The organism is Chryseobacterium sp. HNCC26DJ238 (assembly GCF_057180465.1).
The window spans coordinates 57,672-115,342 of the sequence record NZ_JBXUGI010000001.1; the positions used below are offsets into that span (position 1 = coordinate 57,672).

Genomic DNA, 57,671 nt, shown 5'->3' on the forward strand with positions numbered 1-57,671 from the left:
GGTGCTTACCAGTCAGGATGTCACACGGCTTCAGTATGGGATAAAAAAGCGCAGGCAAACATTCCGAGACTAATGAAATTCATGAATGATTTCGGTTTGATTACCGCACGTGATCCAAAAGGTGAATACCATGCCATGACTGATGTTATCCACAAAGTACTCAATGACATTACCATTGACGAGTGGGCAATCATTATCGGTGGTGACTCCCATACCAGAATGTCTAAAGGTGTTGCATTCGGAGCTGATTCAGGAACAGTTGCTCTTGCTCTTGCAACAGGGGAAGCATCAATGCCTATCCCTGAATCTGTAAAGGTAACTTTCAAAGGAGATATGAAACGTCATATGGATTTCCGTGATGTCGTACATGCTACCCAATTACAGATGCTGCAGCAGTTTGGAGGAGAAAACGTATTCCAGGGGAGAATTATCGAGGTTCACATCGGTACACTTCCTGCAGATCAGGCATTTACTTTTACAGACTGGACTGCAGAGATGAAAGCTAAAGCGTCTATCTGTATTTCTGAAGATGATACTTTAATCGAATCTTTAGAAATTGCAAAAGGAAGAATTCAGATTATGATTCACAAAGGAATGGACAATCACAATCAGGTTCTTCAGGGACTGATCAATAAAGCCAATAAAAGAATCACAGAAATCAAATCCGGTGAAAAACCTGCTTTAACTCCTGATTCGAATGCCAACTATTATGCAGAAGTAGTTGTTGACCTGGACATCATTGTTGAACCGATGATTGCCGATCCGGATGTAAACAACGAAGATGTTTCCAAAAGATACACCCATGATACCATCAGAGATCTTTCTTTCTACGGAGGAGATAAGAAAGTTGACCTTGGATTCGTAGGATCCTGTATGGTGCACAAAGGTGACTTGAAAATTGTTTCCCAAATGCTTAGAAACATTGAAAGACAGCAGGGCAAAGTTGAATTTAATGCTCCTTTGGTCGTAGCTGCTCCAACGTATAATATTATTGATGAATTAAAAGCTGAGGGCGACTGGGAATTACTTGAAAAATACTCTGGTTTTGAATTTGATGATAACGCTCCTAAAGGTGCAGCAAGGGTAGAATATCAGAATATGATGTATCTGGAACGTCCAGGCTGTAATCTGTGCATGGGTAATCAGGAAAAAGCGGAAAAAGGCGATACCGTTTTGGCAACCTCAACCCGTCTTTTCCAGGGAAGGGTCGTTGAGGATTCTGAACGTAAAAAAGGAGAGTCCCTGCTTGCATCTACTCCGGTTGTTGTACTTTCAGCAATTTTCGGAAGAATTCCTAATATAGAAGAATACAAAGCAGCAGTGGAAGGTATTGACCTTACTAAATTTGCCCCTCCGATCAAGGAATTGGTGGCAGTTGGTCATTAATACATTGCCTCCATAACAGTCAGATAACTGTTTTTAAATAATTTAAAATTGGAAGATTTTGATCCTTCGGGACTTAAAATCTTCCAATTTTTTGTTTAGAATATTTCTATTTAAGACCCACATCCATTATTTTAAAATTAATTAGCAAAAATAAATTCTATTTTTTCTTAACTTGATAGAAATAAAATATCCTCATCATTCAACAGAATTATCTTTTTGACAGATTGTAGGAACAAAATTTGATTCATCAAACAGGATCCGTTTTAAATATTGATTTAATTCAGAGCCATTATTGGAAAAGAAAAAATAGATTAAGATATGACTTTCGACATTGACATGATTAAAAAAGTGTACGAACGTTATCCTGAACGTATTGCAGCCGCAAGACAGATCACAGGAAAACCTTTGACACTATCAGAAAAGATCCTTTACACCCACTTGTGGGAAGGAAATTCAACACAGGAATATGAGAGAGGAAATTCATACGTGGATTTTGCTCCGGACAGAGTAGCCATGCAGGATGCAACTGCACAGATGGCACTTTTACAATTTATGCAGGCAGGAAAAGCTAAAGTAGCGGTTCCATCGACTGCACATGCTGATCACTTAATTCAGGCAAGAGTAGGTGCAGAATCAGATTTGCAGGAGGGTATCAACAAAAACTCTGAGGTTTTCAACTTTCTGGGTTCTGTATGTGAAAAATACGGGATTGGTTTCTGGAAACCGGGAGCAGGTATTATTCACCAGGTTGTACTCGAAAACTACGCTTTCCCGGGTGGAATGATTATCGGTACTGATTCGCATACCGTAAATGCAGGAGGATTGGGGATGGTTGCCATCGGAGTCGGTGGTGCAGATGCAGTAGACGTGATGGCAGGAATGCCCTGGGAACTTAAAATGCCTAAATTAATCGGTGTAAAACTGACAGGAAAAATGTCAGGCTGGACTTCTGCCAAGGATGTTATTCTTAAAGTGGCAGGAATTCTTACGGTAAAAGGAGGAACAGGATGTATTGTAGAATATTTCGGTGACGGTGCGATTTCTTTATCTGCAACCGGTAAAGGAACAATCTGTAATATGGGTGCTGAAATCGGTGCTACAACTTCTACTTTCGGATATGACGACTCAATGAGAAGATATCTTGCATCCACGGGCAGACAGGATGTAGTAGATGCCGCAGATCAGATTGCTGAACATTTAACAGGTGATGCTGAAGTATACACAAACCCTGAACAATATTTTGATCAGGTGATAGAAATTGATCTTTCCGAGCTGGCACCTCATCTTAACGGACCTTTTACTCCGGATTTAGCAACACCTGTTTCTGAATTTAAAGAAAAAGCAGAAGCAAACGGATGGCCTATTGAAGTAGAATGGGCACTAATTGGATCGTGTACGAATTCTTCTTACGAAGACTTGTCAAGAGCCGCTTCTATTGTTGAAGATGCAGTAGCAAAAGGGGTAAAACCTAAAGCTATTTTAGGAATCAATCCAGGCTCTGAACAAGTAAAATTTACAGCAGAAAGAGACGGTTTCTTAGATTCTTTCAGAAAGTTTGAAAATGCAAGAATCTTTACCAATGCCTGCGGGCCATGTATCGGACAGTGGGACAGAGAGGGATCTGAAAAAGGGGAGAAAAACTCAATCATTCACTCTTTCAACAGAAATTTTGCAAAGAGAGCAGACGGAAATCCAAACACCCATGCTTTTGTTGCTTCACCGGAAATGGTAGCAGCTATTGCCATATCAGGAAGATTAGACTTTAACCCGATTACAGATACTCTGACTGCCGAAAATGGTGAGCAGATCAAATTAAATGAGCCAAGCGGTCACGAATTGCCCTCTAAAGGATTTGCCGTCGATGACAATGGTTATCAGGCACCTTCAGCAGATGGTTCAGCTGTAGAAGTAAAGGTAAGCCCGACTTCTGACAGGCTGCAGTTACTGGAAGAATTTCCTGCGTGGGACGGTAACAATATTACTGGAGCAAGAGTTTTGATTAAAGCTTTCGGAAAGTGTACGACTGATCATATATCGATGGCAGGTCCGTGGCTGAAGTACAGAGGCCATCTTGATAATATTTCCAACAATATGCTGATAGGCGCAGTTAATGCTTACAATATGGAAACCAACAACGTTAAGAACCAGCTCGATGGCACTTACGGTGAAGTTCCTGCTGTTCAGAGAGCATACAAGGCTGCGGGAATTCCTTCGATTGTTGTCGGAGACCAAAACTATGGTGAAGGTTCCTCAAGGGAACACGCAGCGATGGAACCGAGACATCTTGGTGTTAAAGCAGTATTGGTAAAATCATTTGCGAGAATTCATGAAACAAACCTTAAAAAACAAGGGATGTTGGGATTGACTTTTGCTGATGAATCTGACTATGATAAGATTCAGGAAGATGATGTTGTCAATTTCACTGATCTGGATCAGTTTGCACCGGGAAAACAATTGACTTTAGAATTCATCCATACTGACGGAACAAAGGACACTGTCATAGCAAACCATACGTATAATGCCCAACAAATAGACTGGTTTAAAGCAGGTTCTGCCCTTAATCTTATCAAGAGACAGGAAAATTAATCAGTAATTAATCAATTATAAAAATAAGCAGCTCTTTTATTGGAACTGCTTATTTTATTTTACTCATAAGGCTGCTTCTATAGCTTTCCCCTATCGGGATCTCATGATCTGAAATAAGATTTATCTTTTTCAGACCCATGCTTTTTACTTTAGTGATATTCAGAATAAAGGATTTGTGGACTCTAATGAAATGTTCTGGAAGTTGAATTTCAAGAGACTTCAGCGTTTCCAATACAATGTATTCCTGCATATAGGTTTTAATGTTAACATAATCTCTAATGCTTTCAATGTAAAGAATATCATCAAACTGAATGCGATGCTGCTGACCTGAAGATTTCACAAAAAAATAACCTGTCTCTTTAGTTTCATCTAAAGGGAAACGTTCTCTGGCTTTAATAATGCTTTTATTAAACCTATCAAACGAAACGGGTTTTAAAAGATAATCAACTACATTATGTTCATATCCTTCCAGAGCATATTCCGAATAAGCGGTTGTGAGAATATATTTCATTTTGTCACCGACAATTTTCATGAAATTGATTCCTGTGAGTTCCGGCATCTGAATATCTAAAAATATAAGATCAGCATCGTTCTTCTGAATATATTCCAAAGCTTCGATAGGATTTTCTGACGAAAAAACAAGTTCAAGAAACGGAATTTTCTCAACATAGCTCCCAATCAGCGATATAGCAAGCGGTTCGTCATCAACGACAATACATTTAATTTTATTCATCTCTTAAATCTATTTTTAAATCTACTGTAAAATCAGTTTCAGTTTCCGTAATGTGAAGTTCATGTTTTTTTGGATACAAAATTCCAAGCCTTTTCCTGACATTCTCAAGCCCTATGCCCCGTACCGCATCTTTAGACCTTTGCTTTTTAAAATTACAGAGATAAAAGTGAAGTTTTTGGTTCTCATCAGAAATCTTCAAAATAAAACCTTTTCCGCTGAAATTCCCATGTTTGAAAGCATTTTCTGCAAACGGAATCAAAAGCATCGGTGAGATCACCAGATTTGGATGATTTAAGTTTTTCTCAACAGTCAATAAATCAGGGTTTTTCAGTCTGAGCTTTTCCAGTTCTATCAGGCTTTCGAGATATCCTATTTCTTTTTCCAGAGAAATGAAATCTTTCTCCAGGTCTTTTGTTGTATATCTTAATAACTGACCAAGCTCTTCAATGGCCGGCAAGGCTTTTTCGGATTTCTGATAAACCAGAGAATAAATATTGTTCAGGGTATTGAAAATAAAATGAGGATTGATCTGGGTTTTCAAAGCCTGAATTTTCGCTTCATTTCTTTCCTGTTCAAGCTGTTTTTTTTCCAGTTCTACCACACCAAACTTTTTAAGGATCCAAAAAATCCCGGCAATAAAGATAGTCAGACTTCCAGTGTAGATATTATCAAAAAAATAATAAGTCAACCCTGTGCCTTCACCATAATTTCTAAATCCATACGTTATCGGCAACAGCAATTCTTCAAGTAAATACCGTAATACGGCGAAAAAAAAGATAGATATGAAAAATACTAAAACTGTGGTGTAAAGCTTTTCAAGTTTAAAAATTTTAGGAATAACAAAAAGATACGCTATATAGAAAGTACAAAATCCTACAATAAAAAAGGTGATTCTTAAGACTGTACTTTGCAGACTATTCTGTTCATTAAAGAAAAAAACGGGTGTAATTACAGTTCCGGTAAAATTAAAACTCCAGTAAATGATTTGGAGCCAGATGATCTGTTCTTTTTTCATGCCCAAATGTAAGCTTCTAAGTTTTGTAACGCCAAATGTTTTCCGATAAACGCCTGTATTTTACCGATGAATTTTTTTTGACCGGATTAAAACCTCCTGAAATCTAAATGCTGTTTCAGAAGATCAACCGTCCCTATACATTTGCATCAACAAATAAATAGAACTGCCACTCAGTCTTTTTTATCCGGAGACAAAATCATGATTCCATATAACAACTTAAAAATTTACCTATGAAACTTAAATATCTATTGATCACCGCATTATTTTCCTCAGTAACCTTTGCACAGACTCAGAAAGACAGCATTAAACAAATTGAACAGGTTGATATTCTTATTAAGAAAAAATTGCTTGAGAGAAAAGCAGACCGGCTGATTTTCAATGTCGATGCATCCATTGCTTCTCAAGGTATGGATGCAGGTGAAACGCTTGCAAATGTACCCATGCTTAAAGTGGATGAGAATCTCGGCACAATTGCTATTACAGGAAAAAGCACCGTGAACGTGATGATCAACGGAAGAATGCTCAATCTGTCAGGAACTGCACTTCTCAACTATCTTAAATCGATCCGCTCAGAAAATATTTCTAAAATTGAAGTGATTACCACTCCACCTGCAAAATACGAAGCGCAGGGAAACAGTGGACTGATCAACATCATTCTGAAAAAAAATCCAAACCTTGGTTTCAGCGGAAACATTAATACCGGATTATCACAAAGAACCTACCTCAACGGAAGTACAAACGGAACATTAAATTATCAAACCGAAAGATTAAGCCTGAGCCTGAAGACAAGCTATATAGAAGGCGCAAAGCAAGCCGATGAAAGATATACGATTTTAGGGGTGTCTCAAAATTACAGCAGGTCTATCCGAAAAGATATGTGGCAGGACTTCACTCCTAATCTGAGTGCCTCCTATAAAATCAGTAAAAATTCGGAAATCGGGATGGACTATATTTTCGGCAGTCAACATTCAGGGATGGATATTGTCAATATAACAAAAAACATCAATTCTGAACTTGAAGAAAAAAACCTGATCACCAACACGTTCCACAGAGAGAAATCACCGACCCATACATTCAGTACTTATTATGATCTGAAATTGGATTCTCTCGGGAAAAAACTGAGTATCGCAGGGAATTTTTATCAGAATAATAATACCACCGAAGTTAATTTTAATACATTGACGCTTCCTGATAATTCTGTTCAGAATGTAAAGACCTTTTCAAAAATCAAACCTCAGATTTTTTCTGTGCAGGCTGATCTGGAACTTCCTCTTTCATTCGGAACGATTGATACCGGCATGAAGTTTAATCAATTCAGAAATTCTGCTGATCTGAAATATCTGAATCTTGAAAACAGTCAGTACATCATTGATGAGGAAAAAGGCAGTGTATTCAATTATAAAGAGAATAATTTTGCCGCTTATGCAAGTTTTTCCAAAAGCTTTGGAGAGCATTGGGATGCCAAGGCCGGACTGCGTTACGAGAATACGTTTGTCAACAGCTCGGTGAATGATCTCCGTTACGGACAGTGGTTTCCGTCAGCGTATATTGCCTATAAAGAAGACAAAAATGTGTTTAATCTATCCTATTCCAGAAGAATTAACCGTCCAAGCATGAGCAATCTTAATCCATTCAGATGGTATGAGAACCCTTATTCTTATTCAACCGGAAATCCGCTGCTGACTCCGTCATACATGAATAATTATGAGCTGGGATACACTTACAACAATAAATTTTCGGCAAGTGCGTATTATCTAAGACTCACAAATGCTTTCGGACAGGTTGCTTCATTAGACGGACTTTCTCAAAACAGCGATTATAAAAATTATTATAACAATGATTCTTACGGAATGAATGCTTCCTACACCAATACCTTCTTCAAATTCTGGGAAGCCAATATAACAGCCAATGCATCTTATCAGACTTCGGAAGTATTTGACATCAATGCAGAAACTTCAAAAGGATATTCATTCAGCTACTCTGTCAACAATACTTTTACCCTGAACAAAAACAAAACACTTGTCTTTTTTCTGAACTACAGCCACAGTCTGCCGTACAGAAATGTTAATACTTATTTTTATGCTTACCCCGAACTTACTTCAGGGCTAAAAGTCTCCCTGATGGAAAAACAACTGCAGATCAATGCAACGGTAACCAACATTTTTGCCCAGAGATACCGTGGCGAGATGTACTTTAAAGACAGTAAGCAGTTAATGAACAATTACTGGGACGGAAGAAGCTTCCGCCTGAGTTTCAATTACACATTTGGCAATAAAAAAATCAATAAGAAAAATATCAGTTTCGAAGAAAAAGAAAGAGTACAGTAAACATTTTACGCTCTTCTTTCAATAAGCAAAAAACAGAGACCGAATCTCTGTTTTTTGTTTTTGTCACCTATCTAAAATTTAAATTCAACCCGGGCAAACAGAAAACGACCTCCGATACCGTATTGGGAAACCTGTCTGGAATACACAAACTGATTATCAGCGGTTAAAGAGTCGATATTGGGACTTTTGGAAGGCAGTATATTGAAAATATTGTTGCTTCCTACCGTTGCCGAAACATTTTTTGTGAAAGCATACCCTACAGACAGATCAGTCACGACCCGGTTGTTGAGCACAAAATGTTCCCTGCTTTCGGTAATTCCGTCAAAGTTGGCGTCCAATACATCAGCGTCTGTCACCTTCCCGAAATATGTATTTCTCAGGGAAACCGTCAATGCAGAAAACCTCGCCGTATTGGATAACGTTGTTTTTATTCTCGGTACCGCTTCCTCAAAATAAACCCTGTTAGGTTCAGAGAAATAATTATCAATCTGGCTTATCAGTTTAGGAGAAGCATGAATCTCACCCACCCTCCTGGTCTGATTCAGATTAAAACCCAGATTATTTTCCAATGACACTCTTTCTGAAATTCTTGAATTCTGCGAAAGCGTAATATCCAACCCTTTGGTCTCTGAATCTACAGCATTAGCAAAGAAATTGGCGGCACTTGCTCTTGCAAGATCAAAAGCTCCTTGCAGAACTGCCTGATCAGATCCGGGTGAGAAACTTCCGTCCGGACGGTAAAATAAATCAGTCAGTACTACCCTGTCCTTAATTTTTATGAGGTAAGCATCTGCCGTAAATACAAGATTCAATGCCGGAATCTTCCAGGTAATTCCGGTACTGTAAGACTGTGAAGTTTCCTGTTTCAGTTTTGGAATCCCCAGGGCCTCCGCTGCTTCAGAATTATTTCTGAAAGTACCCACCTGCGTCGTATTTCCCTGTTGAATCAGCGTGGATGTAGAACTGTAATTAATCTGTGCCAGTGAAGGCGCCCTGAATCCGGTGGAAACAGCTCCTCTCCAGTTAAAGTTCTTTGCCAGCCTTACATTGGTTGCCAATTTATAATTAAAGGTCGAACCAAAATCTGAATAATTTTCATAGCGTACAGCTCCTTCTACCAACCATCCGTCAGCAGGTTCTATTTCTACATCCGCATACGCTGCAATACTGTTTCTGTTTCCTGAAACCGCATTATCAGGACTGAATCCCGGAAACACCTGAGATCCTGCAGGTCTGATGGTTCCAAAAAAATCAGTGGACTGTTCGTTCTGAGGCGTTGCTGCAGTCACTACACGTCCAAAAATATCATACGAGACATAAGAGTTTTCATCCCCGGCATTCACTTTATAGTTTTCATACCTGTATTCTCCACCAAAAGCGACATTCAAACCATGAAGTACATCGTATTTTTTTGATAAATCCAGATTTAGGGTATTCTGTAAAAATTCTGACCCTCCTGCTTTGAAGGTTCTCGGTGAGTTGTCTCCGAGACTTGCATTGAATGTATTGACTACCCCGAAATTAAACATATTTTTCCCGAATGTATTACTCAGGTCTACATTCCAGTCGTTCCATTTCCCTCTGATTCCTCCGGCCAAAGAATAGTCATTGACATTGGCCTCAATCTGGGGCAGGTATCCGTTGGGGGTAATGCCATTGATATTCCGCTCTGAATTAGGAAGACGGTAAAATCCACCGGAATTCCCTAAACGGTAGCTGTAGCCTCCAAAGGAATATACTTTCCAGTTCTCATTAACCGGAATTTCAGAATTAAAAAACAGCTGTGCAGACTGGAGTTTCGACTGCCCTGCCCTCAGGCTGAAATCTTTTCTTTCCAGTCCCCTGTAATTAAGTTCCTGATCCGTAAAATCCTGTCCTAAAAGCCCCTGCAGTCCTGATATACTGTTGGTTCCGGATATCTGGTTTTTAAAATCCTGAGAAAAATAATCAACCTGCGAAGCATATTGCTTTACGGTATTAATAATCTGCTGCCCGTTAGGCGTATTGGTGATGTTTTTATATAATCCGTCTATATTCACACCATCCTGCAAAGCTCTGTAACTGATCGCATTATAGGCATTAAAGATAGGTCCCTGCCTAACTCCTGCCCTGGAATAAGGATCGCGGTACTGCACAGATCCGGTTACATTAACGAAACCATTCTTTCCAATTTTAGCTCCATAATTCAGATCAGCTGAAATCGCCTGTCCGTCTATACCACCGGAAAAATTATTGGTGACCGATGATGCATTTCCTCCCAAAAATATCTGTCCTGACAATCCCAATCTTCTTTTAAGTCCGAGATTGATAACTCCTGCAATAGCATCAGAGCCATATTGAGCAGATGCTCCGTCTCTCAACACTTCAATTTTCTCCAGAGCAAATGCCGGAATTGCATTAAGATCTGTCCCTACTGATCCTCTTCCGGGAGTAAGCGTAACATTAATCAGGGAAGACTGATACCTTCTTTTCCCATTCAGTAAAACCAGAACCTGATCGGGCCCTAACCCTCTCAACTGAGCGGGATCAACAAAATCTGTCCCGTCATTCACCGTATGGGAAGTTGATGAAAATGAAGGAACAATATAATTAAGTGCCTGGCTTATATTATTAACAGGACTTTGTCTTAAAACTTTTGAAATATTAATATAATCTACGGGAACCGGAGTATCCGTTAAAGATCTGCCTGAACCTCTGGATCCGAGAAGAACGACTTCATCAATTTTCCGGGACTGCAGAGAATCTGTCTGTGCATAGTAGAATGTCGAAATAAGGGTAGCTGAAGTAAGGATACTTCTGTGTGTAAAATTACGCATGTGTTTTTATTTTTAATTGATTTATATATGTAACGTTACCTTTTTATTACTTTTTCAGGCAACAGAAATGTACCCCTGCTTTTCAGGGATATCTTAAGAAGAAAAAGGTAAATAATAAGTTTTGAGAACTTAAGAAAATTAAGAACAGCAACACATACACATGACTTTATGACATGAAGATTTATCAGAGTAGCAAAGACCAGCTTTGTTATTCATAAGATAAAAAGTCAAATTCATAGTTGCGTAGAAATCCGTGTTCTTAAACATTTATTGTAAAATTTAATAAAAATTCAGATGGGGAGAAAATAGAATAAACATTTTTTCCGAAACTGAGCCGGCTTATCTATTTCAGCACCTTGCTTGTTTTGCAGGTTGCTATCCCATCAATGAGATTCTTGATAATTATTCTGCAAATATATAAATAATTTATAAATAAAATATTCAAAAAAAGGAATTTTTTCAATTTCACAGTAACAAACCTTTCATTTCAGCGTCTAACTAATCAGTAATAAACTATATGAAAAAATCTGTAACTATACTATCTGTCATTGCGTCAATATATTCTTTTGCTCAGGAAAAACCAAATCCTCAAATCAAGGAAAAGCAGATAGAAGGCGTTGTAATGACTAAAACTAAAAAAGCAGTTGAGCAAAAAGCCGACCGGACTATTTTTGATTTTTCTGAACAGAGTCATTTAAACAATGGCAATGTTTTGGAAGGGATCAAAAAACTCCCGGGACTTGTTTCCACTGATATTGCGGGAATGATGTATCAGGGCAAAATCCTGGACGTTTACCTGAATGGTCGTCCACTCAATATTTCGAGCAATGAACTCAATTCTTTTCTTGAAGGTATGCCTGCCAACTCGGTGGAAAAAATAGAAGTGATCACTCAGCCGGGTGCAGAATTCCCTGCGACCTCAGGAGGTGCAATTATGAATATTATTACCAATAAAAATGCTAATAAATATCTAACGGCAACCTATTCAGGAAACTACAATTTTTCAAATGAAGATAAACTGAGAAGCAGAACAAGCCACTCACTGAACCTGAATGCAAGAAACAAGTTATTCGGGTGGCAGTTGAGTGTGGGACAAAATTACCGTGAAAGTATGCTTAATTCTAATCAGGATAACCTGATGCTCAGCAATACAGACCGCATCGGCCGCGGATATTTTGCAAAATCCGGATTAACATTTGATCTGGGGGAAGACCGCTTGCTTCTGAATTACGATGTTTATCATAACAGAAATTCTAACTATACAGGGAGTAATGGTTTGGCAGACATTTTAGTCAGCGAGGATCCTGATACTTACAGAGAAGTATCTTTTAATGCTTTTGATGCTGCTCTGACAAATAATCTAAGACAGGAAGCTGTAGCAACCTATCAGGTACGTTTTGGCGATAAACTTAAAAAATTAGACTTTCAGTTTGGTTATACAAAATCTGATAGTAAATTTGGGCAGAACAATATTTTCAGAAGAGGAATTTTCACCGACAGCAACGTAAATGAGCCTTATAATTTTACAGCCGGCAATGTTTTGAGCAACAGTTCAGATATGCGCATTGCTAATTTCAAGGTTGACTATTCGCAGCCTTTAAAAATACTGGATGATGGAAAAGTAAGCTTTGGAGGGCTTTATGAAAAACAGAATTTTGATACAGAGAGTAAAGGCCTGACCAATCTTGAATATCAGCGGCAGACCGCTTCTACGTATCTTGAGTTTCAGGCAAAACTGAAGAAATTTGATTTTATTGCAGGTGCGAGAGCAGAAAACTATGATATTTCAGGAATCACCAGAAGAGACAGTGCCAATACCATACTTGAAAGAAACCTGATTCCTTTTAATAAGTTTAAAATTTTCCCTAACGCAAGTGTACAGTATAATCTGATGAATCAGGTGCATGCGGTGGCAAACTATAACAAGAAAATCAATCTGCCAAGTATTTCTGCACTCAACCCTAACAACAATACATTCCAGGGACCTAATACTCAGGTAACCGGAAACCCATTTCTCCAGCCGACCATTTTTGACAATTATGAAGTGAAAATATCAGCTTTTGATTATGCTTTCATCGGATACAGCGTAAGCAATGCCAAAAATCAGGTTGCACAGATCATCAGAAGAGAAGGAAAAAACATCTTTAATGAGCAGGTGAATATCTCGAATATGAAAATTCATAATTTTAATGTGGGACTTCCTGTTCCTTTTATGATTTTTTCTAAACCCTTGAGTGAAATCATGAAGTTTGATTTTAATCCTGATAAAATTAACTTCATGTATCTGTATGCCGGTTATCAGAAACATGACATTGACAATTTAAAAAACAACGGATTCTGGATTTTTAATTTAATGACCCAGATTCTTCTTCCAAAAGACATCAAATTAACTGCAAATTACAGTTATCTGACCCCACGGGCAGGATATTTTTATTTCACAGCAGAGAAACCATTCAACAACTCAGTTGATATTACGTTAACCAAAAAATTCATGGATAACCGCCTGACGGTTTCCGTTTTCGGAAATGATATTTTAAATGGACAGGTGATGCAGATCAGAACCAACAATCCTTCGGGAGGAGAAAGCCTTTTCATCAGAACAAAGTATGACAGCAGAAATTTCGGGCTTTCTGTGAATTATAAAATTCCGACTAAAAATAAACTGGCGAAGGAAGATGCCAATATTTTAAACAGTAAAAAAGAAGAAACGGGTGGCGTCATACAGCCGGGACAGTAAAGTAAACAGGTATTTTTAAAAATTAGCTGCTACAATAACGGACTTCGGTCCGTTTTTTTTCGGTCTTATATCTTCAGCACATGTAAATCCATTGATTAATTCTCTTTGTTTCCTGCATGAAAAACTGATCCCCAACCACCGCAAATCTCAGGCAGGAAGTATCCATCAGAGGTATGCAATGACGCCACAGATCCGATCGTCAGATAAATTGTTCGGACATCACATTTAAATATTTTAAACTCCACTGTAAACAGAATCCCAATCCTTCATTACAGGATCGTAGCCTGCTTTTTTAATTATTGTTTTCATTTCCTCCATACTCCTGTCATCACTGGTCTCAAACTGTTCCAGAGATTCTTTGTCAACCGAATAGCCTCCGGGATTGGTTTTTGATCCTGCACTCATGGCCGTTGCCCCCAACGAAATGATATTGTTTCTGAATTTTTCATTTTCCCGGGTAGAAATGGAAATTTCCATGTCTTCGTTCCAGATTCTGTAGGCGCAGATCAGCTGAAGCAGATCTTTATCAGACATCATAAAATTAGGCTCAATAATTCCTTCGGCAGGTCTTAACCTCGGGAATGAAACGGAAAACCTGCTTTTCCAGTATTGTTTCTGAAGATATTCAATATGAAGAGCATTGAAAAAACTGTCAATCCTCCAGTCTTCCAGGCCGAGTAAAACTCCCAATCCCATTTTATGGATTCCCGCATTTCCAATTCTGTCAGGGGTTTCGAGGCGAAAATCAAAATTTGATTTTTTTCCCTTCGGATGGTATTCTTTATACACTTCCTGATGATATGTTTCCTGATACACCAGGACAGCATGTACCCCTGCATCATGAAGAAGCCGGTATTCATCCTCTGATAAGGGCTGAACTTCGATCGAAATATTGGCAAAATGAGGTTTCAGCAAACTGACAGCATTCATAAAATAATCAATTCCGACCTTTTTATGGGCCTCTCCGCTTACCAGCAGGATATGATTGACTCCCATTGATTTCAAAACGGTTGCTTCAATCATCAGTTCGGTATCAGAAAGCGTTTTCCTTTTAATAGAATTATCTAAGCTAAAACCACAGTAGGTACAGATATTCTGGCATTCATTACTCAGATATAACGGAGCATACAACTGAATGGTTTTCCCAAATCTTTTCTGAGTAAGATGCTGTGTGATTTTTGCCATTGATTCTAATTTTTCAGCAGCAGCCGGAGAAAGAAAATTAAGAAAATCTTCTATTGTTTTATTCTTTCGCTGAAGACTGTTTTCTACATCATGCAGCGTTACCTTTTCAAGTTTTTCTTTGACCTCATCCCATTGGTATTTTTCAAAAAAATCTTTAAAACTCATATCCTGAAATTTATTATTCTCTGTTGGCAAAATACTCTTAATGTCAATTTATAAAATTATTCTCAGTCAAACAGAAAAGAGGTTAGCGGACTTGAAGCTTCTGCATACTGTGCCGTTGCGCCCAGGCCTGCTTCAAAAGCCCTTCTTCCGGCAATAACTCCTTCTTTAAATGCCATGGCCATATTTACAGGATTACCTGCAACAGCGATTGCTGTATTTACCAAAACTGCATCAGCACCCATTTCCATTGCTTTTGCTGCATCAGAGGGCGCCCCTATTCCTGCATCTACCACGACAGGAACATTACTCTGACTAATAATGATTTCTAAAAAGTCTATTGTTCTCAATCCTTTATTGGTACCGATCGGAGCTCCTAAAGGCATCACAACGGCTGTCCCGACATCTTCCAGGCGCTTGCATAAAACAGGATCTGCATGGATATAGGGCATAACGATAAAACCTAATTTCGCCAGTTCTTCTGTCGCATACAAAGTTTCAATAGGGTCAGGCAGCAGATATTTAGGATCCGGATGAATTTCAAGTTTTACCCAGTTGGTTTCCAGTGCTTCTCTTGCCAATTGTGCTGCTAAGACAGCCTCTTTGGCAGTTCTTGCTCCGGAAGTATTGGGGAGAAGATGAGATTTTGCCGGTTGAATAGCATGAAGCAAATCATCTTCTGAAGATTTAGAATCGATACGCCTGAGCGCCATGGTTACCATTTCGCTTCCTGAAGCGATAATAGAATCTGTCATTACTGAAAGATTTCCAAATTTTCCTGTTCCTAAAAACAGTCTTGATTCAAAAGTTCTGCCTGCGATAATTAAAGGTTGATTTTTCATAAGTCCTATTTCAAAGTTTATCTGAATCGCTTTTCATTTCAGCGATTTACTGCATTGCAGTTTTAAATTTACTGATCAGGGAATGCTGATGCGTAATCTGACCGGAAACTGCCACTCCGTAAATTCCTGTCTTCCGTAACAGTTCTACATCCTTGAGAACAACTCCCCCAATTGCAAATATTTTTGGAATTTCCAATGATCCTGATTTTAATTCTCCTATCATCTTTTCATATCCTTCAAATCCCAAAACCGGGCTCAGCTGCTCTTTTGTGGAAGTAAATCTCAAAGGTCCCAGACCTATGTAATCACAGGGTTCATTCATCCTTTGAAGAACATCAGAAATGGTATTAGCCGTTCCTCCAATTATTTTATTTTCGCCCAAAAGATATCTCGCTGTCTGTACGGAATCATCTTTTAAGCCTAAATGAACACCGTCTGCGTCAATATCTTTTGCCATCTGAATATGATCGTTAATAATACAGACTGCCTGATTATCAGAACACATTTTTTTTGAGATTTCACAAAGCGTGATCAACTCATTTTCAGGCGCATTTTTCCATCGGACCTGTATCCATTTTACTCCATGATCTAAAGCTTTTCGGATATTCAGTTCCTGATCGGCTTTCGTCAGACCCTGAGAAATATATTGTAGTTTTTCCATGGTTAGTTTAAATGTATCCCTCATATCGAGGTTTTTAATTATTTTTTTTCTCTTTTTGACAAGCCTTAATCATTACATCACTGTTGAAGAGAAAATTTCTTCACACATACTCTGAAAATACCTAAAGGATCATCATTCTTCCAAATTGCACCTAATAAAGCCACGCCATCAACATTACGGTCAGAAACTTCACTGACATTCTGTTCATTAATTCCTCCCAAAGCAATCAATTTTACGTCACTGTTCCTACGGTTTTTAAGATCATGTAAAACAGAAGAATTTTCACCATACCCTTTTTTTGAAATACTCGGAAAAACAGGACTGACAAATGCATATTCCCATAAACTATCTAATACATTAAAAACTTCAATATCATGAACGGAAGTCGATATGGTTTTATCTTTAAAAATTTTATACCGGTCATTCTGTCTTTCTGCTTCCCTGAAATGAAATCTTGTAATATTAAAATCATCTGACAAGTCAAAATGATTATGCAAAACCAATTGATGATGAAACTTTTTATCTATCTTTTGAATAAAATCTGATGTTTTTTCCCTTTCCATGAAAGGTTTCCTGATGTGAAGCAGGTCAAGTCCTTCCTGAAACAATCTGTTAATCAGTTGAGGTTCTTTTTCAACAGGTTTCTCCGGAGTAATCACAATGATCATATGTAGATTTCCTTTCCTTTCTCGATAAATTCCTGAGATTTGTCAAACATTCCTTTTTCTGCTGACTCACGGATTTCCTGTGTAATTTTCATGGAGCAGAATTTAGGTCCGCACATCGAACAGAAATGCGCAATCTTCGCACCGTCTGCCGGAAGGGTTTCATCGTGATAAGATCTTGCGGTATCGGGATCCAGCGAAAGATTGAACTGATCTTCCCATCTGAATTCGAACCTTGCTTTGCTTAAAGCATTATCCCTGTACTGAGATCCCGGATGCCCTTTTGCCAGATCTGCGGCATGGGCAGCCAGCTTGTAAGTGATTACCCCAACTTTTACATCATCTTTATTGGGCAGCCCTAAATGTTCTTTCGGTGTCACATAACACAGCATTGCACAACCGAACCATCCAATCATCGCCGCTCCAATCCCGGAAGTAATGTGGTCGTAGCCAGGCGCAATATCTGTCGTCAAAGGACCTAGGGTGTAAAATGGTGCTTCATCACATACTTCCAGCTGCTTCTCCATATTTTCCCTGATCAGATGCATCGGAACGTGCCCGGGCCCCTCAATCATTACCTGAACATGATGCTTCCATGCAATTTTTGTCAATTCGCCTAAAGTTTCCAGTTCTGCGAACTGTGCTTCATCATTCGCATCGGCAATTGAGCCCGGACGAAGGCCATCTCCCAAAGAAAAAGCAACGTCATATTTTTTCATGATTTCGCATATTTCATCAAAATGCGTATATAAAAAGTTTTCTTTATGATGATAGAGACACCATTTTGCCATGATAGAGCCTCCTCTGGAAACAATTCCGGTCACCCGTTTCGCTGTAAGATGAATATATCTCAGTAAAACTCCGGCATGAATCGTAAAGTAAGAAACTCCCTGCTCTGCCTGTTCGATCAGTGTATCTTTAAAAATTTCCCATGTAAGGTCTTCTGCTACCCCCTTTACTTTTTCCAATGCCTGATAAATGGGAACAGTACCAATGGGAACCGGACTGTTTCTGATAATCCATTCCCTGGTTTCATGAATGTTTTTTCCTGTGGACAGATCCATGATGGTATCGGCACCCCAGCGACATGCCCAGACTGCCTTTTCCACTTCCTCTTCAATGCTTGAAGAAACCGCACTGTTCCCAATATTGGCATTGATTTTAACCAAAAAATTCCGGCCGATAATCATCGGTTCACTTTCGGGATGATTGATATTATTGGGAATGATCGCTCTTCCGGCTGCGATTTCGTCTCTTACAAACTCCGGAGTTATTTTGTTTTTTGGAGTTCTTGCCCCAAAACTGTTTCCCTGATGCTGGAATGCCATATCTTCAGAAACGGAATCCAGCTGTTCGATACGCTGATTTTCCCTGATGGCAATGTATTCCATTTCAGGGGTAATGATCCCCTGCTTTGCATAATACAATTGGGTCACTTCATTTCCCTCTTTTGCTACTTTGGGTTTGTGGTTGTAAGAAAAACGCAGTTCATCCAGTTTGGGATCCTCAAGTCTTGCTTTTCCGTAGGCTGAAGTAATTCCTTCCAGGACTTCTACATCATTTCTGTCAAGTATCCACTGTTCCCTGATTCTCGGAAGGCCTTTTTCGATATCAATTTCTGAATTTTCATCAGTATAAGGTCCTGATGTATCATAGATGGTAACAGGACGATTTTCTTCCAAAGTTCCGTTGGTCAATTTTGTCGGACTTAAATGTATTTCGCGCATTGCGACCTTAATCGGATGAATCTTTCCTTCAACATAGATCTTTTTAGAATTCGGAAACGGTGAACGTGTGATTTGCTGAGCCATATAATAAGTTTGTATTGATAAGAATTAACCGCCTTGGGCAGCAGTAATGATTAAAACAGAATCGTTGTCTTTGAGAAATGTTTCGGACCAGGCCGACTGTGGGATGATACAGTTGTTGAGGGCAACGGCAATACCTTTCCTTTTACCGGGTATTTCCATAGCCAAAAGTGCTTCCAGATTTTCCGGAAGTTCAGCAAAAATTTTTCGGGTGTGGTTGATTGTGATTTCCATTCTAAAGTTTTGATTAAACATATTACTTTAGGAATGGCTGTAATTGTACTGTAGAAAGCACAACAAAGTCATCTCACTTTTCCCTACGCCGGTATGATCCGGATCAGGTTCAAAGGGTAAAATCTCAGTCTGTTTTAAACAGACACCCCTAAAGTTTGGGACGAAGTTAGACATTTTTCTGAAATGCACAAAATTTTTTGATGAAGTCTGCTTCAAGACGATTGAGCGAAGAATTTTTATATCATAATAGGTATAAATGTCTTCATGTTATTGTACCTAAATAAAAAAATGGAAACTGAATATCATCAGCTTCCATTTATAACTTCATTATTATATAATTTATTCTTCACACACTCTCCAGACCGAATCATTTTGAGGAAGAGGAGCGGTAATCTGAATTTCTTCTTTTGTAACCGGATGAATAAACTCCAGTTTTCTGGCGTGAAGGTTGATCCCTCCGTCCGGATTTGAGCGAGGTGAACCATATTTTAAATCGCCTTTAATCGGAACTCCTGTTTTTGAAAGCTGCGCTCTGATCTGGTGATGCCTTCCTGTTTCAAGATCGATTTCAAGTAAAAGGTAATTATCCAGACTTTTAATCACATGATAGGTCAGAATTGCTTCTTTTGCCCCATCCGTTATTTTTGTAAAAACAACAGCCTTATTATTTTTCTCATTTTTCTGTAAATAATGCACCAGCCTCTGAGTCTGCGGAATCATTTCTTTTGCTACAACTGCCCAATACGTTTTCTTAACCTCCCGGTTTTTAACCATTTGAGTCAAACGGGATAATGCCTTTGAAGTTTTAGCAAAAATCACCAGTCCGGAAGTCGGACGGTCAATACGATGCACCAAACCCAGAAAAACATTTCCCGGCTTGTCATCTCTTTTCTTTATAAAATTTTTAATGGAATCCAACAGAGGTTCATCTCCTGTTTTGTCCCCCTGTACCAATTGTCCAACTTTTTTATTGATGACCATAAGATGGTTATCCTCATAAACAATTTGTTCCTCCATAATTACTGACGGCTTACTGACCTGCTTGTGAATGAAATAATCACTCCGCCCAGCAAACCAACTGTTTTAATAAATTTTAAATCAGATTCCAGTGGAAGAAATGCTCCGATGATACATAATGCAGCCGCACCATACATCGGATACGTAAATTTTGAATTGGAAAGCAGAGGTGCCTGCAAAATAAAACTCAATCCTATTAAAAGATAGAATAGTTTTGCGGAAATAATTAAATTAACCTCCGGCGAAAACAGACCAAACCATCCTATAACCAGGCAAAGGATAGCCAGCACAGAGATAATTCCCTGTGCCACTTGTAAATTATTTCTCATTAGTAACTTTCATTTTCGTTAGGGAAATCAGCATTTTTCACATCTTTTACATATTGGGCAACTGCTCCGGTAATCTCTGTATACAGATCGAGATATCTCCTTAAAAATTTCGGAGAAAAACCTTTATTCATTCCTACCATATCATGATACACCAGCACCTGTCCGTCACAATGAGGACCCGCTCCGATACCGATGGTCGGAATCGTAATGCTTTCTGAAACTTTTTTAGCTAAATCTGCAGGGATTTTTTCCAGAACGACTCCAAAACAGCCCAGCTCTTCTAAAAGTTTTGCATCACTGATCAGTTTCTCAGCTTCATCATCTTCTTTGGCTCTTACTTTATAGGTTCCGAACTGATAAATGGACTGAGGCGTTAAGCCCAGATGTCCCATTACAGGAATTCCTGCGTTAATAATTTTTTTGATAGATTTTGAGATTTCCTTTCCTCCTTCAATTTTTATGGCATGTGCTCCACCCTCTTTCATCATTCTTACTGACGATTCCAGTGCTTTTTCAGGATTGCTCTGATAGGTTCCGAAAGGAAGGTCTGCAATAATCAGTGCTCTGTCTATTCCCCGTACCACACTTTGCGTATGATAAATCATCTGGTCTAAAGTAATGGGCAGAGTAGTCTCAAAACCTGCCATTACGTTTGCTGCAGAATCTCCGATCAAAACAGCATCGATACCACCCGCATCCACCATTTTGGCTGTCGTAAAATCGTACGCTGTAAGCATGGTTATTTTTTCCTTATCGAATTTCATTTTCCGTAAGGTTTCTGTGGTAACTCTTTTAATTTCAGAATGAACAGACATAATATATGTAATGTTTAAAAGTTAAAAAGTCGGCCTCAGCCGACTTATATGTTGTTTGATTTATAAAACTACGTGACCGAGTTTCATGAGTTTATCGTGATTCAGAATCTTGATGTTTCTGCCATCCACTTCGATAAGGCTGTCACCTTTAAATTCTGAAATAAGCCGGATGGCACTTTCTGTAGCAGTTCCGATAATGTTGGCAATTTCTTCTCTTGTTAATGAAATTTTAATAAAGCCTTCCGGGTCTGTTCCTAATTTCTGTTCTAAAAGGATCAAAATCTCAGCCAGTCTTTCTCTTACTGTTTTCTGAGCAAGGAAAGTAATGGTGTTTGAAGATTCTCCCAATTCATATGATATTTTCTGCAGCATAATGAATGAAAGCTGAGGATCAACTTCCAAAAGATCCATAAAAATATCAGCAGGTAGAAAAGTGCACTCCACATCAGTCATCGCTTCAGCCTTTGCCTGAAAGTTTTCTCCACAAAGCAATGCACGGTATCCGATGATATCGCCTTCTTTGATGAATCTCAGAATCTGATCTTTACCGAAAGATCCGGACTTGGATAATTTTGCAGCTCCCTTTTCTAAAACATAAACTCCCTTAGGAATTTCACCATCATCAAAAATGATGTCATGTTTCTGGAAATTCAGCTTCTTTTTTGCACTTAAGTATCTTTCAAAATCAGTACTGGAAAGCCTGTCTTTGAAGGATTTATCATTAAAAACCCTTGCAAATCTTTCTTCAATAGCAATCTGTTGTTCCTGCGACATTTTAATATGACATTTATCACAAAAATAGAACATTTAAACTCGATAAACAAAAAAAATTGTTATAATTTTGTCAGTCAATAATTTATGAAGGTGAGCGAAAACTGTTTTCATTGTGGACAAGACATAGAAAAGGAAAGAATTCCTTTTGATGACAAAATTTTTTGCTGCAATGGTTGCAAATCAGTCTACGAAATTCTGAATATCAACAATCTAACCAATTTTTACGAATTAAATAAAAGAGCAGGAATACGTCCTAATGATGAAAATTCTTCGCAGTTTGATTACCTTGACACACCTGAGATCTTTGAAAAAATAACTGATTTCTCTGAAGGAAACACGAGTCTGGTAACTTTTAAGATTCCGGTGATCCACTGCTCGTCCTGCATCTGGCTTTTAGAAAGCCTTCATACACTCCATAAAGACATCAAATACTCCCAGGTTAATTTCACAAGAAAAAACCTCCAGATAGCCTTTAATCATAACGATTTAAAGTTAAGTGAATTGGCTAATTTCCTGACCAATTTAGGATACAAGCCCGCCATCAGCCTCGAAACCGCCGATAAGAATGAGGATCATTTAGATAAATCTCTTCTCGTAAAACTGGCAATTGCAGGATTTGCTTTTGGTAACGGAATGTTCCTTGCATTTCCGGAATACATTGGCGGAGAAGACGTCTGGATGGAACATTACAAGGGCTTATTCCGGGTACTGATGTTTTTGCTATCCCTTCCTGTCGTTTTTTATTCGGCTTCGGATTATTACAAATCTGCATGGTACGGACTGAAAAATAAAATTGTCAACATCGATGTTCCGATTGTTCTGGGAATCTTTGTCTTATTCGGAAGAAGCGTTTATGAAGTGGCAACCAATTACGGGCCGGGATATTTTGACACCCTGTGCGGACTGCTGTTCTTCATGCTCATGGGGAAAATGTTCCAGAAAAGAACCTACAGTTCGCTTTCATACGACAGAGACTACAAATCATTCTATCCTATTGCCGTCACCAAAGTTGATTTTGGAGGAAAACAACAAAACATCCTGCTTTCTGAAATAAAAATCGGCGACCGGATTTTAGTCAGAAATCAGGAAATCATTCCTGTGGACGCAGTTTTGATCAATGGTGAAGGAAATATTGACAACAGTTTCATTACCGGAGAAAGTGAAAGCATCAGCAAACAGCCGGGAGACAAAATCTTTGCCGGCGGAAAACAGGTAGGCTCGTCGCTTGAGCTCGAAGTCATTAAAAATGTTGATCAGAGCTACCTGACCCAGCTGTGGAATAAAGAAGCATTTAAAAAACACGAAACAGGGCTGGACACCCTGATTAACGATATCAGTAAGTATTTCACGTTTATCATCCTGGGTATTGCATTAATTTCGGGAATTTACTGGTCATTCATTGATCTGGAGAAAATGTTCCAGGTGATTTCTGCAATTCTGATCATTGCATGCCCCTGTGCGCTGGCACTTTCTTCTCCCTTTACATTCGGACATATCATGAGGATTTTGGGCCGGAATAAATTTTACGTTAAGGATACGCTAACCATTGAAAAGATTTCAAAACTGAATGCAATTGTTTTTGACAAAACAGGAACTATCACCGAAAGAAAAAAAACGAACATCAAATTTGAAGGTTCTGAAATTCAGGAATTTGATTTGAAGAATATTAAAACCTTATTAAAAAACTCAAATCACCCGCTTTCAAAATCCCTCTATGATTTTATAGAAATCAATGATGACTATTTCCCTGTGGAAAATTTTATTGAAATTTCCGGGAAAGGATACGAAGCATCAGTACGAGGAAATTCTTACAAAATCGGTTCTGCGAAATATAACGGCCAGGAATCAAGGAATCTTGAAACAGCGGTCTACATCAGCAAAAACAATGAGTTTTCAGGTAAATTTATTTTCAAAAATGAATACCGTGAAAACCTTAAAAATTTATTTAAAAAAATAACCCAGTATAAGATTTTTATTCTCAGCGGAGACAATTCTTCCGAAGAGAGCCAACTGAAAATGATCATCCCCAATGTGAATTCAATGGCTTTCAATCAAAGCCCGGAAGACAAGCTGAATTTTATTCAGAACCTCCAGAACAGCGGGATGAAAGTTGCTATGCTGGGAGATGGACTTAACGACGCCGGAGCTTTAAAGCAGAGCAACGTTGGAATCGCCATTTCCGATGACACGAACAGCTTTACTCCTTCTTCTGACGTGATCATGAACGGTGAAAAAGTCTCGGATCTGGACAGTTACCTGAATGTCTGTAAAGGCTCAATGACTATTGTGAAATTAACATTCGTAATTAGTTTTCTTTATAATATTGTCGGTTTAAGTTTCGCCGTAAGCGGACACATGTCTCCATTATTTGCGGCTATACTGATGCCACTAAGCTCCATTACAGTCATTTCATTCACTACACTTTCAACCTGGATCCTCGGCCGGAAATATTTCAGAAAAAAGCCGTAAACGCCCTTATTTAGACTGATTTTAAATTAGCCAAAGGCCGTTTTTCGTGATTAATGTCATTATTTTTCACTAATTTTGAACCCCGAAAATAGGTTAATTTTGTTGTCTGATGGATATTCTATATTTAATGATCTTATGCAGTGTTTCTTTGGCTGCAGTTTTCCTGGTCGTTTTTATAGTAAACGCCAGAAAAGGGCAGTTTGAAGACGATGAGTCTCCGGCTGTAAGAATACTTTTTGAAGATGAAATAATCAAAGAAAAAGAAGATTCTGGCAACAAAAACGAAAAAGAGGAAAAAGGAGAAAGTAATAAATTTGAAGAAAAAAGTGAATAGTTAATATGGAGACACAAAAGTTTAGTTATGACAACAGTATTGTTCGGGCATTCCTATACGCAACCATAGTTTTTGGGATTATAGGATTCGTGTTCGGACTTACGGCGGCATTGATGCTTTTCTACCCAGAGCTTCCTGAATTTTTATTCGGGACCGATGATACAACCATTAAAAGTTTATCATCCGGTGACATACAGGGTCTGATCAACACCCATGGTGCGTTTGGTTTCGGTAGAATAAGAATGTTGCATACCAATACAGTAATCTTTGCATTTGTATGTAATATCGTTTATGTAGGGGTATATTACTCTACACAAAGATTATTAAAAACAAGAATGTACAGCGACACGCTGTCTTGGATTCATTTCTGGACTTGGCAGTTGATGATTATCGCTACATTCATCACCTTCTTTATGGGGATCAATACTTCAAAAGAATATGCTGAACATGAGTGGCCAATCGATATCCTAATTGCGGTATCATGGATCATTTTCGGGGTGAATATGATTTTAACAATCAAGAAAAGAAGAGTAAGACACCTTTATGTAGCCATCTGGTTCTATCTGGGCACATGGGTTGCCGTTGCAATGCTTCACATCTTCAACAATCTAGAAGTACCTTTATCTTTCTCCGGCTGGAAATCTTACTCAGCATATGCGGGAGCAAAAGATGCTATTGTACAATGGTGGTACGGTCACAATGCGGTAGCTTTCGTATTGACAACTCCGGTTTTAGGTTTAATGTACTATTTCTTACCTAAAGCGGCGGACAGACCTGTATTCTCATATAAATTATCAATTATCCATTTCTGGTCACTGATCTTTGTATATATCTGGGCGGGGCCTCACCACCTTCAGTATACGGCTTTGCCAGCATGGGCACAGGCAGTAGGAACAGGTTTCTCAATTATGCTTATCGCACCGTCATGGGGAGGAATGCTAAACGGTCTTCTTACATTAAGAGGAGCATGGGATAAAGTAAGAGAAAACCCTATTTTGAAGTTCTTTGTTGTCGCAGTTACCTGCTATGGTATGGCAACATTCGAAGGACCTCTTTTAGCAACAAAAAACATTAACAAAATCGGTCACTTTACCGACTGGGTTATCGGTCACGTACATTTAGGAGCATTAGGATGGAATGGTTTCATGGCATTCGGTGTTATTTACTATTTGGTACCGATCCTATGGAGAACAAAAATATGGTCTGTAAAATTAGCTAACTGGCATTTCTGGTTAGGGACATTAGGAATTATTTTCTATGCAGTACCCATGTATATCGCTGGATTTACACAAGGTTTAATGTGGAAGCAATTTAATCCGGACGGTACCCTGTTGTGGAAAAACTGGTTAGATACTGTTACTGCAATTATCCCATATTACAAATTAAGATTCTTAGGAGGTTTATTCTATCTTTCAGGGGCTCTGCTAATGGTAGTAAACGTATATGCCACTGTAAGAAAAGGATCATTCCAGAAAGAAGTTCCTGCAGAAGCACCAGCTTTAGCAAATATCGGGAACAAACGTAAAGAAGGAGAAGGTTTCCACCTTTGGCTGGAGAGAATGCCAATGCTATTAACGGTATTGTCATTGCTTACCATCTCAATCGGAAGTATGGTTGAAATTATTCCAACCTTATCCATGAAAAAAAGCGTACCTACAATTTCAGCAGTGAAGCCTTATTCACCGTTGGAATTGGAAGGAAGAGATTTATATATCCGTGAAGGCTGTAATGCCTGTCATTCACAGATGGTAAGACCATTCAGGGATGAGATTGTAAGATTTAACGGTAAAAACGGTCAGTATTCCAAGGCTGGAGAATTTATTTATGACAGACCTTTCCTTTGGGGATCAAAAAGGACAGGACCGGATTTACACAGAGAAGGTGGTAAAAATCCAAGTTCTTGGCATTACAAACATATGTATAACCCAAGATCTACATCAGCAGGTTCTATCATGCCTCGTTATCCATGGTTGATTGCAACGAATCTTGACAGATCAAAAATGGTTGACAAGATGAAACTGATGAAGAATACTTTTGATGTACCTTACACCAAAGCTCAGATTGACTCTGCAGATAAATGGGCAGATAACCAGGCAGCCAAGATTGTAAGAGATATCTACACGGAAGCGGCTGACCTTAAAGCTGAATATGCTAAAAGACCGGACGTTAAACTGGAGAAAAAGGAAATTGTAGCATTAATTTCTTACCTGCAGAGACTGGGTACTGATATTAAGACGACAGAAATAAAAACAGCTAGTAATAACTAATATTAAAAGCTCATGATTCCTCAGAACTTTAAAGATATATTATCCAATACGGAAAATGCAGGTTTGTATCAAACTTTGGCTCTGATTTTCTTTATGCTGTTCTTCATCACTTTAATCATCTATGTTTTTAGCAGGCCTAAAAAATATTACAGAGAAGAAGAAAATGCACCTTTGGGGGATGATGAAGATGACTTTAATATAAAAGATTAAATATAATTATGAGATCGTCCTGTTTATATAAAATCAATAGGACGATTGCATAATTTTTAAAAACAATAAACATTCACTTATGAAACAAAGAACACCGGTTTTTGTAAACATTTTGATAATAATGGGGCTTCTTATAGTTTTTTATTATTTATTTGTTCAAAGCTACTCGTTTTTAGCTTCACCATATTTCTGGGGAACTGTAGCGATCAGTGCAATTCTTGCATATATCCACAGTGCAATCGGAGATTTGATTGAAAATAATAAATTCAAAAAATTATCTGACGAAGAAAAAGCAGCATACCTTACTGAAAAAAAGATCCCTTTCTTAAAAAGACAGTATGATGCCGCTTTTAAAAAACAATCTGATACAGAAGAAAAAGACATCCTGATCGACCACGGTTTTGACGGAATTATGGAATTGGATAACCAGTTACCAAAATGGTGGTTAGGCTTATTTTATTTCGGAACGGTATTCTGTATTGTTTATATCTGTGCCTATTCTTTCACAGACTTTGCTCACCCAATCAGCGAATATGACGCTGAATACAAAGAGCAGATGGCAGCTATTGAAATCTACAACGAAAGCCAGCCTCCTATCACAATAGAAACAGCCGTGTTTTCTGAAGACAATATTGCTGCAGGGGAAGAAATCTTCAAAAGCAACTGTGTATCTTGCCATTCAGACGGTGGAAAAGGGGGGATCGGTCCTAACTTAACAGATAATTTCTGGCATAACCAACCTGAGAAAACCTTATTCAAAAACGTATTTCATGTTGTAGAAAACGGAGTTACAGGAACAGCAATGCAGGCATGGGGTAAAAACGGAGTTTTAACCGGTACAGACATTCAGAATGTTGCAGCCTACGTATACCACATCAATCAGGAACTTCCTCCAATCACTACAGATAAAGGCGGAGCACCACCTTATGGGGATGAAGCTAAGTGGGAGAAACAGTAATTAAAACTTAAAAACATATGACTAAACATAATTTGTTATTACCTTAAAACAGTAACAAATTATGTTTTTTCTTTTTACTATAAAACCAAACTAACAATGTCAGATAAAGAAGAAGATATTCTCCGGGGCGGACAGGGGCAGGTTTTAGATCCTGAAACCTATAGGGATTCTATAGGAACAATGGAACAATCCGGAAAGAGAAAATGGGTTTTTCCTAAGAAACCAAAAGGTAAGTATACCAACTACAGAGATTTTGTAAGTTATTTCTTACTGATTATCTATTTTACGGTACCATTTATCAAAATCAATGGTAATCCTTTCTTTTTATTTAATGTTATCGACAGGGAATTTTTTATCATTGGGCAGCCTTTTTATCCACAGGATTTTTTCATTCTTACGTTAGGCGCAATTGCTTCTCTTATTTTTATTATCATTTTTACGATTGCATTCGGAAGAATTTTCTGTGGGTGGATATGCCCCCAGACAATTTTTATGGAATCAATTTTTCGTAAAATTGAATACCTGATTGAGGGAGACAGAAACAAACAGATGAAACTTGCGAGACAGGAATGGGACAGCGAAAAAATCTGGAAAAGAAGTTTAAAGTGGTCGATATATGTTGTGATATCATTAGTCATTACCCACATCATGTTTATGTACATTGTAGGATACGAACAGGTAATTAAGATTGTATCTGACGGCCCCTTTGCCCGTCCTACCAATTTTATTGTAATGATTCTTTTTGCTTCAGCATTTTATTTTGTATTTGCGTGGTTCAGAGAGCAGGTATGTACATTGGTCTGTCCCTACGGAAGATTGCAGGGCGTTTTAATAGATAAAGAGACCATCAATGTTTTCTATGATTTTAACAGAGGGGAAAACCGCTCAAAATGGAGAAAGGGGGAAGACAGAAAAGCTGCCGGAAAAGGTGACTGTATTGACTGCTATCAATGTGTGGCTGTCTGTCCTACAGGAATTGATATCAGAGACGGTCAGCAGCTGGAATGCATTAACTGTACAGCCTGTATTGATGCCTGTGACGAAGTGATGGAAAAGGTAGGCCTGCCTAAAGGTTTGGTACGCTATGCATCTGAGAAGGAAATAGAGACCGGAACTCCCTACAGGTTTACCGGAAGAATGAAAGGCTTTGCTGTTGTTTTAGTTTTCCTGGTAGGATTTTTAGGATATCTGCTCTCAAGCCGTGGTGAAATGGAAGTTAAATTCATCAAACCGGCAGGAAGTACATTTTTTGTTAGAGACGGAAAAATTACCAATACTTACAACTACACATTCCTGAATAAAACAAATGATAAAAAGATTGTAACCATTAAAGTAATAGAGCCTGCAAAAGGTGAGATCAGTTACAGTGCTTCCAGCAAAATAACAGTGGAAAGAGATAAGATCACCAAAGGAACGATCAATATTAGCTTTCCGGAAGATGCCATGAAGCTGTCTAAACAAAACATCAAAATTGGTGTATATGATATGAAAGGGAAACTTATCGATTCATATGAAACTTATTTTGAAGGACCTTTCAAATTACAATTTTAAACTAAAAAAAATGAAAAATTTCACTTGGGGACACGGCGTATTTCTGGCGCTTGGTTCTTTTATTATATTTATTTTATCAATGCTTTTCCTTTTTCCGAACGGACAGAAAAATTCGGAAATGGTAACGGATAAGTATTATGAAGAGGAGCTGGAATATCAATCTGTAATCGATGCCAAGAAAAGAGCAGATACCATCAAAGAAAAACCGGCATTTTCTCAGAATGCAGAAGGAATGAAAATTACATTTCCTGAAAATATCAACAATGCTAATGCTGATATTAAATTTGTATTGAACAGATCTGATGATCAGAATTTAGACATCAAGAGATCTGAAAAACTGGATGCCAATCAGTCATTTTCTATTCCTGCCAGAGTTTTAACAAAAGGAAATTATACGTTACGGCTGATGTGGACTACTAACAAAACTGACTACCGACTCGATTATGATGTAATATGGAAATAGCATTTGTTATATCTGCGATTGCTTTAGGCTTTGCTTCCGGTTTCCACTGTATCGGAATGTGTGGTCCTATTGCTCTTTCGATGGGATTAACCAAAAAACAGGCGACCAATTTTTATCTTCAGAATTTAACCTATCAGTTTGGAAGGATTTTCACTTACTCTTTATTAGGTGGAGTTTTAGGAATTATCGGTGAAGGATTTGAAATGGCAGGTTTCCAGCAGTATCTTACGATTGCTGTTGGGATTCTCTTGATTGTGATGGCATTGTTTTCATTCGGAGGAAAAGATTTTGCTTCAAAAATTCCTTTTTTGTCTAAATTTTTATTCTCTGTAAAGTCAAACTTAGGAAAACTTTTACAGAAAGCAGATTACCGCTCAAGATTTACTACAGGAGTTCTAAACGGTTTTCTTCCCTGTGGAATGGTATATATGGCATTAACCGCAAGTCTAGCCGCAGGCGGTATCTTACAGGGAGCTTCATATATGGCCTTATTTGGTTTAGGAACACTTCCATTTATGTTTACAGTAGTTTTAGTCGGAAACCTGATGAATCAGGCCTTCAGACTTAAAATTTTAAAGGCTGTCCCAGCTATCATGATTATTTTGGGAGGTTTGTTTATTGTAAGGGGCTTAGAACTGGGGATTCCCTACGTTTCACCACGAGCTGAAGCGATGACTATTTCTAAAGACAATGCTGGTGAATGTCATTTGCCGGGAGATCACAGTACACATCCGCATAATGCAAATTGTCACTGATATAAGTCTAATTTAAGCTTAATAATAATTCGAATTATTGACTAACAGCCTCCTGTATAAGTAAAAAACCACCGAATTACGGTGGTTTTTGTTATTTATGGAAAACTTAATTTTAGCTGATCAACTCAAATCTCGCATACTCAGCAATTTTCTTTGGAAGCTTGATTCCTTCTTCTGTCTGATTATTCTCCAGCAACGCAGCCATAATTCTTGGCAGTGCCATTGCAGAGCCGTTTAATGTATGTACCAACTGAGTTTTCCCGTCAGCTTTGTAACGGCATTTCAATCTGTTTGCCTGGAAGGTTTCAAAATTTGAAACTGAGCTTACTTCAAGCCACTTCTCCTGTGCTGCACTCCACACTTCAAAATCATAGGTCATTGCTGATGCAAAACCCGTATCTCCACCACACAATCTTAAAACTCTGTACGGCAATTCAAGATCAGTCAGGATTTCTTTGATGTGTTCCACCATTTCCTCTAAAACGGCATACGAGTTTTCAGGTTTCTCCAATCTTACAATTTCTACTTTTTCAAACTGATGAAGACGGTTCAGACCTCTTACATGAGCTCCGTAACTTCCCGCTTCCCTTCTGTAACACTGGGAAAAAGCAGTATTTTTAATAGGAAGATCTTTTTCATCCAACAGGACATCACGGTACAAATTCGTCACCGGAACTTCTGCAGTTGGGATCAGGTACAAATCATCTGCATTGATATAGTACATCTGCCCCTCTTTGTCGGGTAGCTGGCCTGTTCCGTATCCTGAAGCCTCATTTACAACATGGGGCGGATTAACCTCAAGATATCCGGCATCTACATTTTTATCTAAAAAATACTGAACCAACGCTCTCTGCAACCTTGCTCCTTTACCGAAGTAAACAGGGAAACCTGCACCCGCAATTTTAACACCAAGTTCAAAATCGATCAGATTATATTTTTTCGCCAATTCCCAATGTGGAATTGCTCCTTCTCCCAAACCTTCCACATCATGAGACTGATAGATGATTTCATTGTCATCCGCAGTAATTCCTGCTTTTACCAATTCATTAGGAACATTCGGAATCTGATAAAGAATATCCAATAATCTTTTTTCAATAACCTCTAACTGAGACTTCAATTCTGCGCTCGACTCTTTATACTGTGCGGTTTTAGATTTTGACGCTTCAGCTTCTTCTTTTTTCCCTTCTTTCATTAAAATCCCAATCTCTTTGGAGATTTTATTGATTTCTGAAAGCTGAGAATCCAATTCAAACTGAATTCTTTTTCTCTCTTCATCCGTAACGATTGCATCGTCTACCAACTCAAGAGCCTTGAATTGTCTTTTTTGAAGACCTTCTAAAACGCGTTCTTTGTTTTCGCGCAAAAAATTGACTTGTAACATAAAGTGTTTTATAATTTAAGTTTCAGCGTTTCACCGTTTAAAGATCAGAAAATACTGAAATTCAAACGTAAAAAAAACGTACTGTTGATGCAAATTTAAAGATTATTTTATGATTTTCACCACATTGCGATTTTCCGAATCTTTGGTTACCGGTAACTCAGAATTATTGTATAGAACTCTTGCAACCTCAAAAACGGCAGGCGTCCACCGGTAAAAAACCTGAAGCGTGTCATTATCTATCGCAGCAAAAGTACTGTCGGTTAGTTTTTTTGTTAAATCAACTCTGATCTGAGATCGGTATATTCTGTTTTCACTATCTCCACCGCTTTCAAGCTGTCTCGTGGCTCCGGCTATATATTCAATATACTGTACTGATTCTGATACCGTTTTCACAGAGTTTGAAACAGGCGCATTATCCACAGTTGCCAGCATATCGTTCATGGCAATGGTGGTAAATGATCCTATCTGATTAGGAATCAGTAGATTTTTACCATTAGCATCCTGAACATACAGACTCATGATCTGATCTATTTTTTGAAAAGAATCTTCATCACTTCTGCATCCCATAAGCGCAAAACATCCCAATAAAATTCCGAAAACCAGATTCTTCATATTGCAAAGGTAAAATTTATTTTAATTTTTTTATGTATTTATTAAAATGATAAAGAAAGAAAAAACCGGAACTGATCAGAGTGACCGAAACACTGACTGCCATTCCCAAAATATGGTACCTGGGAACTAAAAGGAATGACAGAAATATAAGTACTGTTAAAGAAAGTGCTGAACCTTTTGTATTAACGGACATTTTCCCTATTGCCGATAAAAGATTCCCGTATAAATTCCTGAATAAAATATTCATCAGAAAGGTTGCCATGAACAGGATAAAAACAGACGAACTGCCCGCATAGTGCTCTTTTGATATCAGGATCAGAATATCTTTGCTGAACAGAAAACTCACTGTAAATATCAACAGGCAGAGGGGAATAAAAAATCTGTAGTAACCGTTGATATAGTTTTTCAGGTATTCCGCATTCTGATAATTTTTTGCGAGAGAATGAAAGTCACTCTGCATAAACGATAACGCCAAAAATGTTACGTTTGACGGAATCAGTATGGCTACCCTGTAATCTGCAACAGCGTCTTCATTTAATAAAAAACTGATGATGATAATATCTGCGGAGAAAAGAGCTTCAGAAAGTAAAGTCGTTGCAGAGGTATTAAAGCCGTACTGCCAGATTTCTTTTATATTAAATCGGCCTGAAAGCTGACCTGTTTTTTTAAAAGTACTTTTTTTGAGCCAAAATAAAGACAGAAAAGGCGTAATTGCCATTGCAAAAAGATATCCCTTCAAATGAAAGAAATAGGTTAAAATGAGGACAGCTGCAAAACCTGCTATACTCACCATATTATTAAATCCTGCAAACTCTTTGTTTTTATTATGTATTCTCAACTCTGACTGTACATAGCTTAAAAAGTAAAAACCGATAAGACGCACGCAGAATAATAAAAAGATATAAAAAACATCTTCATATTTTGATACATAGAAAAAACTCACTGTCAAAAACAGAACAGATAACAATAGTTGATAATAGAAACCTTTTTTAATCAGATAGGCAGAAAGATTTCTCTTTTCTTTGTCACTATCTGCAATAGATCCGAATCTCAATAAACTCTGATGGCTTCCTAAACCGTTACATGCTGAAAACACGGCAAAGATAGCCGCAACAATACTCATTTTTCCAAAATCTTCTGTGGGAAGCATCTTTATAATAAAAAGGGAGGTCAGAAACCCGCAGATTTTACCAATCAATAATGACGTAAAAACATAATGTCCTTCATTTTTAAGAAAACCCTTTAAAAAAGAAATTAAGCTTTTCATCTAAAAATACAGCTTAAAAATAGATAAAATATTGACTGCATAGGCTTTATGGTAAAACGATGGTGAATCAAACAATAATATGACATCCTTTTGTAAATCAGGGTAGTTTTCCAACCGTTCAATATTTTCATTAAAATAATTAAGATAATATTCCTGTATCGAAATGTCAGCATCAAAATAATACTGATAAGGATACATACTCGTTTTTTCAGGCCTGTTTAATAATTTACCGTATAAAACATTGCGTGCACCCTTCATATACTTTTCGCCAAACTGTATTTTCCATTGCGCATCCGGTTTCATAAGCGTTCTCTCCCAGGTATATTGGGAAGCTTCACGGCAGTGTTTCAAAAGCCATTGCTGATACAGCTGATGCTTATATTTCCATTCTTCAGGCAGGCTCACTGATAATTTCAGGAAATCTCTGGTCATAAAAGGTGAGACCATATATGCCTTCTGCTGTAAAACCTGTGCTCCGAGAACAGTTCTGTTATAAGCAAGGTTTTTAAGCAGAAAAACCTCTTCCCGTTCATATTTCAGTAAAACATGATCAAGATCTTCCTGTATCTGAGGAAGAAAATCAGCGTTGACAATAATCTTATAGTGAGATGGCTTCTTTCTTTTTGGCTCAGAATTGAAACCTCCCAAAATACCGTCTCCTATCTGTCCGCCATGAAATAATGAAAAATTACTATATTTCAAATGATCGACAGCATGGCTCACATGTATTCCGCCCGTAAAGTGTACACAGCCTTCTGAAATTCTTGTAAGTTCATCAATTTTTTTTAAAAATGCTCCATGATCCAAAGGAACAAATTCATAATTGACATGGTAATCTAATGCGATTTTCCTGGAAATCTTTTCGTCAAGATAATTTGACTGTGAGAAGCAGAAAGCTGTACCGATATCAAACCCGTTTCTAATGGCATACATCATTGCCATACGACTATCTAAGCCGCCACTGAGGAGTGTTAAATGAGAAGTTTTAAGCTCTGCATCTTTGTCATACTCCATTTTTACACTCTCTGTAAAAACCTCATGAATCCGATCAACTGCTTTGTCTCTGGAATGAGAAAAATCTTCAGTTGAAGTAATATCAAAATAGGTTTCTAAAGTCAGCGTTTGGTTTTTGCAGTTTATACTCAGAAAATTTCCGTCCGGAAGTTTGTAAATGTTCTCAATCGGAGTTCTTTTTTCCAACAGATTCCCAATGGCAAGAATCTGATACAGTGAAATGATATCCGGATGTATAGAAATATCATTTTCTCTGATCGTCCGGCTCATTCTCACTAAGTCTGAGTCTATGAAAATACAGGAATTTATTGTAGCGTAAAAAACACGCTGGCTGGAAGTAGGATTGGTAAAAACAAAGATTTCATCCCTTGTTTTATCCCGGATAAAACCTCTGAATTCTCCTTCCAGTTGTTTCAGAACCAGAATCCCTTTCTTATGATAAAAATCTTTAAAAAACTCAGGAAAGCTTTTAGTTGTATTTTCCAATAATGCTTTCAGGTTGAGAATAACGCCTTCAACAAGGATATCATAATCATCGGTTTCAATGAAAAATGAATCGTAAGTATTCTCTTTGAAGAAACTTTTGACGTGCGTTTTTCCGTCTTTAATTAAAATTGAAAATCCCTGACTCATTTTAAAATCTCATTGTATATTTCTGCAAACTTTTCTGCAATAGTTTCCTGTGAAAAAGTCTGATCAGCATAGTGTTTCAATCTCAGACGGTTGTAATTTCTGTCACTTTCCAATATATTTTTCATTGCATCGGTCAGCAGATCTTCCTGCGGACCTTCCAGTAAAATTCCAAAGTCATCCGGAAAAAATTCAGAAACTCCGCCTACATTGGTAGAAATCACTTTAATTCCGCTCGCAAAAGCTTCTGCAATTACACAAGGTTGATTTTCGTCGTCACTGAAAAGAATAAAACAGTCTGATTTCCGCATTCGTTCGGCCACCTTTGATAATGTTTGGATTCCAAAGACTTCGATCTTCGATCCTAAACCTTCCTTTTCCACTCTATTTTTGAGCTTAGAGATATCTCCATCTCCTCCAATATCCAGCCTGAAATCATATCCTGCTTTAAGTAGTTTCACAGCAACATTTAAAATCTTATCGGCGTTCTTATTAGGCGTCAGATTGGAAACATGAATAAAAGTGAACTTTTCTGTGTTTTTCATCACAGGAAAAAAAACATCAGTGTTGACAACATTCGGAATGACCTTCATTTCAGTATCGATCCCCAATGCTTCAAGGCCTGACTGAAGATTTTCACTTACAGGAAGAACCTGATCTGACTGATTTCCTATAAATCTGGCAATGCGCTTGATACCGGCTGGTGTTTTCGATTGATTTTTCTTCTTTAAAGCACTCCAGTGTTCACTGATAACAAAAGGAATTCCAAATCTTTTTTTAAGATAAACCGCAAAAAGCATGGAATTGTGTAAAACGTTGGCATGGATCAGATCGGGATGGCTGAGCTTTGCAAATCCTTTTTTATATGCCATCATTCTCCGATAAAAATTCCAGATGGGATTTCCTGTGTTTTTATAATAAATGATTAACGTTCTGATATTGTTGATGACGTTATCCTCGAAAGTAAAAGTTTCTTTCTGATCAAAATCTCCGATTGCATGTAAAATTTCAACCTCACATCGTAATGAAACAGCTTCTGCATGTCGTTGAACAAAATTACCGTTTGTAGGCTCCAGTTTATTTGGAAACCATGATGAAATAAAAAGAACTTTATGCTTCATATTTTATTTACTACAGCTTTTCTGCAACGATTAATTTTATTTACTTAAGAATTATACCGCAAATGTGTATAAAAATGATTTAATTTATGTTTTATTTTTTGAAATAGAGTTCTCTGATCACTGATCAAAATCTTCTCATAATCCTTTCTTTTCCGAATAACGATAAATTGATAATCATTCTGAACCCAAATACTGTACGTATTAAAGTTCATGATCTGAAGGCCACTGTTTTCAGCATTATCGACTATAGTCTGCAAAGGAACAGGCTGATCAATAATCTGTAACGATGCAGGATCATTTTTTTTCAGGTATTCAATAAATGCCGGATTGGGAATATTGATAATTATTCTTGTATCATCATCTGCTATCGCTGCAAGATTTCTGAAGAGATCCTGATGTTTTTCAATGGGTATATGCTCAATGACATCAAAAAGAGTAATAAAATCATACTTTTTCTCTTTTGGGATATAATACACAACATCCCCTGTAAAAAAAGATATGTTATTTTTTACAACTTTTGATTTTGCCAGTTCAATTGATTTATTACTTAAATCCACGGCTTCAATATATCCCTGCTGTACCTTTTTAGATAACAGCTGTGTCATTATCCCGATCCCACAACCAAGTTCGAGTACGCGGGAGGAAGAATCGAGATTAAGGGACAGCATTTTCTTATACAAAGTATAGATTCTTTCATTGATCCCTGATCTTGTCTGATAGTTTACGAAATCGTTGTAAAAATCTTTAATCTTATCATTATTCATGGCTTACTGTTGCAACTGAATATTACTTGCATTTAAAATTTCATAAACATCTATACAATTACTTAATCCCTGCGGCCCAGCTTCTTTTAAAAGGAAGTAAAAAATTTCCTAAAAATTCAAGATAGGTATTTTTGGAAAAATCAAAAACTTCAATTTCACCGGACAGTTCTCCGTTTCTGACTTTGTTTTTAAAATCTGAAAGTTTAAGCGTTTTAACCTCACCATCTTCTATGAAACTTGCTTTCATCCTGTCAAACAGTCCCAACTGGTATTCCTCATCAATTTCTCTCATGATCTTTCCTAAAGCATCAATACTGCACCCGGACGCCATCTCTTTCTCTTCGTCTACACAGATAATGATAAATTGATTTTTTTCTATTTTAAAAGATGATGAAAGAGGTTTTCCATGAGCAGCCCATCCGGCGAGAAAATCATAGAGCTTTTCTGTAATCATCTTTGCTTCTTTAGTTGTAAATGCTCTGGATGCAGGATATATAATAACTCTGTAATCTTCCGCCTCTACTATATTTGATTCTTCGATTTTCATAACCAATACATTTTAAAGAGTAAAATTACGCAATTTTATTGATTCACTATTATTATAAAAAAAACTCAGGACTGATCCTGAGTTTACTTTATTTAGGTATTATTATATCTATAGATCTTCAGCCTCAGCCAGAAGTTCTACAATATCCTTTACTTCTACTTCAGTATTTTTATTAAAATGCTTTACGCCATCCGTAAGCATTGTGTTGCAGAAAGGACAGCCTGTAGCGATAATTTTAGGCTCAAAAGATAAAGCTTCTTCGGTTCTTTCTATATTAACATCTTTATCTCCTTTTTCAGGCTCTTTAAACATCTGTGCACCGCCGGCACCGCAGCAAAGACCATTGGTTTTGCAGCGTTTCATTTCTACCAGTTCTGCATCAAGTTTTTCCAAAAGCATTCTCGGAGCTTCATACTCTCCGTTGGCTCTTCCAAGATAGCAGGGGTCGTGGAAAGTAATTTTTTTACCTTTGAAAGCTCCGCCCTCAATTTTAAGTCTTCCCTCATTCATCAGCTGTTTTAAAAACTGAGTATGGTGAATTACTTCAAATTTCCCTCCTAAACTTGGGTACTCATTTTTAAGTGTGTTAAAGCAATGAGGACAGGCAGTTACGATTTTCTTAATTTCATACGCATTCAGAACCTCGATGTTCGTCATGGCCATCATCTGAAAAACAAATTCGTTTCCTGCTCGTTTTGCAGGATCACCCGTACAAGATTCTTCCTGTCCGAGAACAGCAAACTCAACTCCAATTTTATTTAAAATCTTACAAAAAGCCTTGGTAATTTTTTTTGCTCTGTCGTCAAAACTTCCGGCACAGCCGACCCAAAATAAAACTTCCGGTGATTTTCCTTCGGCAGCATATTCTGCCATTGTTTTTATATTGAAATCCATATCAATTTCTAATTTAACAAATAAGGAGGTAACATCATCAATGACTTATTACTTCTTACTTTTTTTACATTGTTAGATCAATTAGTCCTTCGCCCAATTCAGTCGATCAGCCTGATTATACTGCCATGGTGCGGCATTATTTTCTACGTTGGTCATCATTAAATTGAGTTCCTGAGGGGCAGCAGACTGTTCCATTACGAGAAATCTTCTCATTTCAAAAATGATTGAAAGCGGATCAAGCAATACCGGACATGCCTGGGTACATGCATTACAGGTGGTGCATGCCCAAAGTTCCTCTTTTGTGATATAATCGTTCAGCAATTTTTTACCGTCATCTTCAAACTTTCCGTTTTTGTCAATATTCCTTCCAACTTCTTCCAGACGGTCTCTGGTTTTCATTAAAATTAATCTTGGAGACAGTTTTTTGCCTGTAATATTTGCCGGACAGACCGATGTACAGCGACCGCATTCAGTACATGAATAAGCATTCAGAAGCTGAACCTGATTTAAATCAAAAACATCTTCAGCACCAAACTTTGAAGGTGTTTCTGCAACAGTACCTTCTGCAGGAGCAGCATAAGGATCTGCGTTAGGATCCATCATCAGTTTAATTTCAGCGGTAACTGAGTCCAGATTATTAAACTTTCCGTATAAATCTAAATTGGCATACCAGGTGCTTGGGAACGCTAAAATAATATGTAAATGTTTAGAATAGTATAAATAGTTCATGAAGAACAGAATCCCGATAAAGTGTAACCACCACGCAGATCTTTCCAGAAAAACCAAAAACCCGTTATCGAAACTGAAAATTTCGATAAAAGGAACTAAAGTTATCTGACTGATCGGAAAGCTTCCATGCTCCGCCAGAACACCTCTTTGCTGCAAGATTAAATCTGAAGAATTCATGGTAAAGAAAAAAATCATTAAAGCAAATTCAATGATTAATATCCAGTTCGCATCATTTTTTGGCCATCCAAAGAGTTCTTTCATCGTTAACCTTTTAACGCCATAGAAATTTCTCCGGATAAAAAATAATACCACGCCAATAATTACAAGAAGTGCCAGAATCTCAAGTGTTGCTGTAAAAACGTTATAAAATGTATGACCGAAAACTGTTGCTAAAAAGCGGTGCGTTCCGAATATTCCGTCTACAATAATCTCTATTAATTCGATATTGATAATTACAAAACCGACATATACAAAGAGATGTAGAATACCTGCAACAGGTCTTTTCACCATTCTGCTCTGTCCCATGGCAACACGTGCCATAGTCTCCCAGCGTTCAGCCTTCCTGTCACTGCGGTTGATCTCTCTTCCTAATCTGATATTTCTGTAAATCTTAAAAAGGCTTTTGCCGAATAATCCAAAACCTGCAATTAATAAAATCAGAAAAATAATATTGTCAAGATATTCCATAAGGATTATTAGTCTTTACTGTTCTTACCGAATACTGAGAAATTAACATATTTCTTAGGATTAGCTTTCAGATCTTCAATAAGAGAATTCAGGTTGGTGGACGCAGCATTAAGATTGTTATATAGCTGATCATCTTTCATGATCTTACCAAGGCTTCCTTCACCCCTGTCAATACCTGAAACAACTTTGTTAAGCTGACCCACTGTATTATCTAAGTTAGCAATAGTTGCATTCAATTTCTGAGTATCTATGCTTTCAGCTAAATTACCATATTTATCTAAAGTCACCTTCCCGCTTTTCATGGTCAGGCTTGCTTCATCGAGTACTTTCTGAAGTTTAGGATCATTATTTCCAACTAATCGGTTAACACTTCCCGCCGTTGTTTCCAATGCCCCAACGGTTCTGTTAAGATTATGAAGCAGAACTTTAATTTCTTCCCTGTTTTGAGCATTCATTACCTGATTGGCATTAACCATCAGTGAATCTACTCTATGAAGAACAGTCTGCAGCTGATCTTTTACAGGACCTACCTGAGATGAAAGACTGTTCATCATTCCTAATTTGAAAGCACCTTTAAGAGTATCGCCGTCTTTTGCAGTAGGACCACCATAAAACAAATTGACTCTCATTTCTTTACCTCCCATCAAACTCGGTTCAAAAATTTCAAGATTAGAATTTCTTGAAAATTCAAAATTATCATCGACTGTAATTTTTACGATAAAATGAATTTTACCGTCTTTTGATGTCTGCGGAGTAATTTTGTCAACCTGACCAACCTTTAAACCATTGATAGACACTGGTGAAGACTGTGTAAGACCTTCAACATTATCATATTTAGCATAAAATATATTATCGGTAGTAAAAAGGCTTCTGCCTTTCATGAATTGGAACAAAACGACAAAGCCGACAACAGCTAAAATCGCTATTAAACCAGCTTTTAATTCTTTACTGAACTTCACTTTTTATATTTTTTCTTGTAAGCAAATATAGTACATTTAAATTAATGTTTTTCTGTATTGCTTTGGGTTAATCACAAAAAAAAGTGGCAAAAACTCTGCCACTTTATTATATTACTGATATTTGATTTTTATTGTTGATTTCCAAGCTTACTCCAGATTTCAATTCTGTAGTCATCGATATCTGCATTATCCTGCAGACTCTTTAACCATGCCTGTCCAAACATTCCTGCGTTTCTCTGGCTAATAGATTCTGTAAACTGCTTAGCATCTCCCGGCTGTTTATTGATTGTTTCGTTCTTTTTCACTAAAACATAAACACCTGTTCCTCCTTCAATTGCATTGGACACAGCACCTTTCTTAATACCAAAGGCTGCACCTGCAACTTTGGGTTCCATTGATCCTGCTACTGATGGGTTTAATAGGTTAACCTGCGCAGACTGTTTTGTTGTTGCAAAGGTTTTAGCTACCTGATCAAGACTTGTTGCTTTTCCAATTTTATCAGAAATCTGCTTAGCAGCCAGTTTATTCTGTACCACCGTTTCGATCTGATCTCTTACTGACTCAGGGTCAGCCAGACCTTTTTCCTGTTTTCCGTTTAAGTAAACAACGATCTTATCGCCTGTTCCATCCACTGTGAAGATTTCTGAATCTCCTTTCTCTCTTTTCTTATCAAAAGCCCATGCTATGATTTCACCATCTTTATCGGTTCCTAAACCTTGCAACTGACCGTCAAATCTTTTAGCAGACTTTGCATTAGAGTACTGGTAGTTAGATTTCTTGGCAATATTCACAAAATCATTGAATGATTTCCCCTGAACCTGCTGAATAAATCTTCTTGAATTCTTGTCCACGACCGCTTCCGTAGCTTCAGAAGGCTTGATTGCTTTAACTAAGTGAGCTACTTTATACCCCATTGCTCCTGCTTTCTTATCTTCTACATTAATGATGTGATAACCAAAACTTGTTTCAGTAAGGCCTGTAGCACCTTTTGGATTATTTGCAAGGAATGCGAGGTAAGGCGGAGCGAACTGACTTTGAGGAGTCGTCCAGCCTACGCTACCGTTTCTTTCAACTGCATTCGGTTCATCAGAAAGTTTCAATCCTTCTGCAAATTTTGCCGGATTGCCTTTAATTACTGCCATTAAACTGTCAGCAATCTTTTTAGCTTCTTCTTTTGTTCTTGTCGCTGTAGATCTTTCAGCGCCTTTATAAGCGATTAAGATATGTTTAGATAAAGTAGAATCTGAAGCTTTTTTATCAACCAATTTAGAAACCACATACAAGTTTTGCTCTTTATAAGGACCGAAAGTCTGTCCAATCGCTGCAGTTTCAATTTTTCCCTTTAATTCCTGAGGCATCTGACTGGCAGGAACATATTGGTTATTGAAAGGGATATCAGAATTTGTCGCCACAAACATGGAATCGTTTGTTGTGTTAGTGAAGTTTTCTTTTCCTCCGCTTTCATCTGTTCCTACAGAATATATTTTGGTAATATCTTTCAATACCGCCGCATCGTCAGCCGGGCTTGGCTGAGATGGAAAAAATACAACTCCCAGGTTTCTGCTTGGCTCAGTCTTGAACATTACAGGGTGCTGCTTGATGTAGTTTGATAGATCTTCAGTAGTAACTTTGATCTTATTTTTTTGAAGATAAGAAGCGTAATCAACTTTCACAAAATCAATGTCAGCCAGCTGATCTCTTTCTTTCATTAATTCTTCAGCCTCTTTCTTACCTGTTGTAATCCCTGCCGAAACATTTGCAAAAACCTGTCTTGCCATGATTCTGTATTCAATTGTTTTTCTGGTTTTCAACCACTGGTTGTAACCTTCAGGGTTTGTATTCTGTAAGGTTTCAATCTCCTTCTTCAGTTCCTGAAGTTTGAAATTTCCTTTTTCATCAAAAAGCTGTTGGTTCTGCGCAAACATCTGATCATACTGAAGTTGATTCCAGAACAGATCATCTGTCATTTCAAACCCCATCTTTTCAAATTGCTGCTTTACCAATTTTGACTGTACAAGCAATTGCCAAGCCTGTTCTTCAAGTCCGTTTTTGGGCTGCTGCTGTTGCTCAGCCTGCTGTTGTAATACGAAAAGCTGGTCATTATACTCCTCACGGGTAATTTTTTCACCATTCACTTTTCCTAAAATATCAGGATTTTTCCCAAAAACTTTATCAAGACTTTCCGGGTTCACCAAAAACGCCAACAGCGCCAATGCGATCATTCCCATCAAAAGCCAAGGTCTACTCCTAATCTGTCCTAAAATTGCCATTTTATAAATATAGTTTTATATCAGTGTGCGAAAATACACATTTTTAAGAAATTAGAGAAATATAAGACGTTTTTTTAATTTTTAAAATTTCATTTCATATAAAATGGAAATTTTGACCGTATTTTTTATGAATAAACAAATGGCATAAGTATTGTGAAAATTACGTACACATTATATGCAAGGCTTCGACCAAGCATATTTTGATTTTATCCTTTAACGATTAAAACTATAAATGACAATTTGTCATTTAACTTATTATGACAGAATTTGAAGATATAAATTTTGATGAAATCTTAGGTGACGGATTTGATATTGTAGCAGAAGAAATTAATCTTTCTGATATTGACGAAAGCGCAAAAAACTCTGAACAGATTATTTTTCCTATACTTCCTGTAAGAAATATGGTTATGTTTCCCAATGTTGTTATCCCAATCACCGCAGGCAGAAAAACTTCTATTCAACTTCTTGAAGATGCTCAGAAAAATGGTGATTTCATTGGGATTGTAAGTCAGAAAAACTCGGATGTTGAACAGCCGACCGAAAAAGATTTTCATCAGATCGGTACGCTGGCTAAAATTATAAAAATTATTAAACTTCCGGAAGGGAACGTTACAGCCATCACTAAAGGATTTCACAGGTTTAAAATAAAAAACATTACCGACAGCCAGCCTTATTTCAAAGCGGAAATCATAAGACTGAAAGATTCTAAACCGAAAAATAAAGAGCAATACGAAGCTTTATTGGAGAATGTGAAAGACTTAGCCTTAAAAATAATAGAGTTAGATCCCAATATTCCCAATGCAGCCAATTTTGCAATAAAAAACATTAATAACAATGATGATTTATTAAATTTCATCTGTACAAATGCCAATTTCCCCTACTCTGAAAAACAGAAATTATTAGAGGAAAAAAGCCTGATGGAAAGAGCAAACAAATGCTACGAAATGATGCATGAGGATTTCAGAAAACTTGAGTTGAGAAATCAGATTCATCAAAAAACATCGAAGGACCTTGATAAACAGCAGAGAGAATATTTTCTTAATCAACAGATAAGAACGATTCAGGATGAATTGGGAGGAGGCCCGGAAAGCGATGTTGAAGATTTAATCAAAAAAGCAGCAGCAAAAAAATGGAAACCAGAAGTTGAAGAGCATTTTCAGAAAGAAATCGGAAGACTTCAGAGACAGAATCCAAATTCTCCTGACTACAATGTCCAGCGAAATTATCTGGATTTTTTTACAGAATTGCCGTGGGAAACATTTACCAAAGATACCTTTGATATTGAAAAAGCTGAAAAAGTTTTAGATAAAGCACATTTCGGTCTGGAAGATATCAAAAAAAGAATATTGGAACATATGGCTGTTCTGAAACTGAAGAACAATATGAAATCTCCTATTTTATTATTGGTAGGCCCTCCGGGAGTGGGTAAAACATCTCTTGGAAAATCTGTCGCAGATGCTTTAGGAAGAAAATACGTACGCGTCTCTCTCGGAGGACTTCATGATGAAAGCGAAATCCGCGGCCACAGAAAAACCTATATTGGTGCAATGGCAGGAAGAATTCTTCAGTCTGTTAAAAAATCAGGAACATCAAATCCTGTGATCGTATTGGATGAAATTGACAAAGTAGGAAAAGGGATGCACGGAGATCCGAGCTCAGCCCTTCTAGAAGTTCTTGACCCTGAACAGAACAATGCATTTTATGATAATTTCCTGGAAATGGGTTATGATTTATCTAAAGTAATGTTTCTGGCAACAGCAAACTCTTTATCAACAATCCAGACTCCACTTCTCGACAGGATGGAAATTATTCAGATTGCTGGGTACACATTGGAGGAAAAAATTGAGATCGCAAAAAGACACTTAATTAAAAAACAACAGGACGAAAATGGTTTGACAGCAAAATCGTTCAAACTGGGAAATCCTGAACTGAAACATATTATAGAAGCCCATACTTCCGAAAGTGGTGTAAGAACTTTAGAGAAAAGAATCGCTGCCATCGGTAGATGGGTAGCTTTACAGACCGCTCTCGTAAAGGAATATAATGCTAAAATTTCAGCAGAAAAAATAGATGAGATTCTTGGTGTCCCAAGGCCAAAAAGCCTTTCTGAACTCACTGATGTTCCGGGTGTGGTAACCGGATTGGCATGGACAAGCGTTGGCGGTGACATATTATATATTGAAAGTATTGTCAGCAACGGAAAGGGAAATCTTACCATGACAGGGAATCTTGGAACTGTAATGAAGGAATCTGCCACTATTGCTTTGGAATATATCAAGGCAAAATACGATGAACTGGGAATAGAAGAGGATGATCTTGAGAAAAAAAACATCCACGTACACGTTCCTGAGGGAGCGACCCCTAAAGACGGGCCTTCTGCCGGAATCGCAATGCTGACTTCGATGGTTTCGACATTCAGAAATAAAAAAGTAAAACCTCATCTTGCCATGACAGGAGAAATTACTTTACGTGGAAAAGTGCTTCCTGTCGGCGGAATCAAAGAAAAATTACTGGCTGCGACCAGAGCCGGAATCAAGGAGGTAATCTTATGTGAAGCCAACAGGAAAGACGTAGAAGAAATAAAACAGGATTATCTCAAAAACCTAAAAGTAAATTATGTGAACTGGATGACTGAAGTTCTTGAATTGGCCATTGAAAAATAATTTTTTTTAACAATAAATACAGAACCTCATCATTACGGTGAGGTTTTTGTTATGTGTAGAAAAACTTCGTCATGAACCTTTTCAAACTTCCTTTTCTACTAAAACTGAGTCTTGCTGTAATCTCAATCATCGGTTTTGGTTATCTGATTAACCTGGGACAGAGCATTTTAGCTCCATTCTTTTTAGCATTTCTAATGGCAATGCTTTTTTTGCCAGTTGCCAATTTTTTAGAAAGAAAATTAAAATTACCAAGATCTGTTTCAACTATTATATCTGTTGCCATTCTATTAGTGGTTCTCACCGGGTTGATATTTTTCTTTGGATCTCAGATCTCAAGTTTCAGCAGGGATATTCCGCAACTGACTCAACAGTTTAACAAAGTTTTTCACAATTTACAGAAATGGGTATCCCATACTTTTAATGTGAAAATAGACGAACAGCTTAATTATTTGGATCAGGGTTTAAGTAAGCTTCTGTCTTCATCAGGAGTTATTTTAGGATTTACCTTTGGAATTTTCTCTTCAGGTCTAGGATTCTTAGCATTCTTTGTCTTATTCTTCATTTTTATTTTAAATTACAGAAGACTCTTAAATAATTTCATTGTTAACGTTTTTAATGAAAAACATAAGGTAAGTGTTCAGGAAGTTGTTTCAGAGGTAAGAATCATGACTAAAAGATACATTATAGGGCTTTGCCTGCAGGTATTGATCGTCTCTACTCTGACGACAACAGTCCTGACCATTTTAGGAGTAAAATATGCAATCTTACTTGGTGTTTTGACCGGTTTATTGAATGTTATACCTTATATCGGTATTTGCATTTCGCTTATTATATCATGTTTTATCGCATTTGCAACCGGTACGGTTTCCAGCTGTATTTATGTTGCCATCGGATATGTGATAGTGCATGTGATTGATGGAAACATCATTCTTCCCTTTGTTGTTGGTTCTAAAGTAAAGATTAATGCGTTGTTTTCATTTATCGGAATTTTAGTGGGTGAACATCTCTGGGGAATCTCCGGCATGTTTTTATGCATCCCAGCCATAGCCATCATTAAAATTATTTTTGAAAGAGTTGACGGTTTACAGCCTTGGGGAAGACTTCTTGGAGAAGACGAAAAACCTCACAAAAAGAAGAAAAGTTATAAAATTTCCAAAAATATTACTTTGAAAGAAATGGATTAAAAATAGATCATTTCTTTCAAAGTAATGTTTTTTAATACGTCAAGTTTTGACGCTGTGTAGTTATAATTTTGATTAATAGAAGATACACAAGTATTTTCTATTAATATCAATTAAATAAAAAAATTATGATTTACACAGAAGACTTCTTTTCAGCAACAAGTGTCTACCCTAATGATGACTTAGTTCAACTAGTAGATAGTCACACCAATGAAAATGTCAATTTTAAGAAAACTCTTCAATGGCACAATGGCTCTCCGATAATTTCTGCAGATGGCATTATTTATAGAAAAAGAGGAAACGATTACTATGTTGATGTCGATTGGCTTACAAATCGCACAATTTACGTTAAGAGGTTTGGAGCAAAGGGAGACGGACTAACTAATGATGCGCCAGCAATAAGAAGAATGATTGAGTTTACTCCTGAAAAAGACTTTATTATTGTTTTCGAAAACGCAAAATATCTGCAAGGTGATGGAACTTACGACAGATATGATTTACATCCTACAACAAATTTATATTCTGGTGAAATAAATATTGGGGAAGAGATTTTTTTCAGTTTTAAAGACAAATCAAATTTCGCTATTTATGGAAATGGAGCCTTTGTCATAGCACATCCAAATAATGCACCAATTATAAATGCTCGTGGCTTTGAGTTCTTAAATTGCAGCAATTTTAAAGTTGAAAACCTTAATTATGACGGTTCAAAAAACACCAGAAAACCTGATGGTGGTGATGACTCTCCGTATAATAATCAATCAGGATTTAGAATAACTTCTTGTAAAAAGTACGAATTTTCAGATTGCAGATCAAATAACACCTGTATGGATGGATTTTTAATTGATTCCGACGATCTGTTTACTGCAGGTATAGAGAATTGGAATGAAGACGGGATTATTAGAAATTGCCATGCAGATAATAACTACAGACAGGGATGCTCTGTTGTGGATAGCAAGAGATTAAAAATCATTGGAGGATCTTATACCAATACTGGTAAAACATATGGTACACTACCAAAAGATGGTATAGACATTGAGCAAGGATTTGTATCTAATTTTGGCAGAGGAAGTAGTGACACAATTATAGAAAATGTTTTATTCGAAAACAATTTAGGAGATGGATTAGCTCTTCATTTAGGAACGCACGATTCTACAGTAACCCATTGTATTTTTAAAAATAATCCTTTTTTTGTAGCTCAAGATTGGAATGCTTTAACATGCAATAATACCATTTATAATAATAACTTTTACGATTCATCAATAGTATTAAATGGTGGAGGGGAACACTTTTATTCAAACAAAATATATTTATCCTCAAATTATAATTTCAATTTTGAAATATCATATGAGTATGATCATTTTAATAAAAAAAGATGTCGTGAAACATTAATTTATGATAATTATATTCATCGAGATGCAGGCTCATCTAATATTGGAGATGTACTTGGCATTTTCAAGATTGGAAAGCAGAAAGAAGGGGTAAAAGTATTTAAAAATACATTTATAAATTTAGCATCGAAAGGTAACTTTTTATATATGTATGGTGAAGAGGATAGAAATTTAGAATTTTTTGACAATTTATTTCATAATACTGAAGAATTTTCTATAAATACTAATATGAATCCAAATAATATTTATTATACAAATTCTGACTTTTATTTAAAGAGAGCATATAATAATAAAATAGAAATAAAAGAAATGCCTCCAATGGTTTCTGTAGCTAATATTTGTAAAGGTAACAAACTCATAAAAAGTTTTAATCAAAAGAGAATTCCTTCTGGAAAATTCATAGATGTAACTTTTGATTATATAACTTCAGATTTTGAAGCAAGAGATCTTTACCTAAAGATAACGACAAATGGATATTGGTTTGATAATAATTCAACCAGTAATAAAGAAGAAATAGTTTCTCTTTTAAATCTAAAAACTATAAGTTATACTGACACTATAGCTGATCTTAAAAAACTCCCTATTTCCACAGGCCTCTATATTAAAAACAATAAAGCAACAATTACTTTTAAGCAAAGTAATGAAGATACCGCTATTAATACATTATGGGATTTAGATATTGTAATAGAAATACTTGGAAAATATACTGATGATTTTCCTGTAATATTGTCCGACACTTATGATACAAATAATCAGACATTTATTATAGATTTACCTATAATAAAATCAGAACACCAGACGAATTCAAACGCAATTGATCTCATAAGCCTTCGTAATGATTTTAATAATTTATTAATCAAATTAAAGAATTCAGGTATTATGCAAAATTAGATTGCGAACCTAATTAAATCGCAATACTTGTATTAAATTATAATTCTTTAAATACAAGTTAGATAAAATATCAATGTCCGTTTCAATATCTGAAACGGACTTTTTCAAATATCTTTATTGGTTATATGAATTTTATAAATCCATAAATTTAATATAAATTAGTTGAAAATTATAAAACATGAAAATTATAAAATTAATTATCAGTTTACTGTTTGGACTTATGTTCATTAGTGCAGGATTAAATAAGTTTCTTAACTACATGCCCATGCCGAAACCATCCCCCCAACAAATAAAACTTTTTGCAGCGTTGGAGGAAATCAGTTGGTTAATGCCATTAGTAGGAGTGGTAGAATTAATTGGAGGATTATTATTTATCTTTCCTAAAACGCGCGCACTCGGAGCTATCGTCATCTTACCTGTAATGGTAGGAATTATTCTACATAATTTCATAATCGATAAATCTACTTCCGGAATGGCCATTGCTGGGATTCTTTTTGTAATCAATCTTTGGATGATTATTGATAATAAAGAAAAATATAAAAGATTGATCAGCTGAAAAGTTAATGGTCAATTGTGAGCTCGCCTCGAAGTTGAATTCTAAAAATAAAAAATATCCACAATTGACCATTCATATTAGTTAAACAAAAGCACTGAAACCGGTAATTGACCTTCCCACAATAAGTGAGTTGATTTCCTTGGTTCCTTCATATGAATAGATGGCTTCTGCATCGGCAACAAATCTCGCTACATCATACTCCAGCAGAATACCGTTTCCTCCAAGAACTTCCCTAGCTCTTGAAACAATATCTCTTGTTCGCATAGTACAGAAAACTTTTGCTAAAGAGGCATGTTCATCTTTTAAAATTCCTTCATCCTGCATTTCTGACAACCTGAAAACCATAGTCTGCATAGCCGTTAAATTAGAAAGCATTTCAACCAAATGCCCCTGAATCATCTGGAAGGAAGCAATAGGTTTACCAAATTGCTCTCTTGTCCGGGTATAGTCCAATGCGCTTTCGTAAGCTCCCCTGGCGCAGCCTGTCGCCATCCAGGCAACTCCTGCCCTTGTCATTCTCAACACTTTTGCGGTGTCTTTAAATGAATTCGCATTCTGCAGCCTATTTTCTTCAGTAATGATACAATCTTTCAAGGTAATTAAACCGTTCTGAACTATTCTCAATGCCATTTTCCCTTTGATTTTCTCAACTGAATATCCCGGATTATCCTTTTCAACAATAAAACCTTTCACCTCGCCGTCATCCAAATCTCTTGCCCAGATAATAATCAGATCTGCAAATGTTGCATTACCTATCCATTTTTTCTGTCCATTCAGCATCCAGCCTTCAGGAGTTTTTTTACAGGTGACCGTCAAGCCGCCCGCAGCTCCAGAACCTACTTCCGGCTCTGTCAGGCCAAAAGCACCTATTTTCTCAAACTTCTGCATTTGAGGAAGCCATTTCTGCTTCTGTTCTTCTGAACCGCAAATATAAATTGAGCCCATAGCCAAACCGGACTGGACACCAAAGAAAGTGGCAATCGATGCATCGACCCGTGCCATTTCCATAGCAATAACCCCTTCCATCAGGAAAGGCATCCCTTTGCATCCATAACCTTCATAAGTCACTCCACAGATATCTAATTTCTGAAATTTAGGAATTAGCTCATGCGGAAATTCGTCCCGCAGCCAATAATGATTAACCAAAGGTTTTACTTCTTTTTCCATAAATGTCCTTACTTTCATCTGAACCTCTCTTTGCTCAGGTGTCAAAGTATGATAAATATCGTAGAAATCCCCGTTAATTGGTGGTAATTCTGCTTTTTTCTTATTTGGATCCAGCATTTTCATCATTCCGTTGAGCTGCTTATCATCTAATTTTGAAAAGTTCTCCATGAGCTTTGGAAGGTTTACCTTCTGAGAAATTGAACTCAACTGGTCGAAGTCGATGGATTTAAATAATTCTATGGCGTTTCTGATTTTGGAAAATGTATTAGACATAATTATAAGTGTGATTTAATTTGTAAAAAACAAGCAAAAATCAATCCGAATACCACACACAAAATAATTTTAATTTTACAAATACTTCATTTTCAATTACTTAAACACAATCAAATCATTTACAAGTTTTTTACTTTTCATTTTCAAACATTACAGACGTTTCATCCTCAACTTTGAAGTAAGCAAAACAATAAAAATTAACGAAATGAAAATTCCTTACATTAAATTATCATTGGCAACAGTTCTTTTATTAGCAGTTTATTCATGTAAAAAAGGAGAAGCTTCCGTGAGCGGCTACGAAATTTCAGAAAACGCAGATTCTGCAGCAGTTTCTGAAGAAATTTCTTCTGTAGCGACAATGAAGGTGAAAGACAAACAATTTATCAGAACCGCAGAAGTCAACATGGAGGTGAAAGATGTTTACAGTGCGACAATTTCCATTGAAAAATCAGTCCAGGATCTTGGAGGATTTGTTACTCACAGTGATTTACAGAGCAGAGTAATTTCTGAAGACACTTATAACACATCGAACGAAGAATCGATTCTTATAAAAAAATACCAGACTGAAAATTCTTTACAGGTAAGAGTTCCGACATCAAAATTGGGTGAACTTTTAACATTCATCAATGACAAAAAACTGTTTCTGAATTCAAGACTTATTAATGCTGAAGATGTGACATCCGGCATTCAATATGCAGAAATGGAAGGTGAACGAATTAAAAAGAACAATGAAGATATTTCGGGGCTCAAAACCACAAAAGATAAAGTGAAGATGAGTAATGAAAACAGATCTGAAGACAATCAGCAACAATTTGCCAATCTTGAGATCAATGATAAGCTGAAATACAGCACCGTTGACATTTATCTTAAAGAACCTAAACTTCGAATAGCAGAAATTGCTGTCACGAACATTCAAAACATCGACAATAAATATAAATTTAATTTTATGTATGATGTGAAAAACGCATTTGTGGAGGGGTTTTATTTGATTCAGAGAATTTTTATAGGACTGGTAACCGTCTGGCCCATCGTACTAATTGTTATAGTCACATTTTACTTTTACAGAAAACATCAATCTAAAAGGAAAATAAAACAATAGTCTGCATAAAATACCGGCATCCTAACCTAAGGGTTATCAACATAGATTTTTCATACCTCTGCTTTTTGCAGAGGTTTTTTTCAATCTATAAGATTCAGATAATGTGATGTCACACTGATTGTGAATCAATTTTTAAGCATCAGCTAAAATGATTGCCTGAAATTCCGTAAATTTGCAAATTGAAATTTAATCCATATAATTTTATATAATTAATCCAAATCCTATAACGACTTCTATCTATGTTATCAAAAATAAACCCTACCCAAACCTATAGCTGGAAAGCACTTGATGAACACTTTGCAGATAATGATTTTGAATTGAGAAGCCTTTTTCAATATAACGCAGACCGTTTTACTGAATTTTCTGTGAAGAGAGAAAATTATCTTTTTGATTATTCTAAAAATTTAATTGACTCTAAAACCAAAGAGCTTCTTCTTAATTTGGCAGAAGAGTGCCAGTTAAAAGATGCTGTTTCTAAAATGTTTTCGGGAGATATTATTAACGAAACAGAAGGGAGAGCTGTTTTGCATACTGCATTAAGAGATTTTTCTGATCAGGAGATTTTAGTTGACGGGGAAAATATCAAACCTCAGATTAAAAGAGTTCTTGATCATATGAAATCTTTCTCTGAAAGCATTATCTCAGGAGCACATAAAGGTTTCAGCGGGAAGGAAATCACAGATATCGTTAATATAGGAATCGGAGGTTCAGATTTGGGACCTGTCATGGTCGTTTCTGCTTTAAAACATTTTAAAACACGACTTAACACTCATTTCGTTTCCAATGTTGATGGAAACCACATTGCAGAAGTCACTAAAAACCTGAATCCTGAAACCACTTTATTTATCATTGCATCCAAAACATTTACGACTCAGGAAACAATGACAAATGCAAACTCTGCAAAAGACTGGTTTTTAAAAGCGGGAAATCAGGAAGATGTCGCTAAACATTTTGTCGCCTTATCAACTAATGTTAAAGCAGTTAAAGATTTCGGAATTGCAGAAGACAACATCTTCGAATTCTGGGATTGGGTTGGCGGACGATATTCTCTCTGGAGTGCTATCGGTTTAAGCATTGTACTTTCTGTGGGATATGAAAACTTTGAGCAACTTTTGAAAGGAGCTTCTGATACTGATCAGCATTTCCGTAATACTGATTTTTCAGAAAACATACCTGTTTTAATGGGACTGCTGGGAATCTGGTACAGAAATTTCTACGCTGCTACGACCTATGCAATTTTACCATACTCTCAATATCTGGACAGATTTGCAGCGTATCTGCAGCAGGGCGATATGGAAAGCAACGGAAAATGCGTTGACAGAAACGGCGAGTTTGTGGAATACGAAACAGGCCCGATCATCTGGGGAGAACCGGGAACCAACGGTCAGCATGCCTTTTATCAACTGATCCATCAGGGTACAGAATTAATTCCTGCCGATTTTATCGCTTATGCTAAAAGCTGTAATGCTGTATCTGATCACCAGGATATATTACTCGCTAACTTTTTTGCACAGACTGAAGCGTTAGCTTTTGGAAAAAACGAAGAAGAAGCAGAAAAAGAATTAAAAGATTCAGGAAAATCTGATGAAGAGGTTGAGCGACTTTTAAACTACAAAGTCTTTCATGGAAACACACCTACCAATTCACTGATCATTAATGAATTAACTCCATTTTCTTTAGGTCAGCTGATTGCTTTATATGAGCATAAAATTTTCGTACAGGGTGTCATCTGGAATATTTTCAGTTTTGATCAGTTCGGAGTAGAGTTGGGTAAAGTTTTGGCTAATAAAATCTTACCTGAATTAAAAGATGATGATACTGTTGACTCTCACGACAGTTCTACAAACGGGCTGATCAATTACTACAAATCACATAAATAACCGTTATAGATTTTCATTAATTTTGACTGAAAACCTTACGGAAATATTTTAAAAAAATTAAAAATCAGTTCTGATAAATATGAAGATGATCATGAATTGACGGATGAGATGAAAAAGGTAATTAATAAAGCTTTAATGGAAGATAATCTAAATTTGAAGACGCATTTGAATCTTCGGGTGAAATTTCAGAAAAACGTAGAGTTAAAAATTAAGGTTCCTGTAATTGCACAGAAAATTAGTAATATTCTGCACTCATCAGACCCTGCAAAAAAATCCTTAATCTAATAAAAGTAATATAATTAAAATGGCAGAAATTCTTGACGGATTAAAAGTATCCAAAGAAATAAAAGCAGAAATCAAGGTTGAAGTTGATAAAATTCTGGAGAGCAAAAAAAGAGCACCCCATCTGGTTGCAATTCTTGTAGGAAATAACGGTGCAAGCAAGGCATATGTAAATGCTAAAGTAAAGGACTGTGAAGAAGTAGGATTTAAATCAAGCTTAGTAAAATTTCCCAGCACTGTTTCTGAATCTGAATTACTTGAAAAAATTGATGAATTGAATAAATCAAAGGCGGTAGACGGATTTATTGTTCAGTTACCTTTACCTGAACAGGTTGATCAGGAGAAGATTATTAACGCCATTGACCCAAGAAAAGATGTAGATGGTTTTCATCCTGAAAATTTCGGGAAAATGGCTTTGGAAATGGCAACTTTTCTTCCTGCAACACCATTTGGAATTTTAACGCTGCTGGAAAGATATAATATTGAAACAAAAGGTAAAGACTGTGTGATCATCGGCAGAAGTAAAATCGTGGGAAGACCCATGAGTATTCTGATGGGCAGAAAAGATTTTCCAGGAAATTCAACAGTAACTTTAACGCATTCTTACACTAAAGATATTGAAGAATACACTAAAAAAGCAGACATCGTAATTACCGCTTTAGGTGATCCTCATTTTTTGAAAGGTGAAATGATCAAAGAAGGAGCTGTAATCGTTGATGTTGGAATAACAAGAGTAGATAATGATTCGCCAAAAGGATATTATTTAGCCGGTGATGTAGATTTTGACAGCTGTGCGGAAAAAGCAAGCTGGATCACCCCGGTTCCCGGAGGAGTTGGACCAATGACCAGAGCAATGTTGATGAAAAACACCATTATTGCTTACAAAACTTCAGTCTATAACGACTAACTTAAAATGAATAAAGAAGAAGATATATTGTTAAAAGAAGGTAAAATGCTCCCTGTGATGGAGCATTTTTACACCATTCAGGGCGAAGGGGCACACACCGGTAAAGCAGCTTATTTCATCAGATTGGGTGGCTGCGATGTCGGATGCCACTGGTGCGATGTGAAAGAAAGCTGGGATCCCACATTGCATCCACTGATGAATGCTGAAGAAATTGCAAAAACCGCTGCCCGACACTGTAAAATTGTTGTTCTGACCGGCGGCGAACCACTGATGTGGAATTTAGGTATCTTAACTTCAAAATTAAAAGAACTGGGATGCACGGTCCATATTGAAACTTCAGGAGCTTATCCGATGAGCGGACAGTTGGACTGGATTACCCTTTCGCCAAAGAAAACAGGACTTCCTAAAGAAGAAATCTATCTGAAAGCTCACGAACTCAAGGTAATTGTATTTAATAATAACGATTTAAAGTTTGCCGAAGAGCAGGCTTCAAAAGTGTCAGAAAACTGTCGTCTTTATCTACAGAGCGAATGGAGTAAACGTGATGAAATTTATCCTAAAATCACTGATTTCATTCTTGCAAATCCCCGTTGGCAGGCATCAGTTCAAACCCATAAATATCTGAATATTCCATAACATTTTTATACATTAGCATTGTATACTAAACACCCTTAGATGCAGAGAATTCGATATTCCAGATATTTAAAATCGATTATTATATTGCTGGACCTCCTGGTCATTGCATCTGTATTTATATTCTTTTTTTTAAGTCAGAATAAAGATTTGGTTCATAACAGAGAGATCTGGTCACAAAATTCTTTCTCCATCCTTCTTCTGATTTCCTTCTGGGTCTTATTAAGCGGCAGAACAAAAATTTATAACATCACGCGAAATCTTACCTACACGGTTTTTGTAGAACGCATTATTATCCATTTTCTTCTGTTTATCCTTGGATTGGTTCTTATCAGAAAAGTAAGCAATAACCAGTTTTTTGCGTCAGAACTTACCTGGCTTTCATTTTACTTTCTGTTTTTTATCGTTCTTACAAAATCAATTGTTTATTTCGGAATAAAATACCTTCGTTCACTGGGCGTTAATCATAGAAATGTTATGTTTCTGTATGACAACAATTCTACTGAGACACTTAAAAACATTTTAGAAGAGAGAAAAGATTATGGCTATAAAATATTTCATTATCATTCAAAGGAACTCGATGTTGATAATCTAACTGAATTCTGGAGAAAAAATGGAATTCATACTTTATTCCTACCTGTGGAAACTCCATTTTCAGATCAGAAAAGGGATGAAATTTTCCGGCTAGCTGAAGCCCAGAAAGTTCATGTTTCCCTTATTCCGGACATCTCTCAAAATGATTATTTTTATTTTGACCTGGCATACATCCAGAATCAG

The 57,671-nt window shown here is 36.9% G+C and carries 46 protein-coding genes and 2 riboswitches (2 of these 48 cut by a window edge); of the genes, 21 read left to right on the forward strand and 25 right to left on the reverse strand.

The window, feature by feature from the left end; all coding sequences use genetic code 11:
- A protein-coding gene (locus AC2A07_RS00280; RefSeq protein ID WP_484048701.1) for a bifunctional aconitate hydratase 2/2-methylisocitrate dehydratase crosses the window boundary here: on the forward strand, positions 1-1,386 show its final stretch. Its footprint begins 1,395 nt before the window's first position; the window shows 1,386 of its 2,781 coding nt (coding positions 1,396-2,781); its start codon lies off the left edge, out of view; the stop codon is at positions 1,384-1,386.
- Between the two features lie 318 nt (positions 1,387-1,704).
- Positions 1,705-3,972 (forward strand): aconitate hydratase, encoded by a 2,268-nt coding sequence (locus tag AC2A07_RS00285; RefSeq protein ID WP_484048702.1) that lies wholly within the window; start codon positions 1,705-1,707, stop codon positions 3,970-3,972.
- Positions 3,973-4,021: 49 nt separating this feature from the next.
- Here AC2A07_RS00285 and AC2A07_RS00290 read toward each other — a convergent pair whose 3' ends face one another.
- Both AC2A07_RS00290 and AC2A07_RS00295 read right to left on the reverse strand, forming a co-directional pair.
- Positions 4,022-4,705, reverse strand: a complete 684-nt coding sequence (locus tag AC2A07_RS00290; protein ID WP_484048703.1) for a LytR/AlgR family response regulator transcription factor — start codon at positions 4,703-4,705, stop codon at positions 4,022-4,024.
- Entirely contained in the window at positions 4,698-5,720 is a 1,023-nt protein-coding gene (locus AC2A07_RS00295) for a sensor histidine kinase (RefSeq protein WP_484048704.1), read from the reverse strand. Before AC2A07_RS00295 ends, AC2A07_RS00290 begins: the two co-directional genes overlap by 8 nt.
- A 230-nt stretch (positions 5,721-5,950) precedes the next feature.
- On the opposite strand from AC2A07_RS00295, the gene AC2A07_RS00300 reads away from it, so the two are divergent.
- Complete coding sequence (locus AC2A07_RS00300) at positions 5,951-8,047, forward strand: TonB-dependent receptor domain-containing protein (RefSeq protein WP_484048705.1); 2,097 nt, start codon at positions 5,951-5,953, stop codon at positions 8,045-8,047.
- A 71-nt stretch (positions 8,048-8,118) separates the two neighbouring features.
- On the opposite strand, the gene AC2A07_RS00305 is transcribed toward AC2A07_RS00300, so the two are convergent.
- Positions 8,119-10,863 (reverse strand): TonB-dependent receptor plug domain-containing protein, encoded by a 2,745-nt coding sequence (locus AC2A07_RS00305; RefSeq protein WP_484048706.1) that lies wholly within the window; start codon positions 10,861-10,863, stop codon positions 8,119-8,121.
- A 307-nt stretch (positions 10,864-11,170) separates the two neighbouring features.
- A riboswitch (SAM-I-IV-variant riboswitch) is annotated at positions 11,171-11,270 on the reverse strand.
- Positions 11,271-11,380: 110 nt separating this feature from the next.
- Between AC2A07_RS00305 and AC2A07_RS00310 the strand changes: the two genes are divergently transcribed.
- Positions 11,381-13,600 carry an outer membrane beta-barrel protein gene (locus AC2A07_RS00310; RefSeq protein WP_314492951.1) on the forward strand — a complete coding sequence of 740 codons (2,220 nt, stop codon included), beginning with the start codon at positions 11,381-11,383 and terminating at the stop codon, positions 13,598-13,600.
- A 234-nt stretch (positions 13,601-13,834) separates the two neighbouring features.
- On the opposite strand, the gene thiH is transcribed toward AC2A07_RS00310, so the two are convergent.
- The 10 genes from thiH to AC2A07_RS00360 all read right to left on the reverse strand — a co-directional run bounded on the left by thiH (position 13,835) and on the right by AC2A07_RS00360 (position 22,092).
- Complete coding sequence (gene thiH / locus AC2A07_RS00315) at positions 13,835-14,950, reverse strand: 2-iminoacetate synthase ThiH (protein ID WP_484048707.1); 1,116 nt, start codon at positions 14,948-14,950, stop codon at positions 13,835-13,837.
- Between the two features lie 62 nt (positions 14,951-15,012).
- The gene (locus AC2A07_RS00320; RefSeq protein WP_484048708.1) at positions 15,013-15,789 is read right to left on the reverse strand and encodes a thiazole synthase; all 777 of its coding nucleotides are present in this window, start codon (positions 15,787-15,789) and stop codon (positions 15,013-15,015) included.
- A gap of 46 nt (positions 15,790-15,835) precedes the next feature.
- Positions 15,836-16,474, reverse strand: coding sequence for a thiamine phosphate synthase (locus AC2A07_RS00325; RefSeq protein ID WP_484048709.1), 639 nt, complete (start codon positions 16,472-16,474; stop codon positions 15,836-15,838).
- 53 nt (positions 16,475-16,527) lie between these two features.
- On the reverse strand, positions 16,528-17,118 hold the full coding sequence (locus AC2A07_RS00330; RefSeq protein WP_484048710.1) for a thiamine phosphate synthase: 591 nt from the start codon (positions 17,116-17,118) through the stop codon (positions 16,528-16,530).
- Entirely contained in the window at positions 17,115-18,926 is a 1,812-nt protein-coding gene (gene thiC / locus AC2A07_RS00335) for a phosphomethylpyrimidine synthase ThiC (RefSeq protein ID WP_314492963.1), read from the reverse strand. The genes AC2A07_RS00330 and thiC overlap by 4 nt, the downstream gene beginning before the upstream one ends.
- A 24-nt stretch (positions 18,927-18,950) precedes the next feature.
- Entirely contained in the window at positions 18,951-19,157 is a 207-nt protein-coding gene (gene thiS, locus AC2A07_RS00340; protein ID WP_314492966.1) for a sulfur carrier protein ThiS, read from the reverse strand.
- A gap of 63 nt (positions 19,158-19,220) precedes the next feature.
- Positions 19,221-19,317: riboswitch (TPP riboswitch) on the reverse strand.
- A 179-nt stretch (positions 19,318-19,496) separates the two neighbouring features.
- Positions 19,497-20,177, reverse strand: coding sequence for an RluA family pseudouridine synthase (locus AC2A07_RS00345; RefSeq protein ID WP_484048921.1), 681 nt, complete (start codon positions 20,175-20,177; stop codon positions 19,497-19,499).
- Complete coding sequence (locus AC2A07_RS00350) at positions 20,177-20,503, reverse strand: hypothetical protein (protein ID WP_484048711.1); 327 nt, start codon at positions 20,501-20,503, stop codon at positions 20,177-20,179. Before AC2A07_RS00350 ends, AC2A07_RS00345 begins: the two co-directional genes overlap by 1 nt.
- Entirely contained in the window at positions 20,503-21,318 is an 816-nt protein-coding gene (gene panB, locus AC2A07_RS00355; protein WP_314492974.1) for a 3-methyl-2-oxobutanoate hydroxymethyltransferase, read from the reverse strand. The genes AC2A07_RS00350 and panB overlap by 1 nt, the downstream gene beginning before the upstream one ends.
- A 60-nt stretch (positions 21,319-21,378) precedes the next feature.
- Complete coding sequence (locus AC2A07_RS00360; protein ID WP_314492977.1) at positions 21,379-22,092, reverse strand: cyclic nucleotide-binding domain-containing protein; 714 nt, start codon at positions 22,090-22,092, stop codon at positions 21,379-21,381.
- Positions 22,093-22,182: 90 nt separating this feature from the next.
- Between AC2A07_RS00360 and AC2A07_RS00365 the strand changes: the two genes are divergently transcribed.
- The 8 genes from AC2A07_RS00365 to AC2A07_RS00400 all read left to right on the forward strand — a co-directional run bounded on the left by AC2A07_RS00365 (position 22,183) and on the right by AC2A07_RS00400 (position 31,099).
- The gene (locus AC2A07_RS00365) at positions 22,183-24,561 is read left to right on the forward strand and encodes a heavy metal translocating P-type ATPase (RefSeq protein WP_484048922.1); all 2,379 of its coding nucleotides are present in this window, start codon (positions 22,183-22,185) and stop codon (positions 24,559-24,561) included.
- A gap of 109 nt (positions 24,562-24,670) precedes the next feature.
- Positions 24,671-24,895: a cbb3-type cytochrome oxidase assembly protein CcoS gene (gene ccoS / locus AC2A07_RS00370; protein ID WP_484048712.1), complete on the forward strand. Its 225-nt coding sequence runs from the start codon at positions 24,671-24,673 to the stop codon at positions 24,893-24,895.
- Between the two features lie 5 nt (positions 24,896-24,900).
- Positions 24,901-27,162 carry a cytochrome-c oxidase, cbb3-type subunit I gene (gene ccoN / locus AC2A07_RS00375; RefSeq protein ID WP_314492983.1) on the forward strand — a complete coding sequence of 754 codons (2,262 nt, stop codon included), beginning with the start codon at positions 24,901-24,903 and terminating at the stop codon, positions 27,160-27,162.
- Positions 27,163-27,174: 12 nt separating this feature from the next.
- Positions 27,175-27,372: a cbb3-type cytochrome oxidase subunit 3 gene (locus tag AC2A07_RS00380; RefSeq protein ID WP_484048713.1), complete on the forward strand. Its 198-nt coding sequence runs from the start codon at positions 27,175-27,177 to the stop codon at positions 27,370-27,372.
- A 79-nt stretch (positions 27,373-27,451) separates the two neighbouring features.
- On the forward strand, positions 27,452-28,330 hold the full coding sequence (locus tag AC2A07_RS00385) for a cbb3-type cytochrome c oxidase N-terminal domain-containing protein (RefSeq protein WP_314492987.1): 879 nt from the start codon (positions 27,452-27,454) through the stop codon (positions 28,328-28,330).
- Between the two features lie 96 nt (positions 28,331-28,426).
- Entirely contained in the window at positions 28,427-29,881 is a 1,455-nt protein-coding gene (ccoG, locus tag AC2A07_RS00390) for a cytochrome c oxidase accessory protein CcoG (RefSeq protein WP_484048714.1), read from the forward strand.
- Positions 29,882-29,891: 10 nt separating this feature from the next.
- Positions 29,892-30,344: a FixH family protein gene (locus AC2A07_RS00395; RefSeq protein WP_314492992.1), complete on the forward strand. Its 453-nt coding sequence runs from the start codon at positions 29,892-29,894 to the stop codon at positions 30,342-30,344.
- On the forward strand, positions 30,335-31,099 hold the full coding sequence (locus AC2A07_RS00400) for a sulfite exporter TauE/SafE family protein (protein ID WP_484048715.1): 765 nt from the start codon (positions 30,335-30,337) through the stop codon (positions 31,097-31,099). Before AC2A07_RS00395 ends, AC2A07_RS00400 begins: the two co-directional genes overlap by 10 nt.
- 112 nt (positions 31,100-31,211) lie before the next feature.
- On the opposite strand, the gene serS is transcribed toward AC2A07_RS00400, so the two are convergent.
- From serS to AC2A07_RS00455, 11 genes are all read right to left on the reverse strand, one after another.
- Positions 31,212-32,480 (reverse strand): serine--tRNA ligase, encoded by a 1,269-nt coding sequence (serS, locus tag AC2A07_RS00405; protein ID WP_314492997.1) that lies wholly within the window; start codon positions 32,478-32,480, stop codon positions 31,212-31,214.
- A 102-nt stretch (positions 32,481-32,582) separates the two neighbouring features.
- Complete coding sequence (locus AC2A07_RS00410) at positions 32,583-33,092, reverse strand: hypothetical protein (RefSeq protein WP_484048716.1); 510 nt, start codon at positions 33,090-33,092, stop codon at positions 32,583-32,585.
- Positions 33,093-33,108: 16 nt separating this feature from the next.
- Positions 33,109-34,359, reverse strand: coding sequence for an oligosaccharide flippase family protein (locus tag AC2A07_RS00415; RefSeq protein ID WP_484048717.1), 1,251 nt, complete (start codon positions 34,357-34,359; stop codon positions 33,109-33,111).
- Positions 34,360-36,006 carry an asparagine synthetase B family protein gene (locus tag AC2A07_RS00420; RefSeq protein WP_484048718.1) on the reverse strand — a complete coding sequence of 549 codons (1,647 nt, stop codon included), beginning with the start codon at positions 36,004-36,006 and terminating at the stop codon, positions 34,360-34,362.
- A complete protein-coding gene (locus AC2A07_RS00425) occupies positions 36,003-37,124 on the reverse strand; it encodes a glycosyltransferase (RefSeq protein WP_484048719.1) in 1,122 nt (373 codons plus the stop codon). The genes AC2A07_RS00420 and AC2A07_RS00425 overlap by 4 nt, the downstream gene beginning before the upstream one ends.
- Positions 37,125-37,168: 44 nt before the next feature.
- Complete coding sequence (locus AC2A07_RS00430) at positions 37,169-37,888, reverse strand: class I SAM-dependent methyltransferase (protein ID WP_484048720.1); 720 nt, start codon at positions 37,886-37,888, stop codon at positions 37,169-37,171.
- A gap of 58 nt (positions 37,889-37,946) precedes the next feature.
- On the reverse strand, positions 37,947-38,435 hold the full coding sequence (locus AC2A07_RS00435) for a hypothetical protein (protein ID WP_484048721.1): 489 nt from the start codon (positions 38,433-38,435) through the stop codon (positions 37,947-37,949).
- Positions 38,436-38,543: 108 nt separating this feature from the next.
- The gene (locus tag AC2A07_RS00440) at positions 38,544-39,329 is read right to left on the reverse strand and encodes a (Fe-S)-binding protein (protein ID WP_484048722.1); all 786 of its coding nucleotides are present in this window, start codon (positions 39,327-39,329) and stop codon (positions 38,544-38,546) included.
- Between the two features lie 81 nt (positions 39,330-39,410).
- Positions 39,411-40,745, reverse strand: a complete 1,335-nt coding sequence (locus AC2A07_RS00445) for a 4Fe-4S dicluster domain-containing protein (RefSeq protein WP_484048723.1) — start codon at positions 40,743-40,745, stop codon at positions 39,411-39,413.
- An 8-nt stretch (positions 40,746-40,753) separates the two neighbouring features.
- On the reverse strand, positions 40,754-41,704 hold the full coding sequence (locus tag AC2A07_RS00450) for an MlaD family protein (protein ID WP_314493018.1): 951 nt from the start codon (positions 41,702-41,704) through the stop codon (positions 40,754-40,756).
- A 128-nt stretch (positions 41,705-41,832) separates the two neighbouring features.
- Complete coding sequence (locus tag AC2A07_RS00455; protein ID WP_484048724.1) at positions 41,833-43,974, reverse strand: peptidylprolyl isomerase; 2,142 nt, start codon at positions 43,972-43,974, stop codon at positions 41,833-41,835.
- Positions 43,975-44,231: 257 nt separating this feature from the next.
- Between AC2A07_RS00455 and lon the strand changes: the two genes are divergently transcribed.
- The 4 genes from lon (at position 44,232) to AC2A07_RS00475 (ending at position 50,653) form a co-directional block, all read left to right on the forward strand.
- On the forward strand, positions 44,232-46,637 hold the full coding sequence (gene lon / locus AC2A07_RS00460) for an endopeptidase La (protein WP_484048725.1): 2,406 nt from the start codon (positions 44,232-44,234) through the stop codon (positions 46,635-46,637).
- A 71-nt stretch (positions 46,638-46,708) separates the two neighbouring features.
- Positions 46,709-47,821, forward strand: a complete 1,113-nt coding sequence (locus AC2A07_RS00465; RefSeq protein WP_314493027.1) for an AI-2E family transporter — start codon at positions 46,709-46,711, stop codon at positions 47,819-47,821.
- Between the two features lie 125 nt (positions 47,822-47,946).
- Positions 47,947-50,097 (forward strand): hypothetical protein, encoded by a 2,151-nt coding sequence (locus AC2A07_RS00470; RefSeq protein ID WP_484048726.1) that lies wholly within the window; start codon positions 47,947-47,949, stop codon positions 50,095-50,097.
- Positions 50,098-50,275: 178 nt separating this feature from the next.
- Positions 50,276-50,653 (forward strand): MauE/DoxX family redox-associated membrane protein, encoded by a 378-nt coding sequence (locus AC2A07_RS00475; protein ID WP_484048727.1) that lies wholly within the window; start codon positions 50,276-50,278, stop codon positions 50,651-50,653.
- An 81-nt stretch (positions 50,654-50,734) separates the two neighbouring features.
- On the opposite strand, the gene AC2A07_RS00480 is transcribed toward AC2A07_RS00475, so the two are convergent.
- Positions 50,735-52,093: an acyl-CoA dehydrogenase family protein gene (locus tag AC2A07_RS00480; protein WP_484048728.1), complete on the reverse strand. Its 1,359-nt coding sequence runs from the start codon at positions 52,091-52,093 to the stop codon at positions 50,735-50,737.
- 205 nt (positions 52,094-52,298) lie between these two features.
- On the opposite strand from AC2A07_RS00480, the gene AC2A07_RS00485 reads away from it, so the two are divergent.
- The 5 genes from AC2A07_RS00485 to AC2A07_RS00505 all read left to right on the forward strand — a co-directional run.
- Complete coding sequence (locus AC2A07_RS00485; RefSeq protein ID WP_484048729.1) at positions 52,299-53,192, forward strand: DUF4349 domain-containing protein; 894 nt, start codon at positions 52,299-52,301, stop codon at positions 53,190-53,192.
- 239 nt (positions 53,193-53,431) lie between these two features.
- Positions 53,432-55,072, forward strand: a complete 1,641-nt coding sequence (gene pgi / locus AC2A07_RS00490) for a glucose-6-phosphate isomerase (protein ID WP_484048730.1) — start codon at positions 53,432-53,434, stop codon at positions 55,070-55,072.
- A 304-nt stretch (positions 55,073-55,376) separates the two neighbouring features.
- A complete protein-coding gene (locus AC2A07_RS00495; RefSeq protein ID WP_314493042.1) occupies positions 55,377-56,261 on the forward strand; it encodes a tetrahydrofolate dehydrogenase/cyclohydrolase catalytic domain-containing protein in 885 nt (294 codons plus the stop codon).
- Between the two features lie 6 nt (positions 56,262-56,267).
- Positions 56,268-56,897, forward strand: a complete 630-nt coding sequence (locus tag AC2A07_RS00500; RefSeq protein WP_484048731.1) for a 7-carboxy-7-deazaguanine synthase QueE — start codon at positions 56,268-56,270, stop codon at positions 56,895-56,897.
- Positions 56,898-56,936: 39 nt separating this feature from the next.
- Positions 56,937-57,671, forward strand: the 5' portion of a protein-coding gene (locus AC2A07_RS00505) for an exopolysaccharide biosynthesis polyprenyl glycosylphosphotransferase (protein WP_484048732.1). Its footprint extends 636 nt past the window's final position; only the first 735 of its 1,371 coding nucleotides appear in the window; it begins with the start codon at positions 56,937-56,939; the stop codon falls past the right edge of the window.

Bases quoted from the DNA above. Each gene is read 5' to 3' on its own strand.
- AC2A07_RS00285 (WP_484048702.1), top strand. From the start codon at position 1,705: ATGACTTTCGACATTGACATGATTAAAAAAGTGTACGAACGTTATCCT.
- AC2A07_RS00290 (WP_484048703.1), bottom strand. From the start codon at position 4,705: ATGAATAAAATTAAATGTATTGTCGTTGATGACGAACCGCTTGCTATA.
- AC2A07_RS00295 (WP_484048704.1), bottom strand. From the start codon at position 5,720: ATGAAAAAAGAACAGATCATCTGGCTCCAAATCATTTACTGGAGTTTT.
- AC2A07_RS00300 (WP_484048705.1), top strand. From the start codon at position 5,951: ATGAAACTTAAATATCTATTGATCACCGCATTATTTTCCTCAGTAACC.
- AC2A07_RS00305 (WP_484048706.1), bottom strand. From the start codon at position 10,863: ATGCGTAATTTTACACACAGAAGTATCCTTACTTCAGCTACCCTTATT.
- AC2A07_RS00310 (WP_314492951.1), top strand. From the start codon at position 11,381: ATGAAAAAATCTGTAACTATACTATCTGTCATTGCGTCAATATATTCT.
- thiH (WP_484048707.1), bottom strand. From the start codon at position 14,950: ATGAGTTTTAAAGATTTTTTTGAAAAATACCAATGGGATGAGGTCAAA.
- AC2A07_RS00320 (WP_484048708.1), bottom strand. From the start codon at position 15,789: ATGAAAAATCAACCTTTAATTATCGCAGGCAGAACTTTTGAATCAAGA.
- AC2A07_RS00325 (WP_484048709.1), bottom strand. From the start codon at position 16,474: ATGAGGGATACATTTAAACTAACCATGGAAAAACTACAATATATTTCT.
- AC2A07_RS00330 (WP_484048710.1), bottom strand. From the start codon at position 17,118: ATGATCATTGTGATTACTCCGGAGAAACCTGTTGAAAAAGAACCTCAA.
- thiC (WP_314492963.1), bottom strand. From the start codon at position 18,926: ATGGCTCAGCAAATCACACGTTCACCGTTTCCGAATTCTAAAAAGATC.
- thiS (WP_314492966.1), bottom strand. From the start codon at position 19,157: ATGGAAATCACAATCAACCACACCCGAAAAATTTTTGCTGAACTTCCG.
- AC2A07_RS00350 (WP_484048711.1), bottom strand. From the start codon at position 20,503: ATGAGAAATAATTTACAAGTGGCACAGGGAATTATCTCTGTGCTGGCT.
- panB (WP_314492974.1), bottom strand. From the start codon at position 21,318: ATGTCTGTTCATTCTGAAATTAAAAGAGTTACCACAGAAACCTTACGG.
- AC2A07_RS00360 (WP_314492977.1), bottom strand. From the start codon at position 22,092: ATGTCGCAGGAACAACAGATTGCTATTGAAGAAAGATTTGCAAGGGTT.
- ccoS (WP_484048712.1), top strand. From the start codon at position 24,671: ATGGATATTCTATATTTAATGATCTTATGCAGTGTTTCTTTGGCTGCA.
- ccoN (WP_314492983.1), top strand. From the start codon at position 24,901: ATGGAGACACAAAAGTTTAGTTATGACAACAGTATTGTTCGGGCATTC.
- AC2A07_RS00380 (WP_484048713.1), top strand. From the start codon at position 27,175: ATGATTCCTCAGAACTTTAAAGATATATTATCCAATACGGAAAATGCA.
- AC2A07_RS00385 (WP_314492987.1), top strand. From the start codon at position 27,452: ATGAAACAAAGAACACCGGTTTTTGTAAACATTTTGATAATAATGGGG.
- ccoG (WP_484048714.1), top strand. From the start codon at position 28,427: ATGTCAGATAAAGAAGAAGATATTCTCCGGGGCGGACAGGGGCAGGTT.
- AC2A07_RS00395 (WP_314492992.1), top strand. From the start codon at position 29,892: ATGAAAAATTTCACTTGGGGACACGGCGTATTTCTGGCGCTTGGTTCT.
- AC2A07_RS00400 (WP_484048715.1), top strand. From the start codon at position 30,335: ATGGAAATAGCATTTGTTATATCTGCGATTGCTTTAGGCTTTGCTTCC.
- serS (WP_314492997.1), bottom strand. From the start codon at position 32,480: ATGTTACAAGTCAATTTTTTGCGCGAAAACAAAGAACGCGTTTTAGAA.
- AC2A07_RS00410 (WP_484048716.1), bottom strand. From the start codon at position 33,092: ATGAAGAATCTGGTTTTCGGAATTTTATTGGGATGTTTTGCGCTTATG.
- AC2A07_RS00415 (WP_484048717.1), bottom strand. From the start codon at position 34,359: ATGAAAAGCTTAATTTCTTTTTTAAAGGGTTTTCTTAAAAATGAAGGA.
- AC2A07_RS00420 (WP_484048718.1), bottom strand. From the start codon at position 36,006: ATGAGTCAGGGATTTTCAATTTTAATTAAAGACGGAAAAACGCACGTC.
- AC2A07_RS00425 (WP_484048719.1), bottom strand. From the start codon at position 37,124: ATGAAGCATAAAGTTCTTTTTATTTCATCATGGTTTCCAAATAAACTG.
- AC2A07_RS00430 (WP_484048720.1), bottom strand. From the start codon at position 37,888: ATGAATAATGATAAGATTAAAGATTTTTACAACGATTTCGTAAACTAT.
- AC2A07_RS00435 (WP_484048721.1), bottom strand. From the start codon at position 38,435: ATGAAAATCGAAGAATCAAATATAGTAGAGGCGGAAGATTACAGAGTT.
- AC2A07_RS00440 (WP_484048722.1), bottom strand. From the start codon at position 39,329: ATGGATTTCAATATAAAAACAATGGCAGAATATGCTGCCGAAGGAAAA.
- AC2A07_RS00445 (WP_484048723.1), bottom strand. From the start codon at position 40,745: ATGGAATATCTTGACAATATTATTTTTCTGATTTTATTAATTGCAGGT.
- AC2A07_RS00455 (WP_484048724.1), bottom strand. From the start codon at position 43,974: ATGGCAATTTTAGGACAGATTAGGAGTAGACCTTGGCTTTTGATGGGA.
- lon (WP_484048725.1), top strand. From the start codon at position 44,232: ATGACAGAATTTGAAGATATAAATTTTGATGAAATCTTAGGTGACGGA.
- AC2A07_RS00465 (WP_314493027.1), top strand. From the start codon at position 46,709: ATGAACCTTTTCAAACTTCCTTTTCTACTAAAACTGAGTCTTGCTGTA.
- AC2A07_RS00470 (WP_484048726.1), top strand. From the start codon at position 47,947: ATGATTTACACAGAAGACTTCTTTTCAGCAACAAGTGTCTACCCTAAT.
- AC2A07_RS00475 (WP_484048727.1), top strand. From the start codon at position 50,276: ATGAAAATTATAAAATTAATTATCAGTTTACTGTTTGGACTTATGTTC.
- AC2A07_RS00480 (WP_484048728.1), bottom strand. From the start codon at position 52,093: ATGTCTAATACATTTTCCAAAATCAGAAACGCCATAGAATTATTTAAA.
- AC2A07_RS00485 (WP_484048729.1), top strand. From the start codon at position 52,299: ATGAAAATTCCTTACATTAAATTATCATTGGCAACAGTTCTTTTATTA.
- pgi (WP_484048730.1), top strand. From the start codon at position 53,432: ATGTTATCAAAAATAAACCCTACCCAAACCTATAGCTGGAAAGCACTT.
- AC2A07_RS00495 (WP_314493042.1), top strand. From the start codon at position 55,377: ATGGCAGAAATTCTTGACGGATTAAAAGTATCCAAAGAAATAAAAGCA.
- AC2A07_RS00500 (WP_484048731.1), top strand. From the start codon at position 56,268: ATGAATAAAGAAGAAGATATATTGTTAAAAGAAGGTAAAATGCTCCCT.